This window comes from Clostridium sp. AF20-7, assembly GCF_003479275.1.
GTDB classification, from domain to species: Bacteria; Bacillota; Clostridia; order Lachnospirales; family Lachnospiraceae; genus Otoolea; species Otoolea fessa.
Window position 1 is genome coordinate 231,084 of sequence record NZ_QUGF01000004.1, and the last position, 57,671, is coordinate 288,754.

General features: G+C 37.7%; 57 protein-coding genes and 4 pseudogenes (2 of these 61 cut by a window edge). 10 read left to right on the plus strand and 51 right to left on the minus strand.

The window, feature by feature from the left end; all coding sequences use genetic code 11:
* The 4 genes from DWX68_RS05485 to DWX68_RS05500 form a co-directional block, all read right to left on the minus strand.
* Positions 1-830: the 5' end (the start) of an S-layer homology domain-containing protein gene (locus tag DWX68_RS05485; protein WP_182432138.1), read on the minus strand. The gene continues 2,050 nt to the left of window position 1, outside the view; only the first 830 of its 2,880 coding nucleotides appear in the window; it begins with the start codon at positions 828-830; its stop codon lies beyond the left edge, outside the window.
* 1,194 nt (positions 831-2,024) lie between these two features.
* Positions 2,025-6,461 (minus strand): right-handed parallel beta-helix repeat-containing protein, encoded by a 4,437-nt coding sequence (locus tag DWX68_RS05490; protein WP_118628796.1) that lies wholly within the window; start codon positions 6,459-6,461, stop codon positions 2,025-2,027.
* On the minus strand, positions 6,462-6,836 hold the full coding sequence (locus DWX68_RS05495; protein ID WP_107001029.1) for a hypothetical protein: 375 nt from the start codon (positions 6,834-6,836) through the stop codon (positions 6,462-6,464). It lies immediately after the preceding gene.
* The gene (locus DWX68_RS05500; RefSeq protein ID WP_118467304.1) at positions 6,811-7,200 is read right to left on the minus strand and encodes a response regulator transcription factor; all 390 of its coding nucleotides are present in this window, start codon (positions 7,198-7,200) and stop codon (positions 6,811-6,813) included. The genes DWX68_RS05495 and DWX68_RS05500 overlap by 26 nt, the downstream gene beginning before the upstream one ends.
* Before the next feature lie 341 nt (positions 7,201-7,541).
* Here DWX68_RS05500 and DWX68_RS05505 point away from each other — a divergent pair, with 341 nt between their 5' ends.
* Genes DWX68_RS05505 through DWX68_RS05515 form a run of 3 tightly spaced genes read left to right on the plus strand, consistent with a single transcriptional unit; the run spans position 7,542 to position 12,164 of the window.
* Positions 7,542-8,270, plus strand: coding sequence for a LytTR family DNA-binding domain-containing protein (locus DWX68_RS05505; RefSeq protein WP_118628797.1), 729 nt, complete (start codon positions 7,542-7,544; stop codon positions 8,268-8,270).
* Positions 8,267-10,261, plus strand: coding sequence for a hypothetical protein (locus tag DWX68_RS05510; protein ID WP_118628798.1), 1,995 nt, complete (start codon positions 8,267-8,269; stop codon positions 10,259-10,261). Before DWX68_RS05505 ends, DWX68_RS05510 begins: the two co-directional genes overlap by 4 nt.
* A gap of 1 nt (position 10,262) precedes the next feature.
* Positions 10,263-12,164 (plus strand): GHKL domain-containing protein, encoded by a 1,902-nt coding sequence (locus DWX68_RS05515; RefSeq protein ID WP_118628799.1) that lies wholly within the window; start codon positions 10,263-10,265, stop codon positions 12,162-12,164.
* 58 nt (positions 12,165-12,222) lie between these two features.
* Here DWX68_RS05515 and DWX68_RS05520 read toward each other — a convergent pair whose 3' ends face one another.
* The 30 genes and pseudogenes from DWX68_RS05520 to DWX68_RS15075 all read right to left on the minus strand — a co-directional run bounded on the left by DWX68_RS05520 (position 12,223) and on the right by DWX68_RS15075 (position 36,100).
* Positions 12,223-12,702 (minus strand): hypothetical protein, encoded by a 480-nt coding sequence (locus DWX68_RS05520; RefSeq protein WP_118482267.1) that lies wholly within the window; start codon positions 12,700-12,702, stop codon positions 12,223-12,225.
* Between the two features lie 116 nt (positions 12,703-12,818).
* Positions 12,819-12,974: a hypothetical protein gene (locus tag DWX68_RS14630; RefSeq protein WP_182426611.1), complete on the minus strand. Its 156-nt coding sequence runs from the start codon at positions 12,972-12,974 to the stop codon at positions 12,819-12,821.
* 245 nt (positions 12,975-13,219) lie between these two features.
* Positions 13,220-13,919 (minus strand): annotated as a pseudogene (locus tag DWX68_RS05525) (site-specific integrase).
* A 40-nt stretch (positions 13,920-13,959) separates the two neighbouring features.
* Positions 13,960-14,328, minus strand: coding sequence for a hypothetical protein (locus DWX68_RS05530; protein WP_118628800.1), 369 nt, complete (start codon positions 14,326-14,328; stop codon positions 13,960-13,962).
* Between the two features lie 12 nt (positions 14,329-14,340).
* Positions 14,341-14,580 carry a hypothetical protein gene (locus DWX68_RS05535; protein ID WP_005609451.1) on the minus strand — a complete coding sequence of 80 codons (240 nt, stop codon included), beginning with the start codon at positions 14,578-14,580 and terminating at the stop codon, positions 14,341-14,343.
* 193 nt (positions 14,581-14,773) lie between these two features.
* A complete protein-coding gene (locus tag DWX68_RS05540) occupies positions 14,774-16,648 on the minus strand; it encodes an AAA family ATPase (RefSeq protein ID WP_182432140.1) in 1,875 nt (624 codons plus the stop codon).
* 45 nt (positions 16,649-16,693) lie between these two features.
* Positions 16,694-18,217, minus strand: a pseudogene (gene mobQ / locus DWX68_RS05545) (MobQ family relaxase).
* Positions 18,217-18,582 (minus strand): DUF3847 domain-containing protein, encoded by a 366-nt coding sequence (locus DWX68_RS05550; RefSeq protein WP_118628802.1) that lies wholly within the window; start codon positions 18,580-18,582, stop codon positions 18,217-18,219. Before DWX68_RS05550 ends, mobQ begins: the two are co-directional and overlap by 1 nt.
* Positions 18,583-18,790: 208 nt before the next feature.
* A complete protein-coding gene (locus tag DWX68_RS05555; protein WP_118628803.1) occupies positions 18,791-20,338 on the minus strand; it encodes an AAA family ATPase in 1,548 nt (515 codons plus the stop codon).
* A 2-nt stretch (positions 20,339-20,340) separates the two neighbouring features.
* Positions 20,341-21,288: a hypothetical protein gene (locus DWX68_RS05560; RefSeq protein ID WP_118628804.1), complete on the minus strand. Its 948-nt coding sequence runs from the start codon at positions 21,286-21,288 to the stop codon at positions 20,341-20,343.
* A gap of 219 nt (positions 21,289-21,507) precedes the next feature.
* Complete coding sequence (locus tag DWX68_RS05565) at positions 21,508-25,137, minus strand: DNA methyltransferase (RefSeq protein ID WP_118628805.1); 3,630 nt, start codon at positions 25,135-25,137, stop codon at positions 21,508-21,510.
* 13 nt (positions 25,138-25,150) lie between these two features.
* Entirely contained in the window at positions 25,151-25,354 is a 204-nt protein-coding gene (locus DWX68_RS05570; protein ID WP_118628806.1) for a helix-turn-helix transcriptional regulator, read from the minus strand.
* A 62-nt stretch (positions 25,355-25,416) separates the two neighbouring features.
* Complete coding sequence (locus DWX68_RS05575; protein WP_118628807.1) at positions 25,417-25,830, minus strand: single-stranded DNA-binding protein; 414 nt, start codon at positions 25,828-25,830, stop codon at positions 25,417-25,419.
* 692 nt (positions 25,831-26,522) lie between these two features.
* Positions 26,523-26,822, minus strand: coding sequence for a hypothetical protein (locus DWX68_RS05580; protein ID WP_243027565.1), 300 nt, complete (start codon positions 26,820-26,822; stop codon positions 26,523-26,525).
* Positions 26,823-26,867: 45 nt separating this feature from the next.
* A complete protein-coding gene (locus DWX68_RS05585; RefSeq protein WP_118628808.1) occupies positions 26,868-27,251 on the minus strand; it encodes a TnpV protein in 384 nt (127 codons plus the stop codon).
* A 13-nt stretch (positions 27,252-27,264) separates the two neighbouring features.
* A complete protein-coding gene (locus DWX68_RS05590; protein ID WP_055195496.1) occupies positions 27,265-27,492 on the minus strand; it encodes an excisionase in 228 nt (75 codons plus the stop codon).
* Positions 27,482-27,865, minus strand: a complete 384-nt coding sequence (locus DWX68_RS05595) for a DUF6462 family protein (protein ID WP_347475164.1) — start codon at positions 27,863-27,865, stop codon at positions 27,482-27,484. Before DWX68_RS05595 ends, DWX68_RS05590 begins: the two co-directional genes overlap by 11 nt.
* 160 nt (positions 27,866-28,025) lie before the next feature.
* Positions 28,026-28,496 carry a methionine--tRNA ligase subunit beta gene (locus tag DWX68_RS05600; protein ID WP_118628810.1) on the minus strand — a complete coding sequence of 157 codons (471 nt, stop codon included), beginning with the start codon at positions 28,494-28,496 and terminating at the stop codon, positions 28,026-28,028.
* Between the two features lie 176 nt (positions 28,497-28,672).
* Positions 28,673-29,911 carry a site-specific integrase gene (locus tag DWX68_RS05605; protein ID WP_118401237.1) on the minus strand — a complete coding sequence of 413 codons (1,239 nt, stop codon included), beginning with the start codon at positions 29,909-29,911 and terminating at the stop codon, positions 28,673-28,675.
* 36 nt (positions 29,912-29,947) lie between these two features.
* Positions 29,948-30,121 (minus strand): CopG family transcriptional regulator, encoded by a 174-nt coding sequence (locus DWX68_RS05610; RefSeq protein ID WP_226855577.1) that lies wholly within the window; start codon positions 30,119-30,121, stop codon positions 29,948-29,950.
* Positions 30,122-30,220: 99 nt separating this feature from the next.
* A complete protein-coding gene (locus DWX68_RS05615; protein WP_015543500.1) occupies positions 30,221-30,412 on the minus strand; it encodes a DUF6462 family protein in 192 nt (63 codons plus the stop codon).
* A 387-nt stretch (positions 30,413-30,799) separates the two neighbouring features.
* Entirely contained in the window at positions 30,800-31,051 is a 252-nt protein-coding gene (locus DWX68_RS05620) for a helix-turn-helix domain-containing protein (protein WP_044924637.1), read from the minus strand.
* Positions 31,023-31,475: a sigma factor-like helix-turn-helix DNA-binding protein gene (locus DWX68_RS05625; protein ID WP_118401238.1), complete on the minus strand. Its 453-nt coding sequence runs from the start codon at positions 31,473-31,475 to the stop codon at positions 31,023-31,025. The genes DWX68_RS05620 and DWX68_RS05625 overlap by 29 nt, the downstream gene beginning before the upstream one ends.
* A 246-nt stretch (positions 31,476-31,721) precedes the next feature.
* Positions 31,722-32,312, minus strand: a complete 591-nt coding sequence (locus DWX68_RS05630) for an accessory gene regulator B family protein (RefSeq protein ID WP_118401239.1) — start codon at positions 32,310-32,312, stop codon at positions 31,722-31,724.
* A 1-nt stretch (position 32,313) separates the two neighbouring features.
* Positions 32,314-32,457, minus strand: coding sequence for a cyclic lactone autoinducer peptide (locus DWX68_RS05635; RefSeq protein WP_243027566.1), 144 nt, complete (start codon positions 32,455-32,457; stop codon positions 32,314-32,316).
* A 155-nt stretch (positions 32,458-32,612) separates the two neighbouring features.
* Complete coding sequence (locus DWX68_RS05640) at positions 32,613-33,020, minus strand: response regulator (RefSeq protein ID WP_117801568.1); 408 nt, start codon at positions 33,018-33,020, stop codon at positions 32,613-32,615.
* A gap of 100 nt (positions 33,021-33,120) precedes the next feature.
* A complete protein-coding gene (locus DWX68_RS05645; protein ID WP_243027568.1) occupies positions 33,121-34,557 on the minus strand; it encodes a GHKL domain-containing protein in 1,437 nt (478 codons plus the stop codon).
* Positions 34,558-34,666: 109 nt separating this feature from the next.
* Positions 34,667-35,395, minus strand: coding sequence for a LytTR family DNA-binding domain-containing protein (locus tag DWX68_RS05650; RefSeq protein WP_117801569.1), 729 nt, complete (start codon positions 35,393-35,395; stop codon positions 34,667-34,669).
* Positions 35,373-35,753 (minus strand): helix-turn-helix transcriptional regulator, encoded by a 381-nt coding sequence (locus tag DWX68_RS05655; RefSeq protein ID WP_117801570.1) that lies wholly within the window; start codon positions 35,751-35,753, stop codon positions 35,373-35,375. Before DWX68_RS05655 ends, DWX68_RS05650 begins: the two co-directional genes overlap by 23 nt.
* 197 nt (positions 35,754-35,950) lie before the next feature.
* On the minus strand, positions 35,951-36,100 hold the full coding sequence (locus DWX68_RS15075) for a DUF6783 domain-containing protein (RefSeq protein WP_322099874.1): 150 nt from the start codon (positions 36,098-36,100) through the stop codon (positions 35,951-35,953).
* Here DWX68_RS15075 and DWX68_RS15080 point away from each other — a divergent pair.
* The 4 genes and pseudogenes from DWX68_RS15080 to DWX68_RS05670 form a co-directional block, all read left to right on the plus strand.
* A pseudogene (locus tag DWX68_RS15080) lies at positions 36,038-36,217 on the plus strand (DUF6783 domain-containing protein); the annotation flags it as partial. The gene DWX68_RS15075 and the pseudogene DWX68_RS15080 sit on opposite strands and share 63 nt — an antisense overlap.
* Before the next feature lie 895 nt (positions 36,218-37,112).
* Entirely contained in the window at positions 37,113-37,826 is a 714-nt protein-coding gene (locus DWX68_RS05660; RefSeq protein ID WP_182432141.1) for a LytTR family DNA-binding domain-containing protein, read from the plus strand.
* A gap of 80 nt (positions 37,827-37,906) precedes the next feature.
* The gene (locus DWX68_RS05665) at positions 37,907-39,037 is read left to right on the plus strand and encodes a phosphotransferase (protein WP_182432142.1); all 1,131 of its coding nucleotides are present in this window, start codon (positions 37,907-37,909) and stop codon (positions 39,035-39,037) included.
* 147 nt (positions 39,038-39,184) lie between these two features.
* A pseudogene (locus DWX68_RS05670) lies at positions 39,185-40,090 on the plus strand (IS256 family transposase); the annotation flags it as partial.
* Positions 40,091-40,190: 100 nt separating this feature from the next.
* Here DWX68_RS05670 and DWX68_RS05675 read toward each other — a convergent pair.
* The 9 genes from DWX68_RS05675 to DWX68_RS05715 form a co-directional block, all read right to left on the minus strand.
* On the minus strand, positions 40,191-40,517 hold the full coding sequence (locus DWX68_RS05675) for a DUF3784 domain-containing protein (protein WP_117801573.1): 327 nt from the start codon (positions 40,515-40,517) through the stop codon (positions 40,191-40,193).
* A 202-nt stretch (positions 40,518-40,719) separates the two neighbouring features.
* Positions 40,720-42,357, minus strand: coding sequence for an ABC transporter ATP-binding protein (locus tag DWX68_RS05680; protein WP_118401243.1), 1,638 nt, complete (start codon positions 42,355-42,357; stop codon positions 40,720-40,722).
* 138 nt (positions 42,358-42,495) lie between these two features.
* On the minus strand, positions 42,496-42,678 hold the full coding sequence (locus DWX68_RS05685) for a hypothetical protein (protein WP_117801575.1): 183 nt from the start codon (positions 42,676-42,678) through the stop codon (positions 42,496-42,498).
* Positions 42,679-42,754: 76 nt separating this feature from the next.
* On the minus strand, positions 42,755-43,624 hold the full coding sequence (locus DWX68_RS05690; protein WP_118401244.1) for a PqqD family protein: 870 nt from the start codon (positions 43,622-43,624) through the stop codon (positions 42,755-42,757).
* Positions 43,624-44,088 (minus strand): hypothetical protein, encoded by a 465-nt coding sequence (locus DWX68_RS05695; protein WP_117481528.1) that lies wholly within the window; start codon positions 44,086-44,088, stop codon positions 43,624-43,626. Before DWX68_RS05695 ends, DWX68_RS05690 begins: the two co-directional genes overlap by 1 nt.
* Entirely contained in the window at positions 44,078-45,121 is a 1,044-nt protein-coding gene (locus tag DWX68_RS05700) for a radical SAM protein (protein WP_118401245.1), read from the minus strand. Before DWX68_RS05700 ends, DWX68_RS05695 begins: the two co-directional genes overlap by 11 nt.
* The gene (locus tag DWX68_RS05705; protein WP_182432143.1) at positions 45,111-46,172 is read right to left on the minus strand and encodes a radical SAM protein; all 1,062 of its coding nucleotides are present in this window, start codon (positions 46,170-46,172) and stop codon (positions 45,111-45,113) included. Before DWX68_RS05705 ends, DWX68_RS05700 begins: the two co-directional genes overlap by 11 nt.
* Before the next feature lie 113 nt (positions 46,173-46,285).
* Positions 46,286-47,587, minus strand: a complete 1,302-nt coding sequence (locus DWX68_RS05710; protein WP_118401247.1) for a glycosyltransferase — start codon at positions 47,585-47,587, stop codon at positions 46,286-46,288.
* A complete protein-coding gene (locus DWX68_RS05715) occupies positions 47,577-48,317 on the minus strand; it encodes a sugar phosphate nucleotidyltransferase (protein ID WP_118401248.1) in 741 nt (246 codons plus the stop codon). Before DWX68_RS05715 ends, DWX68_RS05710 begins: the two co-directional genes overlap by 11 nt.
* A gap of 372 nt (positions 48,318-48,689) precedes the next feature.
* Here DWX68_RS05715 and mobC point away from each other — a divergent pair, with 372 nt between their 5' ends.
* The 3 genes from mobC (at position 48,690) to DWX68_RS05730 (ending at position 51,685) form a co-directional block, all read left to right on the plus strand.
* The gene (gene mobC, locus DWX68_RS05720; protein WP_118401249.1) at positions 48,690-49,097 is read left to right on the plus strand and encodes a plasmid mobilization relaxosome protein MobC; all 408 of its coding nucleotides are present in this window, start codon (positions 48,690-48,692) and stop codon (positions 49,095-49,097) included.
* 1 nt (position 49,098) lies between these two features.
* Positions 49,099-50,760, plus strand: a complete 1,662-nt coding sequence (locus DWX68_RS05725; protein WP_118401250.1) for a relaxase/mobilization nuclease domain-containing protein — start codon at positions 49,099-49,101, stop codon at positions 50,758-50,760.
* A gap of 307 nt (positions 50,761-51,067) precedes the next feature.
* Positions 51,068-51,685, plus strand: a complete 618-nt coding sequence (locus DWX68_RS05730; RefSeq protein ID WP_015543473.1) for a PBECR4 domain-containing protein — start codon at positions 51,068-51,070, stop codon at positions 51,683-51,685.
* A 142-nt stretch (positions 51,686-51,827) separates the two neighbouring features.
* On the opposite strand, the gene DWX68_RS14520 is transcribed toward DWX68_RS05730, so the two are convergent.
* The 8 genes from DWX68_RS14520 to DWX68_RS05765 all read right to left on the minus strand — a co-directional run.
* A complete protein-coding gene (locus tag DWX68_RS14520; protein WP_015543472.1) occupies positions 51,828-52,190 on the minus strand; it encodes a hypothetical protein in 363 nt (120 codons plus the stop codon).
* 51 nt (positions 52,191-52,241) lie between these two features.
* Positions 52,242-52,853 carry a hypothetical protein gene (locus DWX68_RS05735; RefSeq protein ID WP_182432144.1) on the minus strand — a complete coding sequence of 204 codons (612 nt, stop codon included), beginning with the start codon at positions 52,851-52,853 and terminating at the stop codon, positions 52,242-52,244.
* On the minus strand, positions 52,840-53,319 hold the full coding sequence (locus DWX68_RS05740; RefSeq protein WP_118401252.1) for an RNA polymerase sigma factor: 480 nt from the start codon (positions 53,317-53,319) through the stop codon (positions 52,840-52,842). The genes DWX68_RS05735 and DWX68_RS05740 overlap by 14 nt, the downstream gene beginning before the upstream one ends.
* Before the next feature lie 113 nt (positions 53,320-53,432).
* Complete coding sequence (locus DWX68_RS05745) at positions 53,433-54,224, minus strand: TraX family protein (protein ID WP_118401253.1); 792 nt, start codon at positions 54,222-54,224, stop codon at positions 53,433-53,435.
* Between the two features lie 69 nt (positions 54,225-54,293).
* Positions 54,294-54,839, minus strand: coding sequence for a hypothetical protein (locus DWX68_RS05750; RefSeq protein WP_015543469.1), 546 nt, complete (start codon positions 54,837-54,839; stop codon positions 54,294-54,296).
* 280 nt (positions 54,840-55,119) lie between these two features.
* Complete coding sequence (locus tag DWX68_RS05755) at positions 55,120-55,971, minus strand: YodL domain-containing protein (protein ID WP_118401254.1); 852 nt, start codon at positions 55,969-55,971, stop codon at positions 55,120-55,122.
* Positions 55,968-56,201, minus strand: coding sequence for a transposon-transfer assisting family protein (locus DWX68_RS05760; RefSeq protein ID WP_005421654.1), 234 nt, complete (start codon positions 56,199-56,201; stop codon positions 55,968-55,970). Before DWX68_RS05760 ends, DWX68_RS05755 begins: the two co-directional genes overlap by 4 nt.
* Positions 56,198-57,671, minus strand: partial view of a DUF3849 domain-containing protein gene (locus tag DWX68_RS05765; protein ID WP_118401255.1) — the 3' portion only. The gene runs 3,248 nt beyond the window's last position; only the last 1,474 of its 4,722 coding nucleotides appear in the window; the start codon falls outside the window, past its right edge — the gene reads right to left on this strand; its stop codon occupies positions 56,198-56,200. Before DWX68_RS05765 ends, DWX68_RS05760 begins: the two co-directional genes overlap by 4 nt.

Below are 57,671 nucleotides of genomic sequence, written 5' to 3' on the forward strand. Positions count from 1 at the left end.
GTCGCATTGACATTGACGGTCAGCGTGATGTCCTCATAGTTTGTGCTCTTGATTACTACGGTCACTGTGCCCACAGGGCCGGTGGTTTTCACGTCATTTTTCTGAATCGGCAGGATCAGCTTGCCGTTTTCCACCTTCGCGCCGCCGGTGTAGTAGCTGCCATCCAGTGTGATTCCGCCGAGCTCATAGGTGGGTGCACCGTACTCTTTGGGCGTTTCCAGCGTGGGCAGGGCGGGAAGCGTCACAGTGTAGGTCTTTTCGTAGCCGTTTACAATGGTCAGCGCGGTTTCCTTGGTGAAGTCAGGCGCGGCGGCCTTGGTGATGCTGCCAGTCGTAGGGAAGCTGCTCTGCTCCAGGGCGTAATTCTTCGCGGCCTGCCCCATCAGGGTCACTGTGGCAGTGACGTTCTTGCCGCTGTCCACACTGGCATAGTCAAAGCTGGCGGTCACGTTGTAGTCTGTGTCTCGCTTCAAGGTCACGTTGTCGAAGGTTACGCTGGTAATGTCCGCGTTTGTCGTGCCATCATAAAGCTTGGACGCAACCGTTACCCCGGTGATCGTCAGCGGCTTCTGCCCAATGCGGACCGCCACGCTGGCGGGTGCGGTATCTTTGTGGTTTGCATCGCCAATCACCCGATACCACACGTTATATGCTCCGGCATCGGTGCCGGTAGGGATGTCCGGGCTGTATGTGCCGTTCTCGGTCAGGCTGTACTGCATGGTGCCACCGCTGGTCACACTGCCCGCAGTAATCAGCGCCTGCTCCTGTCCGGTATAGGTCAGATTTTCCTGCGCCGTGGGAGCGTAGAAGGTGGGGGTAGCCTTGTTCACCTTGATGGTCACAGTTCCGGTCGCGGTCGCGTATTCCTCATAGCCCTCCGCCGGGGTGAATATCCACTCAGCCTGATAGTCGCCGGCTTTGTCGGGCTTGGTACTAGGATTCGTCCACTCGAAGGTGCCTTCGACCGTCTTGCCGTCGTCTTTCATCGTGCCAGTAATGGTGCTGACGCGCAGGATCTGGCCAAAGGTGATTGGCGTTGCGGTGATCTCGCCGTCCAGCACGGGAACGATCTTGTTCTTCGCGATGACTTTAACGGTCAGGAGCATGTCCTGATAGTTGTCCGTGGTGATCTTGACGCCTACGGTTCCGACGGAACCTTCGGTCTGAGATTCGACAGCCGGGACAGTCAACTGGAACTCATCGTTTGATGTGATCATTGCCGTCGAATTTGCGTAGCCGCCCTCTCCAAACAGATTGAAGTTGCAGGCCTCATATTTGATGGAGCCGTACTTACAATTATAGCCCAGCGTCGGCAGCGCGGGAAGATTGACCAAGTAAGTCTTTGCCAGCCCGTTGATAACGGTCAGCTCTATGGGCTGCATCGTGGGCGCGGCCGCCTTGGTGATGCTAAACTTCCAGCTATCCGCCGTCAGGCCGTTGGCCGCAGCATAGTTCGTGCTCTCGGTTACATCGATCTTGACGGTGTATTCGCCCGCATTCTTAGGCGTGGCTTCCTGACCGTCTTTATCGTAGTATTTTACGATGACCTCTCCCGTACCGGCCTTTGCGGGAGAAACTGTCGCGCTCTTGACATTGCCGTCATAGGTCAGGCTTGTCGGGGCGGTGAAGGTGAAGTCCTCCGCCTTGGGGGTAGCTTTGCCAATGGTATAGGTCACGCTGGCGGTGGCGCTGCCCATGGTGATGCTGGCGGTGTAGGTGCCGGCATTCGTGGGGAGCGCGTCGTTTTCCAATTTCTCTGGAACATACTTGCCCGTCTTCGTGTAGCTGATGGTAATCTTATCCACCGCCGGACCCTGCCAATCTCTGCTTGCAGTCACCGTGGCGGGTTTGCCGCTGCCGTTGTAGGTCAGCTCGGCGGGGGCCGCAATCGTCACGCTGCCGCCGCTGGCGTCGTCCTGGCTGCACTTGGCAGTGATGGTCGCGTCGCTTGCCGTGTACGTCCAGCTATGCTGATGCCGGGTCACGGTGAACGGCTCGCTGTAGCAATTGTAGCCATTGCTGCACTAGACGTAAATGTGGTACTGATAGCTCTTGTCTACGGGCAGCCCGGAAATCGTGAGCGTCTTGCTCTGCCCGCCGGTATGCGTCGCAGTATTAACATCGTTTAATTTCGTGGTCCAGTCTTTGCTTGATTCGTCAAACCGCTCCCACCAGTAGTAGTAGGTGACGCCCTCCGTTTCGGGCGCGATTACCGCAGTCAGCGTGATATTACCGTCCGTCGTAAACGCCGAGTTTTCGGTGTAGTTCGTATCGTTATTCGGATAAATCTTTTCGACCGCGAAGGGCGCTTTTTCAACGGTGACTTCTGACGGGATTGAATTGGCGTTGGGGAGCCATTGGTTATCCTTTGTTTTTTTGTAAGCGTACCCCTTCGCCAGCAGCGCGTAGGGCTTGACATAGCCGGCATCGCTCGTGATCGCGTCGTAGCTGCCGCCGCTGAGGCTGGCGCTGCTGCCGTCGTCCTTTACAGCCACACGGCTGAAGGTGCCGTTGCTCAGCGAAAGCTTTCCGCCGTTCTTCGCCGCGACAATGGCGAGCTCCGTATCCTTGTCGTTGACGGTCAATTCCGCGTCTTTGCCGTCCACCGTCACATAGAAGCTTCCGTTGCTGCCCGTGACCGTCAGAGAAATGCCCTTGGCGATGAGGTCCACACCCTTGACCGTTTTCCCGCCGGTCGCCAGCGTCACCGGTCCGCGGGTCAGCTCATAGGCGGTCCGCTTCCCGTAGACAGTGTCATCCACATTCTGATACAGCGTGATGGTCTTTTCGCCGTCCGCCGCGTTCGCCGCCTCGATGGCAGAGGCAAAGGCCGTGTACCAGCTCGTCTTGCCGCCGACGGTCAGCGATGCCGCCATCTGCTTGCCGCAGATGCTACAAGTGCCCTTGCCGTCCGTGCCGCCGTTGTGCGTATGCGACACGACCTTGACATTTTCCAGCGTATTCACTCTATCATTGGTCACAGCCTGATTATCACTTGCTCCGTAATACGCTGCGCTCTCCGCCAGTAGGTCGGCGAGTTTGCGGTCGCCGTAGCTTTTGATTTCCTTAAATGTGCCGCCGGAGAGCTTGACTTTGGTGGTGCTAAAATCTGCGAAGGCAAACGTGCCGCCGGAGATCGTGCCCGTGACATTGTAGTTAAACGTAACGCCGCCATATTTCTTTTCACTATTAAAGCTGCCGCCGCTGATGTTCGCGGTGCTGCTGCCATTGAATTTGACAGGACCATTGAAGGTACCGCCCTTGGCATTCAGCGTACCGTTCACCGTGACGGAGGCGGCGGTGAATGTGACGCCCGTCTCCACCGTCGCCGTGCCGTTGATGGTCGCACCTTTATAGCTGCCGCTGGCAAAGGTCACATTCGCGTTTTCAGCGACCGTCACATTGCTGGCGGTGTGCGTTCCGCTCTCCAGCGTCAGCGTGCCGGTCAGCGTTATGGAGGTGCCGTAAGGCATATCCCGCAGCAGGGTCAGCGTCGGCTCGGTGCAGCCCTCATTGCTCCAGCCGTTCAAGGTCTGGATGGCCTCTACATAGCCGTTTTCCAGCGCACTGTCTTTCGTGAAGTAGGCAGTCTTGGTCGTGCCGTCAGCGGCCTTGGCGGTGATCTTCGTATACAGGTCCTTGTGGCACACAGAGCACACAGGGTTGCTGTCATCGGCGCACTGATGGACGCACTCCGTGAACTGCACCTTGTACGCTGTATAGCCGGTCAGTTCGGAGATTTTCTCCGTCTTGGGAACGATGCTCCATACACTGTCCTTTTCGCCGTACAGCTCGCACTTCGCATAGTCGGTTCCCAGCAGGTCGTTAACGGTGAGGCTCTTGCTCTTCGTGTTGTCCGTGATCTTGCCGATGGTGCAGGCGTTTGGATTGCCCTTCCACAGCTTCAGGCCGTAGCCCGTACTTGTGGAGCCATACGCAGCATTGCTTAAAACCAACTCGCCGATTTTGCCGCCAAAGCGCTCCAATGCGCCGCCGGCCTGCAGCTCCACGCGCGAAATCTCGCCGGTGTAGGAGTCGTCAACCGCCAGCGTTCCGTTGGACCCAACCGAAAACTTGACATTGAGCGCCTGCGTCCCGCCGCCCTTGCTAGAATCCTTGACCGTCAGAGTATTGGACTTGTTCCCGCCTCCGACATGAATGTATTTATTCTCGGTGCTGACAGTTTTGCCATTCAGATCCAGCGTCGCTGAGTAGTTCTCAGAAGAGCAATTTCCTGTGAGCGTCACATTCCGCAGCAGCGTCACGGTGCTGCCTCTGGCTGCATTAAACGCATCCGTCAGCGTCTTATAATAGGCGCTATCGCCCACGCGCGCGTCGAATTGCGTTTTGCACTTCTTGCAGGTGTAGCCGGTATCGTCCATCTCGTGCGTGCAGGGCACAAGATAGACCTTGCCGTCATTGCCCAGGCTGGTCACGCTGTCGGCGGCGTCCGCCTTGAAGTTCTCAGCGCTGAGCGTCACGCCGCTTGCCGGTTCGGCGATGGCCCCAGGATTTATGCCTTCACGCACGCCCACACGGATGACCGAATCCTCACTCAATGCGCCTGATACAAGAATGGGCAGCTTCCAATCATAATTGGCGTAATAGCCGGCCTTCACCGAGCCGGAAACGGTAAGTTTAGGGTTTGTGCTTTCTGTTCCGTCGTAGTAAACGTCATATTGATTGTTGTCGGTAACGGTAGCATCGGTGAGGGTAATAGCGCCCTTTCCATAGATGCCGCCGCCCGCAAAGGTGCTGTTGTTTCCGGTGATCGTCACATTCTTGACGGTTACCCCTCTCTCCGAATAAATGCCGCCCCCGTGGCCATACCTTGTATCCCCCGTGGCGGACGCCTTGTTGCCGGTGATCGTGGCGTTGGAGATCGAAACATTGCCGGCGTTAAAGTGGATATAGATGCCGCCGCCGTTGCCGGCGGTTGCCGTGTTGCCGGTGATGGTGCCGCCGTCCATGGTGAAGCTGCACTTCTCACCCACATATACGCCGCCGCCACCGCCGTCAGACGCACCCGCAGTGTTATCGGAAATGGTGCCGCCGTGCATGGTGAAGCTCGGCGGGTCGATATGATTCGTCGTGCCGACAAGGAACACACCGCCGTAGTCTTCATTACCGGTAATCGCTCCACCATACATGGTAAAGGACGAGCCGGTCTGATAGTCGGCGCCCTTTTTACCGACCTGCACGCCGCCGGTGATCGTGCCGCTGTACAGTTCCAATTTGCCGCCATTGACGAGCACTTCGCCTTGAACCCTGCCGCTGTCGGAGCAGTCAGTCAGCGTCAGCGTCGCGCCGCTGCCGACGGTGATTTTACCGTTGATCGTCTGCCCGTTCAGGCAGAGGTTGACCTCGCCGTCCGTTGGCACAGTCCAGTTCTCCGACACGGACTTCGTCAGATAATAGTTGCCAACAGAATCAGGCAGGGAATCGGTAGTTGTCCACTCTGTGCCAGCAGTGTCATGTTCGTGCCCGTTGACATCTCCATTCCCGCCGCAGACGCAGTGGGTATGATCGGCCTGCGGCAGCGCAAACGCAGCCAGCGCCGCACAAACGGCGTTATAGCGCGTCATGTCCAGCTTGGCGGCCTGCTCATCGGTGAGGGCCTTTATTTCTGCATCAATAGTCTTCAGCTGCTCCTCAATTTCGGTCGCATTGTCCTCCGTGACTGTTTCAGGCAGGGCGTCAATGAGTGCCTGCACAGCCAGCACCGCCTCCTCTTTTCCAAGGCAGGCGGAGAGGTCTGCACCCTTAGCAGAGCAGACGGTGCATTCAGGGTTCACAGCATCAGCGCCGCATAATTTCTCACAGATGCAGGCGGCTTCCGCTGTTCCCTTGCAGGCAGAGAGGTCTGCATCTTCCGCAGAGCAGACCGGACAGTCGGGATTGACCGCCTCCTGCTCACAGTGGGTTTCGCAGATGCACTCCACCGGAGCATTCCCGGACTCGCCGGGAACAAGCCCACTGTCCTGAGAATTACACTGCTCACAGATATACCCGCAAGGCGTCCCCTCTGTGGCCGGGATGTAGCCGCAGCTATCGTCATGCTCGCCGCGTTCATGAAGACAGCTTAATTTTTTTGTTTTACAGCCGCTTTCCTCACTGCATTCATGGGTACACTCGGTCGGCTGGGCCTCCTCTACTTCAGATGAGGTCGCCGTATTTTCTGATACGCTGCCTTCCAAAACAGGGTAACAGCTTTCGTCATGTTTATGGATACACTTCTTCACAAGGGTGTAGCAATCCTCAGTATGCTCATGTTTACAGGCTGCCCCTTCGGTTCCTTCCGTATATCCGCAGTCCTCTGTATGTTCCGGGTGATGCTTGCACAACCCCGTATGGACGGCGGATACACCCGCTTCCACCGCAGATGCCGGAACTCCCGGCATCGTAAAAATCATTGCCGCCGCCAGTAAAAATGCGGCCGGCCGTTTCCATTTCCATATCATTTATTCATCCTCCTCACGCGGTTCGTTCCTTCTCGTTGTTTTCTGAAGCAGCTGGGATACCGCCTCCCGCAGCTGATATTCTGTCACAGGCTTTACCAAAAAGGTGTCCGCCTGCATCCTGCGGCTTTGGGGTTCAAACTCTGCCTGGTCGCTGATCCACAGGAGAGGGACATCCCTGCTGTACCCTCGTATGCTCATGCAGAAATTCATTCCCCTGGCTCCGTCCTCCATGACCACCACAGCATCATAAGGCCCATCCCGCTGCATGGCATAGACGCAGAATACGCCATTGTCAAAGCGGTCTACTTTGCCAAGCTTCATCAGTAACGCCGTTTCTTTCTCCTTCTGACTATAACTGCACAGCGCAATTCGCATGTTCGCACCTCCATTTTGTGATGGGTTTTATCGCCTCATATAGCTCCTGATCGGAGCAGTCTGCCGAAAGGAACGCAGGGATACGCAGGTGATATGCGATCAGGGCAAAGTTTTCATCATCGCTCCACCAGACAAGCGGTGTTTCCGGTGCCAGCTGCTTTGCCTGAATGGCAGCCTCCAATCCCCTTGCCCCGGTCATGGCGATGACAACCGCATGATACCGGCTCCGCCGCAGTGCCTGAGATAGCTGCTTCTCATTCCATAGCTCGTCGATGACAAGCTGTCCGTCCCCAGCAAAAAGGGAGCGCAGCCTGCTCTCAAACCATTCTGCATTCCTTAATTCCGTACAAAGTGCGATTTTCATGCTGAGCCTCCTTTCCTGAAAAGAAAAACAAGAAAGAATGTGCCTTGGCACATTCTTGCGCCTTGCGCGGTCGCTTGCGACAATCTACATCTTCGCGCAAGTGCGCATCTTTGGCACGTTAGTGCCTTTTTTATGTGACAGGGAATTCTTCGGAATTTCCTGTCACATAAAAAAACCAGACCTTCTCATCGGAAAGTCTGGTAGTATAATTAGAGTAGCATCTTGTCAAGGGAAATGCAACCGACTTTGTTTAAGACGCAGGTTTCCTGTTTAAGACGCAAGTTTTTCCTGCGGTTTTATGTTATACTATTATTGGATTTTTGTGCAAAGGAGATGGCACGATGCAGATTGCGATTGTGGATGACAGAGCAGAGGACAGAGCCGAACTGTCTGTCTGCCTGGAAAATTATATGAAAAAGCATCAGCTGGACTATACGCTGACAGAATTTGAGGACGGAGAGAATTTTCTGAAAGCTGCCGCCCAGGTCAATTTTCAGCTTGTCTTTATGGACATCTATATGGAGAACATGGATGGAATAGAGGCCGCCAGAAGGCTGCGCCAGAAAAACAGGCTTTGTAAGATTGTTTTTCTGACCATTACAGAAGATTATGCCCGGATGGGGTACAGCCTGTCCGCCAGCTATTATCTGCTGAAGCCGCTTTCGCTCCATCAGGCAGATTTTGAAGAAGCGATGGAGCTGTGCCAGCTAAAACCGCCCTATGAAGTGATGACACTTTCGGTTATGGCTGACCGTCAAAAGCTGGAACTTCCCACAGAGAAGATTCTATACATAGATTATCAAAACCGTATGACACGAATTCATACGTCAGAACGCGTGATACCGGTAAGCGGAGGCTTTCAGGAGGTTACTGCCGCATTGCAGAAGGACAAGCGTTTTTTGCCCTGCTACCGGGGCATTTTAATCAACATGGATTACATCAGCCAGGTTGACAGTCAGACCTTCCGTTTGATAAACGGGGAGGAACTTCCGATTGCCCTCCGCAATGGAAAACAGCTGCGGGAAACCTACCGTCAATATGTTTTCTCTGGAATGGGGGGGATCGTATGAGAATGAAGCAAATGCACAGGCGTATTCTGGAGGGCTGTCTGGCCTGTCTCCTCTGCTTCACCGGCAGTATCCCCGCATTTGCCGCCGAAACTGCAACCCCATCCAATGCCGATGAAAGAAGGGAGAATCCGCCGGATTTAGAAAGCGAGGCTCCGGGGACACTGGAGAGCAAAACCCCGGAAGCATCGGAAGAAGTATCCCTCGTCCTTGTCACAGAAATACAAAATGAAGACGAACTGCTCTCCCTGCCAGATTTCACCCTGCCCCTTAGAACCACACCGTCTGATGATGACCTGGAGGAAATTTATCAGCTGGCCCTTCGGTATCAAACCGTCTGCGCCACTGTAACAGCAGGTGAAGAAATCCGGCAGGAAACATTTTCTGTCGCATGGGATTTTTCGGCCATTGACCAGACCACTCCAGGCGAATATACCGCAGCAGGCCGGATTGAACTGCCGGAGGGGTATGCCTTTGGTGAAGCTGTCTTGCAGGAGCTTCAGATTTCCGTCCGGGTGGAAGAAATGCCGCCTGCTGTCATTACCTCCATAGAGCAATGGTATCCTTATACGGACGCGTTTGCGGTTGAACAGGGCAGCGAAACCGAAACGCTGGAAAATTTGTTTGCCTTTTCCCCTTACTATCTGGAATGCTATGCGGAAAATGGAACCAGCTACACCGCTGTGGTGGAATGGGATTTTTCTGGTATTGATCTGAATACTGTGGGACTGTACCATGCAGCAGGAAGGCTGACTGCACCGGAAAATACTATATTTGCGGATCGTGTCGATTTCCCTGAAATTTCAATTCCTGTTTCTGTTCAGGCTCCGGGCAGCCCAGACATCAACTGCTTCCTGGTTCACAGAGGAAGCCTTTATTTTCCCTGGATCACACCGCCAGGGGAACTGGATGAGATCAGCGTATGGCTGTCCGAAAACAACGGTTCATGGAACCGTCTGGAAAGTGGCGTTTATGTGGGTCAGGAAATGCTCTCGATTGCTACCCGTCTGCTGATGCCGGGCAGCAGTTACCGCCTTCAGGTGGATTATGACGGCGGACAGACCGGCATCCTGTCCTTTACCTACGCAGATGAAATTGTCCTTGAAGGGTATCATGAAGGCGACCGGGATGGAGGGGATGCAGGCGGGAATCCACCCGATACCATCATTCAGCCGCCTCCTGAAGATACCGACGATCAGGATGACGGTTTCGCAGACAGGCCCTCCACAAAGCCTCCAAAACCGCCTGCAACAAATGGCGGCAGAGTGGATTCCAACGATTCTGAAAAAACACCACCTGTCAGTGAAGAAAATGATCCTGCGGATCATGAACCATCCCACAAGTCTTCCGAGCCATCCTGGGAGGGAAAGGATGATTCCATAGATATAGATAAAGACGATTTCCCATCGGAACAGGCAAACGGTGATACAGAGGAAGATGCGGATTCCAAAAGCCCTGATTTTTCAGAGTTCTTCGATGAAACCACCGACCGGATTTCCGGCACGCGCTTTTTGATGATGCTGCAAACAGGGGAGCAAAGAGCCGTCTTTTCCAAACAGGGAATCACTATCAGCATACCAAAAGACGCCTTGCCGGAGGGCATCCAAAACGAAGATCAGATTGAAGTCATCATCCAAACGGATACGGACGGCGGTTTTTCTTTTTCGTTTTCCATCAATGGAACTGCGCTCAGCTCCCTGCCGGATGTTTCTGTCATGCTGCCCTGTCCAAATGCCCCGGCAGCCGGCACATTGTTCCTCTGTGATGAAAGCGGCGTGGAAATTCCCATGACCGGTTACGACGATGCGGCAAAAGCCGCCTCCTTTCAGATCAGCCATACAGGAACATACACCATTGCAGTAAAGGAGGATGCCGTTTTCCTGGCACAGGCCGCCGACACAGAGCATAGCCGGTCGCCCATACTCCTTTTGATTCCGGCCTGTCTGCTTCTTCTGTCTGCCGGTGTGTTTTTCCTAAGGAGGAGGCGAAAATAAGATGGTATCTTCTGCGGTAAAAAAATATGCTGCCTTATGTATGGTCTGCCTGTGCTCATCCCTGTTTTTTCTTGGCCTGTATCAGTTCAATAATAAATATAGCCAGAACACAATCCAGGCGGCAAATGGGATTCTGGCGCTTTCTGAGGAAGAACTTCAAAAGTCACCGGTGCGCTTTCTGGTATCCGGCTGGGCATTTTATCCTGACGCGCTTTTGACCCCGGAAGAAATACAAGATGAAAGCCATTATATGCGCTACCTTTCCATCGGAGAGCAGACCAATTTCTCCAGCCCTGCAAACCCTTCTCCCTATGGCTGCGGGACTTATCAGATGACATTCTTTCTGCCGGAACGGAAGGAAACATATGCGCTGGAAATCCCGGAAGTGTTTTCTGCTTACAACCTTTATCTGGATCATGACCTGATCCTGCAAATGGGGGAACCGGCACAGGGGACACCATTGGTTCAAAACCGCATGGTCACTTTTCATGGCGGAAAACCGGTCACACTCACCATAGCGGTCAGCAACTATGACCACTTTTACGGAGGGATTGTTTATCCGCCTGCTTTCGGAACGATGCTGGCGGTCAATACAACCAGAGGAATCCGGTTTGCATTCTGCCTGTTCAGCTGTACGGTTACCTTTGTCTGTGCGCTGCTGTCCTTTTATTTCAGCCGCCGGATGAAACAGAAAAATACATTCCTGTTCGGACTGATCTGCCTTGCCATGTGCGGCCTGTCATCCTATCCTGTGCTTCATATGCTGGCTGCGGTTCCCGTATTCCCCTGGTACACGATTGAACTGTTCTGTATCTATCTGGTTACCTGGCTGATCGTAGTTCTGCAAAACCGGATATGCAGGCCGGGCTTCCTGCCTGCGGCCATCAGTAATGGGGTGGGCGCTGCCTTCCTGGTATATGCGTTTGTGTATGGCATGATGGCTTCCCATCTCTCCCTTGGAGCGATTCGTTTCTTCTCTGCATCGGTCTTTTGTTATAAGGCGGCATCTGCGCTCTATCTGCTTATCATCGCTGTGCTTGCCATTCACAGAGGAGAAAAACGGAGCAGGCCGATCTTCTATGCTGCGGCAGCCGCAACCTGCGCCTTTATATGGGATCGCCTTCTGCCGGTTTATGAGCCGGTTATCGGCGGTTGGTTTTTGGAATGGGGCAGCTTTTTCATAGCAGCAGCCATCGGTTATTCCCTCTGGCGCGATGTGATAGAAGGATATGGAAACAGCCTGATTTTCCAGGAAGAACGCAAGCAGGTCATCCGTCAGCTTTCTATGCAGACCGAATACAGCCGTCAGGTTTCTGAAGCAGCGGCAGAAAACAGAAGGTTGATCCACGACATCAAACACCATCTGCGCACCATAGACCGCATGGCCTCTGAACGTGGGCAGACGGAGATCTGCTCCTTCCTGTTACAGGTAGAGGAACAGGTTGCGGCATCATCGGGTCACTCCCCTGCCCAGTTCTGCAAAAATCCCGTCGTAAATGCACTGATTGAATACTACTACGGCATGGCGCAGACACAAGGGACAGAATTTCAGGTGCGGCTCGATCTTCCCGATCAGATGCCGCTTACCGATGTGGAACTGTGTACGGTGCTGGGCAATCTTTTGGACAATGCCGTTGAGGCGTGCAGCCGCCAAAAGCAAGGGGTGCGCCGCGTTTTCATTGCAGGCGAAACCAGAGGCAATATGTACTTTTTGAAGATTGAAAACACTTACGACGGTCTGGCCTTGCAAGAGGGAAAAACATTCCTCTCCCGAAAGGGTACATCTGCTGATCATGGAATCGGGCTTTCCTCTGTCCGAAAAATCATTGAAAGCCATGGCGGTGATCTCGATCTCGTTCCCGGTGAGGAATCCTTTCTTGTTGGAATTACAGTGGGTTTATAAACATTGCTCATACAAAAGGACACCATTACTTACATTTGCATAAGCAATGGTGTCCTCTCTATTTTCCAAGTTCTTCTTCCATAATATTCCTAATCGCTTTAATATCCGTAAAAGTCAATTTTATTCCACGATTATACATAGCCAGTACTTCATTCAGATTTTCAACAAGTACCTTATCCAACTTTTTATGTATCGTTACAGGCTGTTCCTGAATCGTATGAACATGGTCAAAATATTTTTCAATAACAGGAAATGTATTCTGTATCAAAAAAGCATTTTCTTTCCCTGCAAATAATCCAATCACTATCGTATTGCATTTACCATATCGTTTCTTTTTCTTTTCAACGATTTCCTTGTATTTCTCAGCTTGTGAGCTAATTGGTATCATCCAATACAATTTTGGATTTTTTCTATCCTGAATTGCATAGTAATGAGGACGATAGTTCCCCTGTTCCTTATTACTCATCAAATATTTATCCTGAACCAAGTCAAAAAATTCATCCTTGATATGATACGAATATCCCTGTTGTATCTCCATAAATAACCTTTCCTATGTGATAAAATTCCCCATCAGCATTCACTGATGGGGAACATTTACAAACTATACTATTTTTATCCCACCTGTATAGCAAGTGGCTTCATTTACGAACTGAATTATTTATACCCCGCACCATCAGCAAGCGGCAAACATTTACTTCTATCCTTAGTATATACAGTTTCTCTGAATTTAGCAACCTGTTTTTTAAGTTTAGAAATATTTTTTACTATATCATGGCTCATCATTTGTCGTAACTCTGTCGTAAAATACAAATTTAAGCCTCTTAAATTGCTTGAAAACGCCCTGTTTTCGGCATTTTATTTCTCCAAACTCTTCATCGTCGGGAATTTTTTTAATTTTTCTTCATTACCCTTCGTGATGCTTCGCTGTGCTATTTCTATTAAATTGTCTTCTCTTCATCACCATTCATGATGAATCATTGTCAAATCATATCTGTTGTCAATTTGATGTCATTTGGTTATTTCTGTTGTCAGATGAAAGGGTTCATAAGCCCTTCTTAAAATACATCCATTGTTGCAGCCAAATGTTCAAATGTTTCCTGTTTTTTTTTCTCTGTCGCTTCTGCATAGATATCCACAGTGGTCTGAATATCCTTATGCCCCATGATCGACTGGATTATTTTCAGGTTCGTTTTTCTTTCACAAAGCCTTGTGCAAAATGTCTGTCTCAAGCTGTGCGCTGAAAAATCCGGCAACAGCACCGGCTCCCGATGCTCTTTTTTTGCCTCTATTTCTTATGTTGCGTTATAAGCAGATGAGATTCTCTTGATTGCCCGATTAACTGACTGGGCATTCATTATATTTCCATAACGGTTACAGAAAACAAAGCCTGTCATCCCATCAATCTCTGCATCTGTCCAGCCATTTTCTTTCTGCTCTTCCCAGATCATTTCAAAAGCATCTTTCACTGTATCCAACATGGGAATCGTACGCATTCCGGCTTCTGTTTTCGGCGTTGAAATGTGATTTTCCAATGCCCGGTCTTCTCCTACCGGATAATACGTTAGATTATATATCCAGACCGTCCATCTGATCTTTCATGAGCTGTGCTTCTTTTTCCCGAAGCGTTACAAGGTCTTGTGCATAAACATATTTACGTCTTCCGAGAGGATCCGTATAAGTATATACATATCTTCCGTCTGAACGTCCCTGTGATTCACCTTTTTGCATGAAAAAAGCAGCTAACCTATTTTTCATAGACTAACTGCTCGTGTTAAGTTCCATATTCAGTTTTATTCTATAAATCCGACAGTGAAATTCGGTCGTATGCACCATTTTTCTTATCTTCCGGGTGTGGTTCCAATCCGATAATCGTAATGTCTTTCTGAGCTGGTCCATAAACCCAGTACATTCTCATTGCGCCACTGGTTTTATTTTCCAGATAAGACTGCCACACTTTCATTCCATAACGTCTGGACAATGGCTCTATTTCATGGGTTTGAAGACTTGGATACCCTGGATCTGCCGATAGCAGCTTTAAAGCCTTTCCCCATTTTTTATACAACTGTTCTTCCTTCTTTTTTATATTCCCAGAACGATATTTCTCCTGCAGATCTAACCAAAGTTCCTGCATTTCAGGAATTCCCATTCGTATATTAAAGTTCATTCTTTGTTCCTTTTAAAAATCTGACAGGTCAATAGCCGGAGAAACATCTCCTCTTTTAAAGTTACTTACTGCACGATCCATATCTGCCAGGGTTCTGGCTGAAATGCTCTCTGGCACTGCCAGTTCCCGAGGTTCCAGAATAATGCAGCCATTTCCATATTCTTTTACATTATAATACTGATAAGCAGCTCCTCTGAGGGTAATCCTTTTTTTATTGTCCAGATGAGCAACATAATCTTTCATTGCTTCCATTATCAACACCTCCTACGCAAGTATTTGTGTGGGAAATCCCACCTCTTGCTATTATAATACGCTTTTCTATATTTTCTGTCAATCCAAATTTACTTATTCCTATACGCTTAAAAATATCCATACACCGGCAGGTGGCAGACGGCATATAAGGTATCTATAAAATTCTATATTTTTGTAATCACTCTGCCACCCATCAACCTTTTAATCGAATACAGTTTTCCTGCTTCTCATTTATCCAATACTCCAGTTCATTCTTCATCCGGCTTCTTACATCACGCATTGTCCTCCCAGATATTCCCTGTTCCTTTGCTTTTTCATCTAATTCTCGAATTGAAATTTGTTTTTTATCGGCAAGCAGTTCCCGGATCAGCTTTGCTCCCCGTTCCAGCTTTGTTTCGGTTGCTTTTCCTTCTTTTCCATCTAACAATTCATCTGCCGAAATTTCATAGGCTCCCGCCCATCGGAATCCTTCTTCATCTCCCAGTTTGAAAGCCATTGTCTCCCCTGGCGGTGCAAGCGAACTTTTTTCATGAATCACTACTCTCGTTGTCGGATCTTTTCTCACCTTTCCAATAAAAATCAAGCTTCTTACTGCGGCCATGATGTCAATAGAACCAAGTCCCCGGTAAGTACTCTGTGTCCCAGAAGATTTGTTTAAGTGACCAATCAACACGATAGAACAACTGGTTTTCTCTGCAATCATTCCCAGTTTACGGAATACCGGACGAACTTCATTTGCCCGGTTCATGTCCACATCTGCTCCGATAAACGCCTGTACCGGATCAATGATTACAAGTCGCACATGATTCTGTCTGACCGCCTTTTCAATCCGATCATCGGATGAAGTTAATGCTTCTTCCGAATCATCAATTACCATAACCCGGCTCAGATCTGCTCCTGCTTCCACCAGTCTTGGCTTGATGGTATCACCCATGCCATCCTCTGCTGTCTGGTAAATCACATTGAATGGTTCAATATCTTCCATGTTTGGAAACAGCTTACGGTTCGTGCATGCTGCTGTCAACATCATAGCAAAATAGGTTTTTCCCTCTCCCGGATTACCCTGAATGATTGTTAGCTTTCCAAATGGAATATACGGGAACCACAGCCATTCCACACTGGTCTGCTCAATATCTTTATAACATAACATCGGCACCAATGCTTCTTTCTCCTGCGTTTTCATTGTAACAGTTTCCAGTATCACTTTCTTTCTGTCAGCATTTTCGTCACAGAGAATTTCATTCCAGTCTTTTCTGGCAGGTTTCAGCCGGATCACACGATATCCCTCCAGAATTTCTCTTGCTAATTTTTCACAGGCTTCATTTCCTGCATGATCATTATCCAGGCACAGGAAAATCGAAGTGATCTGAGGGCGTTCAGAAAGAAAAGTCATCAGTGCCACACTGGAGACTCCGCCCAGGCTCAGGTAGCTACGTTTCTTCCAGTCTTTTGGAAATAATTGGATAAATGAAAGCAGATCAATGGTTGCTTCAAATACAAACAGTTGATTATCCTCTCCTCTGTGACAGAATCCGTAAGATTTATCAGAACCAGCTACATCTCCCCGATATTTTATCTCGCCAGTTCCCCTGCAGTGTGCATATCTCGGAATACCGTCTGCATCTCTGCCGACAAATACAACATTATGGTATTTCCTTTCTTCGTAAATATTCCCACCGGCAATCCATTCCTCCACCAAATTTTTCTCAAGCCTCCTGATTTCTGTCAGATATTTTATGACTGTCTCATTCGTTTCGCTTTTCTCCGGCAATCGAAAATCAGGAGACGGGGCGGGGCAGGACTTCTGCCTGCCTTCGCCTTCTTCCCCAATCAGCATCTTCACTGCTTCCGGAAATGTGGCATGATAAAATTCCATTACAAAGTCCACCGGATATCCGCCCTTACTCTGGCTATGACGATACCAGCGATTCCCAGATACCGTTACACTGTCATGCTTTTTCCAACGATATTCTCTCCCACTTTTTACCAACTGTTCTCCCTGTGCGTTCAGAAAAGAAACAAGGTCTGTCTGGTTTGCTCTTGCAATCTGTTCTTCTGTATACTGCATTTTCATCATCCTTTCCTGTCTGTCCTGTAACAGATTTTTATAAACTTATCTCATTACTTCTCTTTTTTCTTCTGAAAGCCCGGAAGTATCTGTTTCTGGCATTTCTCGATCTCGTCTGGCAATATCAGCACATCTCTGTACCTTTTTCACAAAGGCAAGCTCATCCTGATAGGGCTGATTATCAGCTTTTAATTCATCAATCATTATCCGGAGATCTTCTTTTTCTTTCTTCCATTTAGATTCTGGCAGCCGTCCCTTTTTATCCCGGTATGGTTTTAGTTCACGCTCACATTTGCGATAATAATTGATCGCTTTTTTATGCTCCGCATAAAACTTTTCCCGTCTTTTCTTAAAGAAGAAATGATTGTATTCATCGATCAACGGTTGATTCTGCTTCAATACCTGCATCTTCTTTTCCAAATCTTCCAGTTTTTTCAGTTGCTCTCTCTTTTCACTGATTTCAGCTTTGCTGGCAGAGATAATTCCATTTAACTCCTGAATTCGCGTCTGCAAATCGTCCATCGTCTCAATGCTGTGTGCCTGAAGATAATTGATAGATTTTGCAAACTCCTGTAGGTTTGAAATTTTCTTTCCCCTTCGTTCCATCTCCGCATAAAAATTTGAAAGTTTCGGGCTATTCTGCGTCTTTTTATCATAATAATCTTGCAGACTTTCCAAAAGCGTCGGATTCTGCTGCCTTCGATCCTGTTCCATTTTCATTTCTTCATAGGCTGTTTTCATCCACTGGATAGATTCCTTTAAGGAAATGAACATCTGATTGAATTGTCGGATCGCCCGATTTAGCTCTCCTATGATTGTTTTGATTCCCTTCTTCTCCATTGCTCTGACTTCGTACCCTTCATGAATTGTCGGAATCAGATCAATTCCCTGTTCTTTATAGGAACGATGGTCAATTCTTGCTGCCATATGACACTCCCGGAATTTATCATTCACTTTCTCGGTCCATGCCTTTCTCCATTCCTTCAAAAGTTCAGGATCGTTCCAACCAGTAGTAGAAACAGCATTGAAGACATACTTCCCTTGGGCATCTTTTATTCTGTTTCCTTCTTCGTCTAAAACATATTCCCGTTTCTGTTTATTCCCCCAGATTCCTTCTTCTGTAAAAGGACGAATTGGGGCAAGCACATGAAAATGTGGATTATTCGGCTCATCTCCATCCTTTGACCTTCCCTCATGAACTGCCAGATCCACAATCATGCCACGTTCCACAAATTGCTCCTAGCAAAATTCTCTCGCCAGTTGAATATTCTCCTCTAACGTCAGCTCATTCTGCAACGCAATGTCAAAAGAATAGGCAAGCTGTGCCCGCTTGCCCTTTTCTGCTCTCTCTACCTCGTTCCATAATGTTTCCCTGTCTGATAATCGTTCCGGCACATAATCCGGTTTAAGGATTTCGGTAAACATCACACCGGATTTCTTCGTGTAATCATGGACTTGTCCATAATAATCGTTATACAATTTTTGCCCGGAAATATACGCAGCGGAATTTACCACTGTCTGACCTTTTCCTCTGGATACCTGCTTTACAGAAAAATGATAAAGTGCCATCAGCTATCATCTCCCTTTTCAATTTTCTTTACTTCTTCAGCAATCTGCTGTCGTTCCTTTCTTCCTGCCTCCAGATATCTCTCCCGGACGGTATCTCTGTTGTATTTAAGAACTTTCATTTCATTCATTACTTTCTGGAAATCCTCCTGCTCAAGATCTTTGGACATCGGAAACGCTTTTTCAAACTCAGCACCTTTAACCACCAAGCGGTGTGATCGTTCTTTCCTCTCGATCAGCTTTTTTCTCTGTTCCAAAATGTTCTTATTGTGCATTGCCTGTTCAAGTTCCTTTTTGCTTTTTTCCATGTTGGCTTTCACTTCTTCCAGTGACATGGATTCATACTTTGGATTCTTGGCTCTGGTCATGGTCTATCTCTCTTTCTTTTTCTGTAAACAAAAAGAACCGGCACAATTATTGATACCGATTCTTAATATAAAAACTGATACTCACTTCTAATACATGTAGAAATATTTGTTTCAGTTTTTCGCAATATTCAATTTAATACTTTTGATGATTCACCACTCTTTATTCTTAAAACGCATTCGTTGAACTGCATTTTATCAATAATTATTTTTACAAAACGCCTTTTTCAGCGAAATAATCCATCAATCGATTATTGAAAACTCTTTTAATATCTCTCAATGCAGAAATCGCTGCATAATCAAAAGCAAACAATTCCTGCTTTTCATCTTCTGTCATTGTAATCTCAGTAAATTGTTCAGAATATTTGCTTTTTGCTCTTTCTAATAACAAATTTAAAAATTCTTTTTTTTCAAATGCTGTCGGTTCTTCAAACTCACAAACTAAATCAAATCGTGTCTGAAGTTCCGGAGGAATGATCTTTTTATACTCTGTTCCATTTGGAATATTTGAAGTAAAAATGATAACATATCCGTCTAAATCATATTCTCTTGTCATGGAATCAGTAAATCTACCATCTTCCAGTAACTCCAAAAAGAACGAAAAAACTGGTCGAGTTGTTTTTTCAAATTCATCACACAATAACACTCCAACTTTGCTTTTCTTAATCTTATCACTTAATTCTCCATGCTCACATCCTACATATCCTGCCGGACTTCCTATTAAACTATTCAATGCGTCTTGGCTACTGTAATTCTGAAAATTTATTTTTGCTAAATAGCATTTATCCTGAAGACCATTTGCAAATAACCTTGCCACCTCAGTTTTTCCTATGCCAGATTTACCATATAAAAAGATTGAAAGCACTTTTTGTTCTTCTGCCCGATTAAGCATAAGAAAATTCTTTAAAACATATTGCAAACGCTCTTTAAAATATTGATGACCGATTAAATTATGATTAAAACATTGTATGAAATTGTCAAACAACTCGCCTTGCAAATCTGTAACTTTTATAAGTTTATTTTCTTCAAGCTTTTCTTGATCTAAATCAGACAACTCTGGGATCAATTTACACATTGCTTCTTGTCCATCAAAAAAAAGTGGAAAGTACTTTAACAGTATATCAATCTGTTTTGTTTGTGCTATAACCTTAATATTAGGCATATTATTAAGAAATTGTTCAAGTAGGTAAATCAGTGCTTTATTAGCTTCTATTGCATATGACATAGATGTCAAATCTAATATTGCCAATTTATAAGAACTATTAAATTGTTCAAACTCTTTTTCCAAATCACCGTTTGCTCTTGAGAACGTAGCTATCGGAATATTATTCACTTCTGCATATCGGACAATTTTATTCAAATCCTGTGCATTATTATATTGATATATTTTTTGTCTTGAATATGGTTTATATTTAACCGCTTCCTCACATTTGGTAGTTTTCCCATCATCTTCTTCAAAATAATAATTATAGTCATCAAACAAAAGTGGCAGAAGTTCCAAAACTTTATCTGCAAGATTTTCTTCTACAATTACAAGCGTGTCTTCCGTCATGTTTGCAAGATTCATATAAGCAGATTCTATATTACTTTTGTTAGTCAACAATAAGTGGATCAAAGCAGATATATCAATACAGATTTCCGGACAGCACTCAATATTATCCTTAGTATTTCCAAATATAAATGGATTTACCTCTCTCTCGTCTTGTATTTTTCTCAATTCTTCAAGATTCCGGTAAACAGTGATACTATATAAATCCATTATTATTTCCTCCGCAACGTACTCAGCCAAATACCAAATTTGTTCCACCAATGTAGCTTTGGTGCTGGAGCCTCTTCTAACTTGAAGGCAACATCTTGAATTACTGCCAATATATCAACAAAATGATAATCCTTATTACTTTTATTTGAGGATACATTCTTTGAATCTGGCGGTGTATTACTTTTTATTATTTTACTAACAGCCTCCCCTTGCCTTCCCTTGCGAGTATCCGCTTCCTGAAAATAATTAAATGTATTTGACGTAACAAATTCTTCTTTTACAACGCCTTTATAAATGCCAACAATAGAAACATGACCAATAAGTAAATCATTGATATTATACTTGTTTTCAAACTCTGATTGAATTTCCATAGGAATTTTTATAATAATTTCAGAAATAGCTGTTTCCATACTTTCATCATATACAATTCCTTTCAAAATATAAGCGTAATCTTGCAACATAGAACCAATTAAATTGTTCACTTCCATTCCTTCTACACGCATACCTTTTAAAGCATCACGGCGTAGAATAAGAAACTGGCGCAAGCTTTCCTCATCTAATAATTCTAGTTTAACATGATCTATTTTAACCAGATCCCCCTCTACTGAATTATCAAATTTATTAACAGAAGCACACTGTTCAATAACCCTACGCAAAAGAATGGATTTTGTTGTCTTTACATCTAAGCTTTCTATCACTTTCGATGAAGATGTGGCAGTTTCTTTTGTTTCTGCCGAAATAGATGCCTTAATCCCATCCAAAAACTGTTTTGTTCCTTTTGCTGAAATGGAAGATGTAAATCCATACTGTTCTTCAAAACTGTTTGATTTATCTCTCTCGATTTTAGTAAGAATAACGTTGTTAATCATCATTGCAATTTCATATACCTTACTGAAATTCAGATAATAAATATTAAAATCATGCGATTTATTTTTCTCAATTATATTCAAACAAATCACCTCCTGTTAATACATTTTAAATAAATTCTCTCACTGCATCTAGTGAATAGGCACATATGCCGCAAGGAGAATATCCCCTTGTCCGAAATCTATAATTTCGCTATATTTGAGATTAAGATTTTCAAATCTGAAAGCAGCACCGCAGGTCGCACAATACAGGCAAACGTAATTGCCTGTATAGAAGTGCGCTCTTAGCTTCGCTAAGAGAATTTACATTTCTAAATATTGTCTTACAACCTTCTGATCCTGCTCCGAAAAACCATACATATCGTAAAAAATCTGGTCAATTTCTTTTTCAAGATTATAGCTATCCTCTTGCTTACTTTTGAGTAGTAAAATATTGATTACAAGTTGCTCTATATGACTAGCTTTTTTTTCATCATAAATAAACGGAAGGGCATCAATGGCTGTCGAAGAATATGAATAATATCCCCCTTGCTTTAATGCTGCTGTATTATGTAAGTAAAATTCGCATAATTTCGAATTTAAAAAAGCCAAAATATACTCAATACTCACTTTCTCATCTTCTGATGTAACAGAAAACACTCTACCGCAGCTAAACGCAGCCCCTGAAATATCTAGTGAAAATTTATTTCCCTTAACTTCTCCTGGGCTTACTATTTTTTTCTTTTTAAATCTGGATAATTTTCCAAATCTAACTAATCCATACCAGCCTTCCTTATCCTCAAATACCTTTCTTGAATCCTTTCTTGCTTTAAGTTCTTCTTCATGCTCCATGATATATTCATAGGTCTGTGGATACAATTTTTCAATTTTCCACAGCGGTATTAAAACCGTATTGTTATCATTTTCAGTATAAGGATAATATATTTTTCTTGTTGGTTTTGCATATGCATATCGTAAACAACTATCTGCTCTTATGACTGGAATTGTCATTTCATCTTCAAAAGGAACCTTTTCATCTTTCATAAACATTAAGATATCATCTTTACCGGTAAATGCTCCAGCCCAACATTTTGCATATTTTTTTAACATATCCGATGTAGCCGTTTTCATTTTATTAAGACAATCTTTGACTTCTTTGCTTTTCAGTATCCATCCTTCTTCTTCTAACGAATTATACGGAATCTCGATAAATTGTTCGGACGACGGAACAATAAAAGGAAGTTTCGGGACTTTATAAAAACAAAAACTTTTTCTTCGTACCGATTTTTTCTCCAAAAAGAAAATACTCACATATGTAATCGCTCCATCAAAAACAGGCAAATCCGCAAAATCTACAATTTTATTTGCAAATGTGTTGTCACTAATAAATTTTCTAATAAGTGTTCCATAATCTGTTGTAAGAAATTGATTAGATGTAATAAAAGCTACTTTTCCTTCCATCTTAACTAAACTGTAGCCTAACTCTATAAACAATGTTGAAATATCAATTCTTTTCCATGCTGTTTTATAATTATCTTTATAATAATCAACATCCTCGTGGCTTAATTCCTGTACTCTGATGTACGGTGGATTACCGATAATACAATCAAAACCAAGAAAAGTTCCTTTCTCAGAAATAATTTCTGGAAACTCTATTGCCCATTCGAAAGAATCTTTGTATATATCTAATGCATAATTCGTTTCGTAGGCCAAATATAATTGGCTTCCTTTTGCTTTCATTACCATCTGCTGGCAAGCCATATTAAGATTATCTTTGATCTTTAAAACAATATTTTTAAGTTCATGTTTTTCACGTTTATCTGATGCTGAATGATACTTTTTTACTGTGTCCTTATAATTTTTAATCAACGCTTGATCTGTTTTTGAAAATCCAGCATCTTTCGTTCCAATATTCTGTCCTACCTGAAAATGAATCTTATGAATCAAAGAATTACCACATTTGATATTAATATCAATATTTGGCAATGTCTCCATAACACCATTTTCATAATAAGCATTTTTAAGCAGTTCTATCCACAAACGCAACTGACAAATAGCAGCAGCGTTCGGATTTATATCTACTCCAAACAGACAATTTTCAATAATTTTTCTTTTTTCTATAAAAAGAGTTTTCTGTATTGACTGTGAAAGGAAGTCATTCGGATTATATTTGAATTCTTTTCCTTGTCCATCAAACACACATAATACATCATCAATTACAGCTATTTCATATTCCCGGAACGGTGTCTTTCCATCATATTTCAACAGCACTCCTAGTTCCTTTTTTAAGGCAATAATTCTATTAAGTGCAGAAACCAAAAAATGTCCTGAGCCTACTGCTGGATCACAGATTTTCAAACTATCTATAATCTCATTTATTCTTTTTATCTGGGCAAAAGAATTTGTATCCATTGCAAATTTGACATCATCAATAGTCTTACAATGCCACATAAATTCCTTATTCAGTTTGTCAATAATCGTACTTTCAATAGTTTCCTGACAAATATATTCCGTTACAAAACTCTTAGTATAAAAAGAACCTTCTTTATATCCATTTATTTTTTCAAAAATCAGACCCAAAACAGATGCATCAATTATTTCACTGGAAGTAATTTTTTCATCTTCATTTATATTTTGTGCAGTAAAACTAAATGCATTTAAAAAGTCAATAATATATTCCAAAAGCGGTATGTTATCTGGACTTTTCTTTTCTAGAATTGATGCCTTCTTTTTCTGTATTGATTGATTTTTAATTTCGCGAATATTTACATACTTTGTTTCAACTTCATACCGCTCAAATAATGAACTATTCAAATATGGGATCTGTTCGAATTGCTTTAAAAATGATGAATCATCTCTTTCTCTTTTTCCAAGAACATCAAAGAAAATCGATTGAACGTCCTGAAAATCTCTTATTTTGTCATTATCCAAAATGCGGTATTCCGAACAATCTCCATTAAATGCGATAAGTTGTCCTTCAAAAAGCTTAATAAATAAAAGCCTATTAATCCATACCAACACAATTTCAAATGTTTCTTCTTTCGCTAGATTTTCCGGTTGCTCTTTTTCCTCAGTTAAAATTGAATACACCTGATTTGCCAAGGACCCTTTTACAGATGGATCAATAATAATTACATTTTTCTTATCTACTTTTGCCTCTTTCAACCCCATAAGATAAAGTAATTCTTGATAAAATTTTCCATTCAATACATGAGTTTTTGCAATCTGTTTATATCCATCTTTCAGCAAATAGTCACGTTTAAATATCTTGAACAAATACTGCCATTTTGATTTTTTTGAATACATCTTATCAATTTCAAAATAAACATACCTCAATTTTTCAGTAATATCTATCTGTGAAAAATATTCAGATAATGCACCATAAAATTTATTTACATCTCTATATGGCAACTGATTGTTTTCAAACTTATAAAAAAGTTTTTCGATATAACCTTCACACAATTTGTCTAAATTTTGAGCATTAATCAATACCCACGTCCGAGAATCCGTAATAATCAATCTACGTATTTCTGAATTATAATTATTTTTAACCTTTTCCCCAGAAACATCTCTGGTTTCGCAAAGATAATAATACACTATTTCCCATAAAGCCTTTCGGTTAATATCATCTTCCATGACCATTTCCGTTTTATTTGCCGGTTTTTTCATTTCTAAAATTGCATACAAAATATTATTATACATAATAGCACTATCTACTCTTTTGTATGCATTAATCTCAAATTTGGGGTCAGAATAAAAAGTTGCTTTTAAAAATCTATTTACAATATTTTTAATGTGTTCTTCTGTTTCATTATTCTTTACTGCAGAATTAATCTGTTTCATATACGACAACAGATTATTTCCAAAACTTTCGAGGATTACTTTATCTAATCTCAATTTATAATAACGTTCATCAAATCGCTTTAATGCAGCTTCTATAGATTCTTTCGCCATTTACAATCCCTCACTAACTTTCTGTAAACTCCATAATATCATCAACAGTACAATCTAATTCCTTGCATATTTTTTCAATAGTTTCCATTGATACATATTGATTTTTCCCCAGTCTGGCAAGTATATTTCCACTAATACCTGCAATGTGTTGTAGCTCTATCCGCTTCATATTTTTATCTATGAGCAACTTCCATAATTTGTTGTAACATACACCCATAAGTTACCTCCGCATTTCTTACCTTTTTATTGTATCACAATTTCGTTAGGTTGAATATCTTTTTAACTGAATGGAATTTCTTCCTCATCCGGTACATTCATGAATCCATCTTTATCCGTTCCACTGCTAGCTGCTGATTCTGTAGATATATCACTATTTTTATTTTGAGCAAATTCATGTTCTTCCACAATTATCTCTGTAGTATAAATTGTCTTTCCATCCTTATCCTTGTAATTACCTGTACTAATTCGACCTGCAATCACAATTCTCATTCCTTTGTAAAGATATTTCTGTGCAAACTCCGCATTTTTACCAAAGGTAACACAGGAAACAAAATCGGCTTCCTGATCTCCATCTTTTTTATATCTACGATTTACAGCAAGTGTATATCTTGCTACCGCCATATCATTCGCCTTTCCTGCATATTTCAGCTCTGGATTCTTTGTCAATCTTCCCATTAAAATCACTTTATTCATAATTTTTTGTCCTTTCCGGGTCTACACCCTCTGTAAAATTGTTTATTCACATGGTTAAGTATATTTTGTGTTCTATCCTGTCCATTCGCAGTCGTTTCAGGCTGCCTCTGCCTGTATATTACAGGCAACTGACCATCTGGCTTTGGTCAGCCCGCCCATCATCGGGAGTGTCATTATATCCTCGCTCGCTTCCAGAAAAGAAAGGTTATGGCATAGGTCTGTTAAATTTTCAGGCACACTTTTTAATTTTCAAGGTACATTGAAGAAACAATCATGCTGTCCGCTAATTTTTACGGTATAAAAATCACGAAATGTAATTTTTTTCTTGCAAATTGTCCTCTAATTACTAAAGTCAAGTGAGTAGAGCAAATGCAAAAATTATTTTTACTTTTATTTTCGTTAGTCCCTTCATTTACTCTGTACTGAGAGCAGACAAAGTAGACATATTTTGAAAATTATTTAAAAAATAATTGTTTCCCCACTTATAAAGCCTAAGAAATGGTATTTACCAACCCCTTTTACAAGTTTTTTATACATAAATGAACTATTCTTTCACTGTTTTCATATTTCGAAAAATATTAAGCCGATTTTTTCCACTAATCACACGTGGCAGATGACATAATGTCATATTATTTTGAAAAAAGAAGCATCAACCACCATTGCAGTCAATGCTTCTCCGTATTACTTTTCACTTACGAAAGAGATTTCAATATGTTTTTTGTTATTTTTCGTAACTTCATACCATCCTTTAACCCGAGACGATAAAAGAATTCCTCCGTATCTGCCCCACTGTTGAATATAGCATCACAATATTTTGTGATTGCTTCTTTCTGCTCCGGCAAAAGTGAAGCTATTACTCTTTCGTACTCTTCCTCGACTTTATCTGGTTCTGTATCTGTCTGCTGTTTTAATTTCCAGTCCGTATATGCTTTCCCCATGTGTTCTGTTATTGCCAGATTTAAAAATTCTTCAATTTCTTTTGTCATTTTCATAGATTCTCACCTACTCTTTCTCAATCCTGCATCTCATACGCCCTCCTATACATATACCAATTCGCTCAATACAATTTCCTGTACACGGTTCCGGATATTATTTGCTCTGCGAACCCATTTCATAGGATTCTGTGCTTTCAAGTCTTCTGTTACGCCTTCAGCACTTCGTATCTGTGCTTCAATCAGCTCAAACCGTTCCTGTGCCTGTTCATTCACATCTGCCAGATGACTGTCCAGCCTGGCGGTCAGAAGAAGACAGCTATACATTCCTGATTTATGTTCTTTCAGATATTCCTTCCGAAGCATCCCCCAGTAGCCAATCGGTCTAGTTTCTTCTGGTAAGGATAACACTGGCAGATAATAATCTCCTACCAGTACATAATCCAATCCATTATTATCATCATGTATCTTTTTTCTTAATTCGCTCATGTGCTTGCCTCCCTCAGATTTTCCTTTGTTCACGTAAATACGCTTCAAATATGCTTCTTCGAATCAGCACTTTTTTCCCGATTTTATATACCGCTCCTGCTTCATGCGCCATACGAACAACGGGTTTGATTCCAAGTCTGTAGTATTCGCACGCCATGTTATAGGTCACGTAGTCATGACTCATAAATTCCAGATCTTCATCATCAATTTCATCTGAAAACATCCATACATTACCGCTCATCTTTTATCTCCTTCCCCTTTCCTGTCGCTGGTTTATGGAATCGTTCCAGATAGGCATCAAAAATATCCCGGTTGATCAATACGGTTCCATCTATTCTGTAAATCGCACCTGCATCACTGGCGAGTTCAAAAAGTTTCTTATGAGAAATACTGTAAATAATCTCTGCCTGTTGATAACGTAGATACTGTCGGCGCAATTTCCTAAGCTGCTCCGGTACTTCTTTCATACTTGTGATTGGTTTATAATTTTTATCCATGATGCTTTCCTCCAATATTTGATTTACTGTTTTACAGAAGTTGACTGCCGGGATATATTTTTTAGTACGAAAAAAAGCACCTCTTAGATTAACTCTAAGAAGTGCTCTTGTTGTCATGCATATCAATCATTGATTCAGTGAATCAATTTTGATTTCATTCTCAAACCTGTGTCCTTTCACCTGAAATTCGTCATGCTTCATAACGATTCATTATTATCCCAAATTTTGTTGTCAACTATGGTCTGACATCATGGTTTTAGAGATTTTATATTTAATTTTAGTACAGCTTAGCACCTGCCGGAATACGGTCATCTACCATAAGAAGATTTAAGCCTTCACGACCATCTTCTTCGTGTACTGCCGAAATCAGCATACCGCAGGAGTCAATTCCCATCATCTTTCTCGGCGGAAGATTTACGATAGCGATGCAAGTCTTTCCAACCAGTTCTTCCGGCTCATAATACTCGTGAATACCGCTTAAAATCGTGCGGTCTTCGCCTGTTCCGTCATCAAGGGTAAACTGCAACAGCTTCTTTGACTTCGGTACTGCTACACATTCTTTTACCTTAACGGCTCTGAAATCTGACTTTGAGAATGTGTCAAAATCAACTGCTTCCTCAAATAAAGGCTCAATCTTTACTTTTGAGAAATCAATCTTTTCCGGTGCTGCTTCTACATTTTTTTCTGCTGTTTCAGAAGCCTGATTATTTACATCATTTTTCTTATTTACACCATCTAAGGACTTCATTGTCGGGAAAACTGATTCGCTTACCATACTATCCCGTACTGTCGGGTATTATACATTATTTTCAAAAAGACTTCAACCTATTATAAGGTATTATTCAGTATGTATTTGTTGTAGTTCTGTTGCACACCACATAATTCTGTTGCACCTCATAGAATCAAGCCCACAAGGACTCTTTCCTAGAATATGTCTAAATTATGTGATAATTTTTCTATTGCTTCTGTTTTTTTCATATCGGTGACTTCGGCATATATATCCATCGTTGTCTCAATATTTGCATGTCCCATAACTGCCTGTATCACCTTAATATTCGTTTCATTTTCGCAGAATCTCGTACAAAAAGTATGTCTCAAATGATGGCAGGAAAAATGTGGAATAATGATCGGCTCCCTTTTCTCCTTTTTTGCTTTCAAAATTTCTTCTGCATTATAGTTTTCCCGGATGCGTTTGATCGTCCGGTTGACTGCCTGCGGATTATGAAGATTGCCAAACCGATTTGTAAATATAAATCCCTCCATACCGTCCAGTGTAACGGTACTGAATCCATTTTCTTTCTGATATTCATACTCTTCCATAAAAGCATTATATACTGGCTCCATCATCGGAACTGTACGAATACCCGCCTCTGTTTTAGGTAATGAAACAGCAAATTCGCATTTGGTTGTTTCTGCTCTGCGTGGATAATATGTAACACTATGATTAATATTAATCAGTCGTTTCTCTAAATCAATATCTTCCCATCGAATCCCAATAATCTCACCTATACGACACCCTGTACCTAAAAGAACGGTAAACAATGGTGCCCAATGATTAAATACTGGACTGTTCGATGTATAATTCATAAATGCTCTCTGCTGTTCTACTGTCAACGCATGTCTCACTCCATGATTCCTCCCTGGTTTCTTTTTTATTTCTGACATTACACCATGAGATGGATTGTTTCGGATAATATCATCTCTCACTGCTAACTGAAATGTTGGATGAAGCACCGTATGAATCGTTTCTAATGTATTAACCTGTAATTTCCTTTCATTTATCAAATGATAATAAAAGTACAGTACATCTGAATATTTGATTTCTCCGATTTTCTTCTTTCCAAAACTGTCTCTGACGTAATGATCATACATGTACATATAATTGGTATAAGTTGTTCGCCTCAACTCTGTTTTCGTAGAAATATATCTATCAAATACAAAATTAAGATTGGCATTTCCCGCAGCATACACATCAAGACCATCTAATTGGTCTTTTAACAATTTCTGCTCTTTTTCCCTTAACTTAACTAAATCCTTAGAATATGTATATTTTCTTTTTCCAAATGGATCTGTATAAGTGTATATGTACATCAGGTCGGACTGGCGTTGACTCTCGCCTTTGCGTAAGGCCCTGCCTCTATTATCTTTTCTTGCTTTTGCCACTGTAACTCCTTCCTAATGTAGCAAGGAGTCCTTGTGTTACTTTTCTGGCATCTGATATAAAAGATCAATACCTTTTTGTATCGCTTGTGTTGTAGTCAGCTCATGCTTCGCTGCATACTCTGACAATTTCTGATATTCTTCCTCTGTTAAGCGGAAACTTACATTTTTCTTTTTAGGGGATTCTGCTTTCGGTCTCCCCATTTTAGCCACCGTATGCACCTCCTTCATAGCTTGATTACATTATACTTTTTGTCATGCAAAAAGTCAATACTTTTCGTAGCACAAAAACTCTTGCAATACTATTTATCATTAAATACCGGTTCGGAATGTTTCCAGATATGCCTCAAAAATATCACAATTCACCAGTACCAATTTATCCAGCTTATAGACAGCATTTGCTTCCTTTGCCATTTTTTCAAACTTACTTTGACACATGCTGTACATTTCTGCACCTTCTTTATAACGAACAAATCTTTTCCTATTTATAATATGTCTTTGCATTCTTTCGCTCCTTTCCCAATTTATAACAATCCCACAGGCAGCCATCGGGTAATAGCTTCATTGGTATTTCACCATCTTTCCAGACCGGGCAGCTTTCCCGGAAGTATCATTATCAGAAACAGTATCTTCGCCACAAAAATCCCACTTCCTGATTACAGCCAAATATTTATCGCTCGTGCCTTTACTTCAATATCATTTTGATATTTCTTCGTTTACAACATTTCTACTTTGCGTCACGATGTCGCAAAGTTATAATGCAGACAGTCTTGGCGTATTTGCTATATAGCTCCTCTGTTTCATATGTCCTGCAGAATAAATATTAAATTTTCAAGGTACAAACAACGCTAAATAGCTTTTTCAGCAGAAAGGGATGCTTTCAAATGTTTTTTAGCGAACTATTTTAAATCCAATAATTGTTTTTATCAATTTTGTTTCCAGACGTCTGCGAAGTGTTTCATCTACACAATAATGAACACAGCCATACTCATCATACATTTTTCTGACCGATAATTTTGCAATATATCCTTCATAATGTTTCAGAATTTTATTTATCGCCTGAATGTCACCCTCCAATGCTCTTTCGATTACCCAAAACGGTATCAATTTTTTATTATTTACGCTTTTTTCTTCCGTTTTCACCTACATTTTCCTCCAGCATAATCTTTAGTATTTCAAGCGATCGTGTACGATGCTCATGTACCGTACTTCTGACAAGGTTCAGTTTTCTTGCTATATCCGCATCATTCATTTCCATAAAGTATGACAAAAGAATAATGTCCCTTTTTCTCTCTGTCAGCGCAGTTAATGCTTCTGCCAATAGAGCATTTTTTACCTCCACATCATAACCACCTGCTCGAAAATAGCTTTTTTCCAATTCATATTCATCAAATATAGAAAGGCTCTCCATCTCTTGTTCAGATAATTCTGAAAACAAAGTTTCGTGTTTTCTAAGATAAGCTAAATGTCTTTCATAATCCACTATTTCGCCCTTTAATGCCAATTTGCATTTTCGATCAAACTGGTGCATTACCGTTTTCTCATCGTAGGAAGAAGATTGCTCCATAGAGTTCACCTCCTTCCCGACCATGAGATATGAGCAAAGGTCTTTTTCCCTTTCACCCTTATCCCGATTGGGAAACCCCCATTGTTCGGGTTTAAAAGAAAAACTCTATAAAAAGTTCTTATGATATACAAAAAAACGTCCCTATGGATTGAAATCCATTGGACGTTTTCATATAAATAATCTAATATTCAAAAATAATTTTCTCCCTCCATTCCATATAATAAAAAAAGCGGAAACAATTTTTTATCATCTCCGCTTATTCTTGCTCTTTTCAATTTTATATTTCAAAATACCAACATACTGAGAGATTAAAATTATAAAGGAAGTCAGTGCAACTAAGGAAAGTATGTCTAGTATTCCTGCAAGTGTACAACAACCAGCAAATACAATAACAGCAATTAAGACTTTCATGGTTACTTTTTTGCAGTGTTCTTTTTCAGTATCATCAAGTTCTCGATTAATGCACTCTACTGGTGCAGCTTTCAAGATCAGTATCGCACTTACTAATATAAGAAGCCACGCTGTACCTACCGTAAACTTATATTTACTGTTAAAATACATTGCTATTATCTGTACAGTGACTGAACATATAAAACATGATCCAAAACTGTTAAGATGCACGCCACCGGCATAAGTCCGTAGCAACATAAAAATCCCAGTAAATATTGCAAATTCCGGAATCATATGCATATATATTGCTATACTCAAACAAGTTACGAAACAGCATAGCATCTCAAGTCCAATCTGAAAGCCATATTGATATATATCATATGATTCCGAGGAAACTGTACCAGTCTTAATAACATATTCTGTTAATTTTTCTGACAGCCGTCTCATTTCAAATCTTTTTAAGTTTTTTCAAGTTCTTCGGAACTTTCGGCTGGTGAAAGATATAGCAACATGCGCTATCTGCTGATACTTTTCCAAGTTTTAAAGATACATTTGCCAGTGCTTTCGCTGACTGATTTTTTACATTTTTCATAGTCATAGTAAAACTCTCCTTTCGTCTTCTTTTTAAAACAATACTACAAAAATACATTCCATTTCTTTTCCTGTAAAAAAAACGAGTATTCATGTAACTTTTTCCTGGGGCACTACAAACATCAATATTTCCTAACAAAAAAGGTTGCAATGAATTCATTGATCATTACAACCTTTTTGAGAACCATATTTTTTCAAGTACCATACCCACAATAATATCTCTTCTATTTTTTTTTGATATTCCTGTAAATCCTCCACATTCTCCAAATAATCATACACTCCAGCCTTCAGTATTGAAAAAATATCCTGCTTTGTCCCATTTTCAATCAGAGCAAGAATTGGAATTGTATTTCCCAACATTCCTTTTACTCTGATAATAAATTCAAATGTTCCTTTTTCAACCATTTTTTTATTAAAATACATAATAATAACATCTGGATTAAAATGCTTATCATCGTTCAACCAATCATAGGTACACCACCTCAATTTATATTTTCCTTTTGTTATTTTACTTGTAGTTTTAAATATTTCTCTATGGTCACTAAATAATAATATTTTTTTCATTTTACCCTACCATGACATTCAAATCGTAAAATTATTTTTATATTTTATCATGTTATTTCAAATATTATTTACGTGGTAATAATTCCGGCTATTCATGTAATTATTCCTTTTCTCCATACAACACAACTCTCACTAGAAATCTTTCTGGTATAGAATCGTCAACTGTAACCGTTCCATTGTACTTTGCTACAGCTCGGTAAACCGACGGCAAACCAACACCATGATTTCCAGCATCGGATTTCGTAGATTTCAGTCTCTTATCCTTCATTTTGATTAATCGCCCCTGGTAACTATTCATTAAAAATATCAACAGATTACCTCTATCATATTTCATTTGGATTTTTATGTACTTCTTCTTTTTTGCCTTTTCAGCCGCTTCTACAGCATTTTCTAATAAATTCCCAAGTATTAGACATATATCTGCACCCTTAAACTCCATCTTCATAGGAACCTTTATGTTCAAGGAGAAATCTATCCCTTTCTTTTGAGCTGTTACATACCAATATCCAAGTAGAGAATCAATTACAATGTTACCACTATTTGCAACCTCCGATATTGATAAGCCACTTTCTTCCATTATATCTTGGATAAATTCTATGATTTTCTCATCTTCTCCTTTCTCTGCATAAGCAAGAATAGATACTAGATTATTTTTCATATTATGTTTTATGTCCCTTAATTGCAACATAGAAAGTTCTCTTTCTTGTTGATGACGTTCACATAATTCCAACTGTTGTTCATAAACAGAAGTCATTCGTCTTAGTTGTAAATCATCCATCAATTTTACATAAATATAAAAAATCAGTACATTTAAGCACAGCAAAATAATTGCTGCAATTGCCGAATGAAAATATGCACGATCATTATTTATTTTGTAACTAAACAAAAAAATTTCGTTCATAACATAGATACTTCCAATTGGAATCAGAATTAACATAATACTGTGTTTAACAGAAAACTCTGTAATTCCACCTGTTAAAAATACCTTCCTTAAAGCAAAAATAATTAATAAAAATAATATTTTCGATATAATTGATCCCAAGATTCCATACATCTGAGAATACATAAATTGATTACAATAGATTGAGAGTATATATCCGCTTACCGTTTCTATCATCATCCAAATTGCGTTAAACGCCAGAACAAAAATACATTTGTTCCAACCTCTTCCTTCATAAATACACATCACTGAAATAAATGTTATTACAATAGTAATGATTATATTTATATAAACCGGTAATGTACTAGCATTCAAAAGCAGCAACTGCCAAACTACAAAAATGATGTATCCAATCACAATTGCTATTTTTTTCTTTCTTCTTGTAAAAAACATTGAAAAATAGTAAGAAAAAAGAAATATCGCAAATATTACAAGCAATATCGCTATCACATTCAGCAACATTTTATTCACCAACATAAAACGTATCCCCCATCGAACAGTACTGTTTATTCTTCTATCTTCACTAATTGAAATCTTCTTTTCATTATGGAAATCATATGAATTATTACCAAAGTTTCTATCCGCAAAGTAGTCCATGCTAACTGTTATCGAGACTCCTTTTTTTCCTATTAAAAATATGGAAAAAGCCAAAGCAGATACACTAAGAAAATAATATACGAAGTATATCAACCTTACCATAATCTATTTATACATCAACATAAAAAGTGTCCTCCATTTCACAGTACTGTCCACTGATAATCTTCCGCCTGTCTTCGCTAATAGGTATTCTTTTTCCATTATTCAACACTACAAAATCATATCCTATTTCTTCTACATGTTTATAACTTACCAAAAAAGACTGATGCACCCGCAAAAATGCCACTTTACTCCGTTCCAAACTTTTTTCAATATCATTAAGCTTTCCATAAAGTTCAAAATTTTCTTTTTCTGTAATTATCTTTACCTTTCTTCGATTACTCTCGAAATAAAGGATTTCCCCAATTGGAATTTTATGATTGATCCGTTGGTAACTATATCGAAAATAACTGTCAGTACTACTTATTTCTTCATAGGCTGCTTGCAAACACCGTTCCATCATTTCTCTACTGACAGGCTTCACCAGAAAACGAAAAGGTCTGATTTCAAACGACTCCATCATATAATTTTCATGGCTTGTAACATAAACAATCAAAACACTTTTATCAATCTTCCGAATTCTCCGTGCTACTGTAATGCCGTCTTCCTGTCCCATCTCTATATCCAGAAAGATAATATCAAAAGAATTACCCATTTCTACAGAATCAACCAAATGTTCTCCTTTCCAAAAAACATCCGTATCTACTGGCATAAAATTTCTTTTTGCTATGTTTTGCAACATAGTTTCTATTTTCCCTGTTGTAGAAACAACATCATCACAGATTGCTACATTTATCATTTTCCCTGTCCTTTTTCTTTTTCTCTTCATTTTTTCTAACAATCTGCAAAAGCGACCAGACCAATTCTTGATCATATTGATCTAATGTCTTGTAGACTTCAATCATATCATAATACTCATCCAATGTTTCATTGAGTTTAATCTGTCCTGTTAAATCCCTTTTTACATCTGACATCCCTAACAGATAGTCTGTTGTCACATTAAAATACTCTGCCAGCCTTTTGAGAATATCAACTTTAATCACTGTCACATCTTTCTCATATTTACTAAGCATCTGCTGAGTAATTCCCAATTCTGCAGCTAATATTTCTTGTATGATTCCTCTTTTTTCCCGAAGATTTTTTATACGACTTTCCATAATCCTATACTCCTTATTTTTATTCTAATATCATGCTACCCTTTTCTTGTTTTCATGATACAAATAATAGAAGTATTCATTTACATTGATTAGTGTTGTTGTCTTAGCCTCTAGCTTGTTTTTTCCTGATATAAAGCACGTTTCCGGATCTTGAGTTTAAAAAATCATTAAAATGTTTGCCAACTGTACAATATCATTTATTTACTAACTCCCCTAGAGCGTGTTTGAAAAAGGCTTTCTGCAAGATGTGCGTCACAATTTGTAGGAGATTTTGTTCGGATGAGGGCATCGTAGCGGGCTACGATAACCGAATTCGGGCAAAATATACCACAAAGTGGGGCGTACAGATTGCGGGAATGATTTTTCAAACACGCTCTAGGCTCATTTTTTTCACTGGCTCACTCGTAAACGGGTCTATATATTCTTTCTATCTTCTTTGCATTTTTTCTACTACATTTACATAATATCCACCACACTACACTCAAAATATCTATTTCCATATTTATATTCTAAATTTGCATATCTCTCAAAAATTATATATGTACTTTTGAATTTTAAATATATTATAAATTCTAATACCCTTATCCTATATGTTATTTACAATTCCATGTTGTATATGATAGACTGTCAATGCTAATTTGATCGGCCTCCCTTGTCGCATCACTAACAGATGTTTTATTTCTTTTCTAAGGCTACATTTTGGGAAGCAACCAAAAATATGGGTTTAGAAAGCATAACCTTACCATAACAATATAAATAGTAAGATAAACAAGATCATTTTCTCGATTATCTTACTATTTTTATTAATTAATTATACAACCATACAAACCGAATGGACTCCAAATAAATACTTGTGTAAATTATATCTGCAAGTTCATCTTTGGAAACATTTCTATTTTCTTCTCCTATACATCTCCCCACTTCCTTACTATGTAAAAATGTCATGATTATTCGATATTATTACATCAAGGAAAAAACAACATATTATAAAAGTATTATTATAGTGTAAGCATTAAAATTTTCGAAATTATATTAAAGAGTTAGATTTTGTATAAGTGTATATTTTATCAATAAATTGCAAGATATTTCACCAATGCAATATCTATAATCGTTATATTATTGAATATTCCGGCTTGGATGTCCATGCTGTCCGGTGATTAGGAAACCGATTGGCAAGTATATAGAATACAAGTTACCAATGTAAAGTCGGCTAACGCCCCGCAAAGCGGCTCTGGGCTTGACATAGGCTCTATTTCTTATTATAGGTAATCAAGCCAATCAAAGTTGGTTTCCACTACGCCGGAATCAAGGTTTCTTGACGCAAGAATATTCATATTATGGATGGAGATGATAAACTTTATGTTACATTTAGCTATTTGTGATAAATCATTAAATGATATCGAACAAATGGAAAAATACTTGGAGAATATAAAATTCTTTAATTTTGATTATGAAGTTTTTGAAAACGCAAAAGAATTATATAAGTATCAAACACAACACCATGAAAACTTTGACATATATATATTAAGCATAGAATTGGAAGACATGTTGGGGTTGGAAGTGGCCAGAAAATTACGTGAAGATTCTCAAGAAGCTTTGATTATTTTTGTATCAAATGATGCAAAATGCGTTTTTGATGTTTTCGAAGTTTTTACATTTGCTTTTTTGCTAAAACCTTTAACTTACAATAAATTTAGCACAACATTATATAACGCATTTAATTATTTATACAGAACTAAAAGGCTATTTTTATTCAGTTATCGCAAATGTAACTATAGTATATTATGTCAATCTATTCTATATATTGAAAAGTTAGGAAGAAAAGCCTTTATCCATACAACTGATGCAAGAGTTTATCAATGTAATATCACATTGGAAAAAATTTGGGAACAGTTAAATCCATCGAAATTTGCAGCTATTCATATATCTTGCATTGTAAACCTGACAGAAATTGCCAGCATTAAATGTGATCAATTAAAATTGAAAAATAATGAAGTATTGTATGTTGCAAAAAAATATCGCCAAGAAATCAAATCACGTCATTTACAAAATTTAAAGATGAAAAAATTGTAAAAATTTATATGCAACTACAAAATGTTAATACTTCTAGGTATTTGGAAATAGAAAACGATATATTAAAAAGGGGGATAAAAATGCCAAATAATCATATTCAGGATATTATTGATAGTGTATTACCACAAATTTCATTTAAAAGTAACAAAGTTCTCATAAGCGAAATTGGCGATGGCAATTTAAATTATATCTATAGGATAAAAGAAATAGGAACCCAAAAATCCATTATAATAAAAGTTGCACAATATGAAAGTAGAATATCTAAAGATATACTATTGGATATTTCCAGGAGTTATTTTGAATATTCCTATTATAGTTTAGAAACAGTAAAAAAATCAAATTTTTCGCCGCAGATTTTATATGCAAATCCTCAAGCTGGAATAATCGTTATGGAAGATTTAGTAGATTATTGTAGTTTGAGAGAAGCTCTTATTTCTATGAAAAAATACCAATGTATTTCTGATAATATATCAATGTATTTACGTTGCGTATTAATTGAAAATGCAACATTTAACCCAAACGATAAACTAGAAAAACTCAGATATAAGTTTCGAGGAAATAGGTTGTCAGAATTAACAAAGCAACTTATTTTTATCGAACCGTACAATAATATAAAAAAGAGAAATAAAGTTCCTGCTGAATTAGAAAGTTGGGTAAAAGAACACATATATCATAATGATAGATTGAACGCTAAAGTAGAAAGTTTACGGGAAGTTTTTGAAAATGAGGAACAATCTATTATTCATGGAGATTTACACACGGGTTCATTTATGGTAAATAATGATCAAGTAAAAGTAATCGACCCAGAATTCGCCTGTTGGGGACCAATAGGGTTTGATCTTGGATGTCTTTTGGCAAATTTAATAATTGATTATTTATTTCATTTGACAAATAATGAAGAATACTGTTTGTTTATTATTAAAATAATTTACAATATATTATCAACCTTCGAAAAAGATTTATCAGAAAAAATACCAAAAAATTATAAAACTATAATGATTGATAGTGCTGCATATGCCGGAACTGAAATTATACGAAGAACTATTGGCATTGCATTAGCAAAAGAGGTGTCAATTATGGATGAAAAAGGTAATAACATTGCATTTAGAAAGAATTTACTCATTATAGGTATTGACCTTATAACAAACAGTGAAAAATATGGAAGTTGCGAGAATTTTATTAAGCGAATTAAAAAATTACATGTAAATTGATTTGTTAAGAATATATTGTTCAAAAAGCGAGCCGGTGAAAAAATCTCTGTAAAATAAACATCATCAAGGTCTTCTATGATAAAATATTAAAATCATAGGAGGCCTTTTATTATGGCAAGACAAAAGAAACCTGTACATCGAGTATAAATGACAGAGGGAAAACGAAATATTATCCATCAGCTCCTTGAAGAGTATGATATCCAATCTGCTGAAGATATTCAGGACGCACTCAAAGATCTCTTGGGCGGTACCATTAAGGAAAGATGGAAGCAGAAATGGATGATCATCTCGGCTATGAAAAATCAGAGCACTCAGATAATGATGATTATCGCAATGGTTATAAACGTAAACAGGTCAACAGCCGGTACGGCTCTATGGAAATCGAAATGCCGCAGGATCGCAAATCAACATTCGAGCCACAGGTAGTAAAGAAACGTCAGAAAGACATTTCCGATATCGACCAGAAGATCATTTCCATGTATGCCAAGGGAATGACTATCCGGCAGATTTCAGAAACTATCGAGGATATATATGGATTTGAGACTTTGGAAAGCTTTATTTCTGATGCGACCGATAAGATCCTGCTACAGATTGAAGACTGGCAGAACCGACCGCTGGACGTAGTATATCCCATTCTCTACATCGATGCGATCCTCTACTCTGTAAGGGACAACGGCGTGATCCGAAAGCTTGCAGCTTACGTAATTCTGGGAATTAACACAGAAGGAAAGAAGGAAGTTCTGACTATTAGTGTGGGTGATAATGAAAGTGCAAAATACCGGCTTTCTGTTATGAACGAGCTGAAAAACCGGGGCGAAAAAGATGTACTGGTCATCCGCGCAGATGGCTTAACCGGCATCAAAAAAACTATTGCTGCAGTTTTCCCTAAAATCGAATATCAGTGCTGTATCGTGCACCAGGTAAGAAACACCTTAAAATATGTCCCTGATAAGGACAGGAAAACATTTGACACGGACCTGAAGACCATTTATCAGGCGTCTGACGAAAAAAGCCCTGGCAGCCTTAGACCGTGTAACAGAAAAAGGCTCTCCTAATGACATTTATTTATCATAGAAGAACCTTCTAAACATTATTTCACAAAAAATTTTCATACTCTAAGGTGTCTTTCTTTTATGAAAAATCACGAACTTGCTCATTTATAGTTTCTTATATTTTTACTCAAACACATCCATATGTTGAGTAGTACAACACTTATAACTATAACTATAGCTGAAATATATGGCAACCATACAACCTCAAATAATTTACTGATAATCATTAATCCTACAGACATTGAACATACCAAATAGCATATGCCCACTCCTTTGAAAAGCACTTTCTTGTTATAGCTATTCTGTTCTTTTTCTGAGAGTGCATTGTATATCGGTATAAAACATCCGCCTCTTCCATTAAATAATAAACAACCTATAAGTAGAAAAAAAGCCATTATAAGTAGCTCAACTATAACATCTTTCATCATAATCACCTCACACTTTGTAAGAAATAAAAGTTTACAATTCAAAACAATACTTTTCTAATAGCACTTTTCTTAACTTCTTCCTCCAAGAACAAATAAAGCTTTCAATTTTATCCAGTATAAAACTCATTTTTATTTCAATATACCATCTTTTTATCGATAATTCAAACATTTTTGTAAATATTAAATTTGTCAAATTGGAAACTCATACTTCATATATAACATCAAAATATTGCCTCTCTTGACTATTATGTGAAACTACAACAATAATTTTATCTTTTTGTTTTTTTAAATACTGATAATATTCATCTCGAGACTCTTGATCCAAATGTGCTGTTGGTTCATCAAAAAAATATACATCCGCATCTTTTAATATGGTCTTTACCAATTCCACTTTTTGTTTTTCACCACCAGACAGCATATTGATATTTTGAGTCTCCTTTTCTAACACCTCGTGTATATCCATAGCTATATTGTACATATCTTTCATAATTAATCTATCAATTATTTCACGAGTAGAATACTCTGTATTATTTGATAGGTTTATATACTCAACTACAGATACAGAAGGAAACTTCTGTTCTTGATTCATTACAGAAAAACAGTTTAAACGTAATTGTTCATAATTAATTTTTTTTATATTGATATTATCAATGAATATATCTCCAGAAAGACTTTTATACTGTCTTATTAAAATATTAATAAATGTTGTTTTTCCTGCACCATTTGATCCACAAATAAGATATCTTTTACCTTTTTGAAAATCAGCTGAAATTTTATTTAATCCATTTCCATTTTCAAAAATATAAGAAATATCCTTTGCTTCAATAAAGTTAACTGTTTCTTTTTTTAATAAACCATCTTCTCTCAGTTCTAATTGATATAATTCTTTTATTCTATTGTATGAAGTTTTTGTGTTTTGATATGTTTGCCCAAAGGTCAATATCAGATTTGTATTACTGAGAGCTATCCCCATATATGTAAATATTATAGTAAATTGCCCAACTGTTATCCTACCATTTGCTAAATCAGTTCCTGCAAAATAAATCACCAAACTAAATCCTACTAAATATATAACGCTTTGAACAAGAACATACAAATTGCTATTTTTCTGTAATAAAATTCCCTTTTTATAAAATACATCATAATATTTCTCTAATCTTTTTAAGAATGCTCTATATATAACATGAATTTGTACATAATCTATAAATGCTATTTGCTCATTAATAGACTGTAAATATCTAGATTTTGCATTTCTGTAATTTAGCATCTTTATATATAAACCATTTTTAAATAATAAATACAGTAAAATATACAATCCACAAATACAAGCTAAGATTATCCCATACTTTAACTCTATCAGCACGACTAAATTGAACACCAATAATAAAATAATTATATTCATACAAATACTGGGAAGCGATGAAATCACAAAATTAGTTACCAACATTGTATCCGAATCAAGTCGTTCTGCTAAATAGACGCTATCATATTTTTTCACACTTAAAATTTTCACCCCGTGTAAGCGGTTTACAATCATTTTTACTAATGAATTAGAAATCTTCATATTATATTTCATGACTATATATTGAAATATATATGTAACTAATGCCTTAACTGATTGTACAATAATAAAAATAATAATAAAATTAACTACCATATGTTTTGTCGCACCCTGAGATAAAACATCTAAAATTTGAGACATCAAATATGTATTAGCAAGTCCTATACTTGATATAATGGTACTAAATAATAATATCAAGGTAAATCCCTTTAAATTACATTTTATTATACTTGCACAAAAAGAAGATAAATTATTTTTTATATCAGATATATTTTCCATATTTTTCACCACTATTAATTAATAATTGTTGTTTTTCTATACGCTCAGCAATCCTTTATTAATAAAAATCAAAGACGCCTTCCCTATATATAAAATAATGAAAAGGCGCCTTTGCTTAATGTCTGAAATCAATTTTCTTTAGCCAGAAGCCCAATCATTGTTCCATGTGGCAGTTAAATACACAAAAGCTCCACCAAACACGGCAACCACTAAATATACAGCTCCTGCAACCATTACAGGTCCTATTGCAGCCGAATGTGTAGACGGTCCATCGCCTGATAAGTTTTCTACTTTGATCTCAGGTCTTTCGTAATCTTCCATATGTAGCCTCCTTTCTAATATTTTTATTTAAAAATTATAATATTTCAATAATTTTTAAATCCAAAATGTTTTATTTTTATTGTTCAGAGGAATAAACATAAACATCTTTTTGTTGATACTCCTTTTTCAGTATTCCGATTGCTTTAAATGAAGAATCTAATACCACTTTATTAAATGCTTTATATATCAAAACAACTTTTTCTCCATCTTCTACTAATGTTTTAGCTTCAAGAGTTTCTCGATATAATTTTTTCATGAAACTTATTAAAATATCTGTCCATCTCTCCGGTAACTTATCTTCATCCTCTATGTATATAATCTCAAATATTTTATATTTAATATTAGGTTGAATTATTATCTTCGCAACATTTCCATTATTATCTTCCATAGAAAATCCACTGATAATTCCACTACTCCAAACTAATTTAAGAATATTCTCATTATTTAATAAGCCTAATCCTTCCTCTGCAATAACCAATGAATCTTTTAAACTATCTATATTAGAAACAAGATCTAATAGCTCTTCATACTGCAAATATTTAATTTTAAGTTTGTCAGATATGTAGACAAACCTGTCAAGCAAATAATTTTCTCCTGTCATTTTAATAACCTTTAATCTCCAAAATAGCTGTAATGTTTTATCAACGTCTTTATAAATTATGTCTTCATCTATATCGTACTTTGTGTTTAACAGATGACAAATATCTTGCACACTATTGTCTCCGTCACAGTATTCCAGAATATTAAAAGCAGCTTTATTAATCATTATCCTGCCTAAAACACTAAAAAATGTTGAAACAAAAGAAAAACTATTATCTCCTTCTACTTTAATATTACGCATATTCTCATCCATTTTGATTGGTCTTGAATTTCTCATTACTTCTGATGTGCTTCTATTCATATTTCTCTCCATTCCGTAACTTTCATCATCCCATATTTTTAACATTACTGTATCATATATGCATATGATACAATATCTCTACAACTATTATTGAATCTTCTAATACACAATTCCAGTTCAAAGCCTAACTCTTCAATATTACATTTATTTAAGTCCCGCTTCACTATAACTAATTTTAACTTCGTTAGTTGATGATTTTCTTTATAGATTTCAGCTATAGCATAATTTAATAATGTTTTTTTATTCCACGGAAAAATTAGAAGATTGCAATAGCTCAAGTCTTCGCACTGTTTCTTTTCAATTAAAATCATATCTTTAATCTCATCGTTTTGAATGTCTGCAAATGCAACCAATTCATGATCAAAAAAACGTTTTCTTAACCAACGTGAACTATATTCATTAGAATTAAAATCCACACTATATATATAATTACAATTTTCACTAACACATTTTTCTTTTATAAACATTGAAATATCAATAACTTTATCACTTAAAATTTCACAATACATTTTGACCTCCATAGCTCTTAATTAGCTCTGCATAACATTTATTCATTTGTTCCATATTTTCTTCACTAAATACATCAAATTTCATGTAATTCATTCCTACTTCTGCTGGAAAATCTTTTCCTAGTATTATTTCATTAGCAGAACCTATATTTTTTCTAAAAGTTCTTATTAATTGATGATTCCATAATTCTCCATAGTTTTTCTTTAAATATTCTGAAATACTATGTTTTTTTAAATCCCCAATTATAATTGGAATATATGGACTTAACAAAAGTTCACCTTTTTCATTAACCTGGATAAAATCTAGTTGTTCCATAAATAAATGTTCTAATGAATCACACCATTCAATAGAAATTCCGTCTTTTTGAATATTTTTATATCGGTTAACCAATAAATAATTAGCGGCTTGTATATACTCATTTTTACTTAAACTATACGCATCTAACCCTTCTTTAGCTCTTCCCATCTTCATTAAAGGTTGTACACGTAAGATATCAATGCCCAAACGCGTACATAACTCAATTATCTTTGGCAATTCTTCGTAATTTCTTTTATTAAGACAACATACTGCTGAAATTTTAATATCTGATTTAGCTTTTCTTCTAAGAATATTAAGTTGCATAATTGTATGTAATAAATTTTCAAATAAACCTTTTTTATTACGCAACCAATCATGTGAATTCTCTGTAGCTCCATCTATACTAAATTGAATATTATTTAATCCGTAATAAATTAATTTTTCACTAATAGATTCCGTTAACAGTTCTCCATTTGTTACCATTCCAATATTCATTTCGCTATTTATTTTTTTTTGGTGATCAATAAATCGAAAAATTATTTCTTTTTTTAATAAAGGTTCCCCTCCACAAATACAAAAATTATCAGGTCTAGTAGAAGCTAAATCATTCATTATGCGAAATAATTCATCTGATGCTAACTCATCATTGTTCATTTCTCCACTGTGATTATAGCAATGTCTGCATTTTAGTGTACATTTTCTTGTTATATCTATATTTATATCACTACCTCTCATTTTTCCTCTCTTCACTTATCAATTTCAAATAAAACTTGTCCATTTCTTGACTCCATTCAGGTTCCAAAATATCAAATAAAATTTTTCCATATCCCAATTCCGGCATTCCTTCTATGCCACCTAAATTCATTTTTTCAGGTGAAACCATCTTATTTCTTAAATACGCAAATAATCTATGATTCCAAACTTCCTCCCAATTTTTGTTTACATATTCACTAAATTTGTGTTTTTTAATATTTCCAATAGCAATTGGTATATAAGCAGAAATTAATATATCTCCATTTGCACTAATTTGTGTAAATTTTCCGTGATCTATATCATCATTTAACAAATGATCAATTGGATCTCCCCATATCAAATCCATTTTTTTACCCATAGACTGGTTTTCACTATTTTTTTTACTTATTTTTTGAGCCACTATTTGGTATTCCTTGTAGTTCAATTTGTATGTATTTAAATTATCCATTGCACGCCCTAATAGCATTAAGGGTTGTGCTCTAAACGAGTCAACATTGAGAGTTTCACACAAATATATAACTTCTTCTAACTGCTCAAAATTTTTTTTATGCGGAATAAATGATACGGATATTTTTCTATTTATACCCAATTCCTGTCTTGTATCATCCAGATATTTTATTGCATTTATTGCATTTTTATATGCTCCTTTTTTGTTTCGTAACCAGTCCACCACTTCTTCTGTGCTACCGTCTAAACTAACTTGTATACTAGATATTCCTGACTGCCAAAGCTTTTTTGCAATTTCTTTAGTCATTAACTCTCCATTTGTTACCATATTCACATCAACACAAGTGTTCTTTGAATAATTTGCAATCTTATAAATACTTTCCTTTCTTAAAAGTGGTTCTCCTCCACACATGCATATAGAAACTGGCCTACAATCAATTACATCATATGCCATTCTTTCTAATTCCTCATCACTCATTTCATCCATTCTCTGGTTTTTTAAACCTCCACTAGAATTAAAACAATGTAGACATTTTAATGTGCACTTATTTGTTACATCAATTCCGGCTGCAAAAAAATTTGTCATGTTATTCCTCCTCATATAATATAGTAGTATTTATAGATCATCTCCAAGGTCTGTATGCTATACTCTTAGAGATGAAGTGCATTTCTGCAATTCACTCATTTTTTTCTTTTTTATTAATTGATTCTTATTTCATTCAAATAACTAATTATTTTATCTTTCTTGTATAAATCAGTAAATTCCTCTTTAACTTCTTTTATTTTTTTTGTATACCGATCTGTTGATAATATCTTATATATTGCATTTTTCACTTCACATGTATTACCATGTGACAATTTTCTATCCTTAATCATAATCCCTATATTATTTCTTTCGATAGCTAATCCCACTTGATAATCATGATAATTTGACGGATATACAATCATCGGTGTTTCACATAAGATAGCTTCTCGTACTCCAGACAATCCCCCATGTGATATAAATATTTCATGATTTGCTAACATTTTCCATTGATCCACAAAATTATAAAAATGTATGTTTCTTACATGTTCATACTCTGCGCTTAATCTTTCCATTACCTTCTTATCATTACCAACAGTTATATCTATATTTATGTCCATACTTTTTATTTCACTTAAAATATTTCTTAATATATTTTGGGAATAATAGTCTATAGATGTTCCCCTAGTCACATAAGCACCCGACTTCTCTTTTAAATCTAGCTGAGACAAAATATTACTATCGTATCCACAAAATTCAACATTTTTCATATGATTTGAATATGATTCATACAAATTTCTAGTACTGTATACAAATAGTTTGTCTGGTAATATTTTTCTTTCATTAAAATTCATTAATGTCTTAAATTTTCTATAGACATACATTTGCACTTTGTCATAGTATTCTAAAAATTCATTCCAATTATTTATTTCTAAAAGTTCATTTTTCTTTATTTTCCCCTGTTCCTCATCCAATCTAATTTCTTCAAGAACCACCTCATTATAAAATTTTTCATAAAAACAATTTGCTTCTTCAATATCTGTCGCTACTTCTATTGCAATACTGTGTATATTAAATTTTTTTGCTAACAGACCGCCCCATTTTGCCAATGAATCATATATTATTACTTGAGGATTATATTTTTTCACATACTTCATCATATAATCATACATATATTCATATAAGTATTTTGAAGAAATAGCACTCCATTCTATATTATTACTTGTATAATTTAAGTGATAATAAGAAATATGTTCATCTTCAAGTAAATTACTACTTTTTGTATTAAAATTAGCAATTACTTTTTCTGGATAGCAAATAACACTCACATTATCATTCTTAATGTACTCTGCAAAAAAATCATTTACAAAGCAATATGTATTATATCCCTCTTTTCCAATTTTATTTATTACATCAAGCACAGGAAATACATGCCCGTATAACGGAATCGTTAAAAAGAAAATAGTGTTATTTTTCATTTCTTTCACCTTCTAAAAACTCAATTATTCGCAAGTAATCATTCATATTATTCACATTACAATAATAATTTCCCACAACAAAAGATTGTATTTTCCCCGTAGCACAAATTAAATTTAATAAGTCAACTAATTCTTTTTCATGTCGCTCTTTATTTTCTTTAACTTTCTTAATAGCACCTAACACTGTATTTTTAAATATAATATTACCGGTTCCACTGCAATTATTATAAACAATCTGAGGTTTTTCTATAAAATTATACAGAAAACCATCTGGAGACTTTATAAATGTATAATTTTTTTTTACATATTCCAAGTACTTCTCATAGTATAATCCAACCATACATTCGTTAGTACTTGTTTTAAATTTTTCAATCGCCTCTGCATAATTATTTTCATATACAAATTCATCTGCTAACACCAAGATAAAATCATCATTGCCAATCTCTTCCACTGCACTTTCTATTGCACCGACAACTCCTTTTACAGATTGTTTTTGTTTACAAAACAAAATCGGCGTATCATTAACTTTTGTTCCAATAGTATCTATAATCTTTTCATGATTCTCTCCAATAATAACTATACATTCCGTTATTTCTTTTATATTTGTAAGGTTTTCCAAAGTGTATAGCAATAAAGCTTTACCATTAATTGGTACAAGACATTTATGCATATAAGTAGAATCCTTATTAAATCTTTTTCCTTCTCCAGCTGCTGGTATTACTGCTTTCATTTTTCTTCCTCTATAAAATCCTACCCTATTTCTTATCTACATATTTATTTTAACAGACAAAATTTATATAAATAAATAACTGTAATAATCTGTACTTTTACTGTAACAAATTAAGAGCAAGTTTCGCCTGAGTAACTCAAAACTCACTTCGTGACTTTCGACTATCTGGCAATCTTGATGGGGATTCTGCTCCCCATACCCTCAGATAATACAGTTTTCACTAATATGCATACTTGGCTCCTGTAAAAAAACAGTCGCATCGTGATCATATCTATCACGAAAAATCCATAAATATTTTTATTGTGTTACCGCCTGATATTTTCAAATCGGCTTTATATATAGAAATATCTTTATTTTGAAAGGAACTATAAAATGGCACGACCTAAAAAAGATAAAAACTTACGGCATACTCGTCATATCATGCTCCGTCTCACCAATACTGAATATGAAATAATTGCAGAAAATGCAAAAGCAGCAAGCCTCCCGTTAGCAGAGTATGTCCGTAAACAGATAACAAATAAAAAAGTAATTGTGAAATATGAAATTGTGGCAGATCTATCGGAGTTAAAGAAATTAATTGCTGAATTTGGAAAGATTGGTAGCAATCTGAACCAAATAGCTCGTTACTTTAATACTGGTGGACTCCATTCCCAGGAAATGCGTAACGAAATCAAAAAGAGCATTGCTGAAATTTATAAATTAAAATACGAAGTAATAAAACTGGCTGGAGATTTTACCACTGTCAATGCAAATAATAGAAATAACACAGGAGAAAACTAATATGGCAATCCTGAAACATATTGCAAGCAAGAATGCCGACTATGGAGAAGCTGAACGCTATCTGATTTTCCAACATGATGAATATACGCAAAAACCAATTCTTGATGATAATGGGAATATGTTTCTTCGTGAAGAATATTATCTGGATGGTATAAACTGTGATCCGTTTACATTTGATGCGGAATGTCGGGAAACTAACGCTTTCTTTCACAAAAATCAGTCTTTTAATGAGATTAAGTCGCATCACTACATCATCAGCTTTGATCCTAAAGATCAGGAAGAACATGGTCTGACCGGAGAGCAGGCACAGAAACTTGGCGTAGAATATGCCAGAGAGAATTTTCCTGGGCACCAGGCTCTTGTCTGCACCCACACTGATGGTCATAATGGCAGTGGAAATATTCATGTACATATTGTAATCAACAGTGTGCGAAAGTATGATACCGAGCCACAGCCCTATATGGAATTTGACCGGGATTCAAAAGCTGGATACAAACATCATCTTTCTGACAGATACCGAATTTACTTAAAACAAAAAGTTATGGATATGTGTCATTCCAATGGACTAAACCAGGTAGATCTTCTGACACCTGCTGAAAGAAAAATATCTGAAAAAGAATACTGGGCAAAACGCAGAGGTCAAAAAAAGCTCGATGAACACAATGCAGAACTGAAAAAGAAAGGACTTACTCCAAGACAGACGACCTTTCAAACAGAGAAGCAATACCTTCGTGATGCGATTGATACGGTTGCTTCACAGGCAACATCACAAGAAGAATTTTCCAGATTGCTGTCTGAAAAATATAATATTACATTTAAAGTCAGTCGTGGCAGATACAGCTACCTGCATCCTAATCGTCAAAAATACATCACCGGAAGAAATCTTGGAACGCTTTATGAAGAAAATCATCTTCTGCAGGTATTCCAGGATAACTCCAGCAAGCAACACGCAGAAAAGTCACATTCTACTGACAGACCAGTTACAGATTTTTCAGAAAAGTCAAAATCGTCAGCTTCTGTCCAAACTGACGAAACTACACACTCTTTCCTTTTTATAAAATCTGATTTACGACTTGTAACAGATTTACAGCACTGTATCAAGGCACAGCAAAGTCAGGCATACGCACAAAAAGTAAAGCTGTCTAATCTTAAGATGATGGCTCAGACAGTTGCCTATGTACAGGAACATGGTTTCCAGAGCAAGGAAGATTTAGATACTGCCCTTTCCAATGCCTCTGCCCAAAGCACTGATGCCAGAAATACTCTGAAATCCACAGATGACTCTTTAAAAAGTATAAATGAACAGATTCATTACACCGGACAGTACCTTGCCAATAAATCCATCTATTTCGATTACCGAAAAAGTCGAAATAAAGAAAAATTTTATGAAGATCACCGGGCAGAACTCACCCTTTATGAGTCTTCTCTCCGAATACTCAAAGAAAAAGCACAGGGCAAAAAACTCCCTACTCTGAAAATGTTGCGTGAGGAAAAGAGTCGTTTAACAGAATTGCAGACAGTACAGCGAGATGAATTTAACTCCCGGCGTGAATATGAACGTGAACTTCGTACAGTATGCTCCAATGTGGATATCATTCTTAATCATCCACATATACAGGAATCTCTGCACGAAACATCACAAGAACATTCTTGTTTCCGTTAAAAATCTCGATAAAAAATTTTCCAAATTATTTTTCACTTTCTCCGTTGACTAAATTCATTTTTTCGCATATACTATGAATAGGAAAACAGGCGACATCCTGTTGGTGTGGCTGACACCTAAAATCCGAAACGAAAGCCGAACATGAATCGGAGAGTTGGCAGGCAACAGAAAAACCTGAAAGCAAAGCCAGACATATGGGCTGGAGTGTTGGCGGACAACAGAAAAATCAGTCTATAAGGGAGATGCACAATGCTACGGTATTGTAATCTCCCTTTAAATATTTTATACATATTGCAGAGGTCATAATATGACAAAATACAACAAACAGCAGGCCATTTCTATCATTATAGATTGTGCTGCCAAATACGAAGAAAATCTCAATGGCTATCAGCTCTTATTTATTTTAAAAGACAAGCATAAACATATTTCTTCTCTGGAAGTAAGTTTTTATCCATATAATTTTCTTCACCTTACAGGCATTAAATTAATTGATGGCACTACTGCTACTGATTTTTACAAGCGCTGTTTAAACCATAAATTAAGTCCTGAAGATTTTTCCTTCGCATCTGATGGAACTACTCAGTTAAAACTTGAAATTCTTCCACAACTTATGCTTAAAAATATATCAGCTAAAATGGTTGGAGATTTTAACGGATGCAATCCAAAATTATATACAGAAAAATTAGCTGGTGGCGTAAAAGCCTGCCTTGGTTTTGTAAAAACTCATCGTGCTGAATATGTGCCAAATACAGTACTGAATACAGATATTCGCACAGTTACTAAAATTTCACAGCAGGTAATCGCTACATATCGTCGAAAAAATTCAGCTTCCCCTTATCAGGAATTAGTTTATAAGGCCAAAAAAATCGACTGGGATACCATTACCTTTCCGAAAGAATATGACTATCTCACCAAACCAGAGTAGCATATATCTGTAAGGTACTTAAGTTTTTTATATTCTTCTGTAATACATGAAAAGATGGTGCTATGCACCATCTTTCTAAAGTTCTTTTTTCTATATAAATAATATTATTCTATTTTCTCCACCAGGAAATATCCGTAAATATTTATTTGTTACATCCGTAATGTGTATATGAATACACCCAAGCACTATTATATTTTAAAATAGTATTACATTTTTTACACCATGTTGCATTTGCTTTATATACATCACATCTTGATCCAGTATGTCTATGCTGCCATACAGTATCAGTTACACGATTACCAGAAGCATGCGTGCAACTACTTTTAAATTCAATATAAGATAAATTCAGTACATCTCCTTTTTCATTATATATTTTCCCATCAACTTTTTCTTCCATTTTTGAAAAGTTATTATCAGGATTTGCTGCCATTACATATGACGAATTTATAAGCAACATGCAACACATACTCAATGCCATAAATAACACTTTTGTTTTTCTTCTCATAACCAATCAGCTCTCTTTCTAAAGTATTAATAGGATATTTCCAACAGCAGTTTACTGCTTTAACATAACAATACATTCTTCATTTATTAATTCAAATTTTATAATTTCACTATATGAAATTTCTTTACTTTCATCATAAACTACTATTTCAAATTCACATTCGTCTACATAATCTGGAGTATTATTTGCTAACTTCTCATTTTCATTACTATAGATTTGACCAAGCATATTTTTCTCAGGAATCCAGTATATATTTTTTTCATTCTGGTAAATCGTAAAAATATTGCTTTCTTTTCCTAATGATTTGCATTCATACATATAATTTTCTGGTATATCTATTTGAAAAATATAACCATTTCCTACCGGTGTTTCCATCAATTGTAATGTTTCTTTATGCTCCGGAATTAAAACGGAACTTTTCACATTTCCATCCTGTGTCATTGCATAAACAGTAATTGTCATTTTATTTTTTAACATAATATTCATGAACACGCATAAAAATAACATAGCTGTTACAATTACTCCAACTGTAATTCTTTTCATATAAAAAATTTTTTTCAGAGTTTTTTTTCTTTCAAATCCCTCAAATATTCTCTGCTTCGATTCTTCCGTAAATTCGATTCCTGTCACAGCCTTTTTAATTATATTTTTATCCACACTCATTCACTCCCAAATTCTTTTTTAATAAATTTCGTCCCCGTTCCAAACGCTTTTTCACAGTCGATTCTGTAATTTTCAAAATCTTACTTATTTCAAAACATTTATATCCTTCTACATAATATAAAAAAAGCACCGCCTTATATTTAGATGGTAATTCTAAAAGGACATCAAATATCTGACTATCTATACTATCCTCAGGATATGTAGTCTTAATTGTTTCAATATTTATATGTGGATGTTGTTTATAAAAACGCAATTTATCTTTGCAAAGATTTATTGTAACTCTAATTAACCATGCCTTTTCGTGTTCATAGGTTTCAAAGAGAGGCTTTTTTAGCATATATTTTATCAATGCATCTTGCACCGTGTCTTCCGCATCATACGTTTTTTTAAGCATTACAATACATAGTTTATACATCATTTCTCCATATTTCTGAAATATCTCCTCAACTGAAGATGTTTCAATCATGCCTCTCACCTCCCAACTTTAGTCCCTTTACAGTAAAACGTTTCAGAATTCCAAAAGGTGACAACTTTATATAGTATTTTTTCATCTTTTAATTTGCACTCATCAAATATTGTTTAATGTACAAATCTCCCAAGCAATAAAAAAATACAAATATGTGTTGGATAATATATATAAAAAAATTTTTTCAAATTTTTCCCTTTGCGATTATTATATAATGCAATAAATGGTGCTGCAAGAACCATCCATGCCTGGGTATAATTAAACAACCCTGGGTAAACCCAATACTGAGATACACTTACAATATAAGAACCTATTAATACAAATACTGAAAAGAAAATCAATGCTACAATCTGATTTTTCTTTTTTTTCATATAATACCATCCAATTCCTAAGATCAGAAAAAATGGAGAATACTGAATCGTAAAAATATTAGGTAAAAATACATTTATTACTGAACCACTAGTCCCTATTATAAGACTTCCTATCCCTACTAAAATAGGTATAAGCATTAAAACTATATGCCTTATAATATGTTCTTTCTTTATAATCATATCAATCAAGTAAATATAAATTGCTGTAAAAAGCCATTCTGGAATTACATTAAATGAGATCTCCGAATGTAATAAATACGATAAAACAATTTCAAGAATGCAAATACATATATGATATTTATACAATCTGAAAATATAACTTTTTTTATCTGATGAATACCGCATAGCCTGTATCACAGCAAAAAGAAATAACGGTGCTGCAATTCGACCCACAATTCTAAAAATACTAACATTTATCGTAGTGTTTGCAAATACATATAAATACAAATGATCAATGGTCATACATACTAATCCTATTATTTTAAGCATTGTATTACTTAAATTAAAAAATATATTGTTCTTAATCCTTTCCATAAATCCCCCTATAAATTCAAAAGTGTAAAAGCCCTTCTATCAATTGCATAGAAGGGCTTTTACAAAACATTAGCCAAAATAACCTGAAATAGAATAACGGTTACCTATAGGGCTGCTATTAAAACGAAAATAAAATTTATCACTATTGCTGTATCCGCCAAGATCATCAGCTGTAATCGTATGTGATTTACTACCACCCGCACTAATTGTCCAACTACTTACAACCGTTTGAACAATAGTTCCTTTATGTACCAAATCAACCTTTACTTTATTACTTGAGCCTGCAGAAAAACTAAATTTTTTACCTTTAACGCTCGTAAAATAATAATTTGTATATAATGTTGAATAATTACTACTACCATCTACATAATATTTTCCATCACTCCAAGACCATTTTGATGTTGGTTCTTGAGTTGTTCTGGCAACAGGTACAAATTTAAATTCTTCATGTCCGTTAACATCGCCTGTAAAACGCACTTCCGGAACACCTTTATCCGCTTCTTGAGTCATCTCTTTATCTGTTTGTGCAAAAACAATCGACGACGGAACACAAAGGCATACCATAACCATAAATGTGAATAATAAACGTTTAAAACTCATTCTTTTGTTTCTCATGTAATTCCTCCCTTATTAGAAATATTATCTTTTTTGCTCCGACTTCCGAATATCTTTCCCATTGGATTCACCCCCTTTATTTTCTCTTTTAATCATAATACGAATACCCGCCCATAATAGTGACATTAATTTACAAATTTTGATAAAAAAATAATATTTTCTGAAAACACAAAGTATTAGCTAAATTAAAAAGTGCAGGAAAGACTACCTACATAACAATCTTTCATCAACCTAAATATAAAACTTCGAATCTATAATTCAAATCCATTAATAAAAGAGCCTATCTTTTCTTGCGTTCTATATCTTCTTCCATTACCTGCTGCATATCTTTCTGTCCACTACGTCTTGCAATTTCTTCCTTTTTCTCATTCAGTTTTGCAAGGACAGATTCTTTTGGACGGTTCTTTTTATCTTTTGGTGCTGCATTATTTTTAAGTCCATCAATCATATTGTAATTTGCTTCCTCTGTGATTTCCGCACTTCGCAGGTATTCCCCATTCTCCATGTACTTTTGCCAGTTATCCAGTTTCGGTTTATAGTCTTCTGCCTGCTCCTGTACTGGCGGGTGCAGAGAATCAAGAATCTTCTGTTTTACTACATCATCAAATCCATTGTAGGTGCTGTCTACAATCACATTGCCTTTCTGATCTAAGACTACATACGCAACATCTTTCCCATACTGCTCATGTTCCATAAGGAAATAATTCTTACCTTCCACCAGCAGATAATCTATTACTTCCCATGTTCCATCTTTTCCAGCTATTTCATAGCCCACTGTATCTTTTGCAAGGCCACCACCTTCTGAAGATGTGCCTTTCATAAAATCAGAAATTTCTATAAAAGTATCTTTATTTACATAGTAAATGGTCATAACACCCTTATCATTAAGGATCAGCACATCACTGGTACTGACTGCATGGCCTTTATAATTGTGCGGCTGTTTCTTCTCCAGCTCCTTTTTTATCTGCTCCGGTGTTTCTCCCGGCTTCATTGTTCCGAGATACACCTGTTCATAATTTTCCATCTGCACAGGAATCTGATCCTTTGCAAGTTCCTCATAGGTTCGGAAAAGAAGATTTCTCAATTCCGGTTTCTTTTTTAGCTGATAAACTGCAAACTGACTTGTACTCATTCTCCATCCACCTCCAGATCTGCTTTATAGATTTCTACCGTTTTCTGCAGTTCTTCATATCCCTCATCGCTAAGATAGTAGAGCTTCTGAATCGTTGTAAAAATCAGTAGTTTCATATCTTCGTCCAGATAGGAAAAAATCTCATCCATCGCTTCCATTGTCTGAATCCGGTTTCCTGCATCAAAAATTGCGACTGCTATATATTCATCTTCCTCAAACCTTACCATCATAATGTTACATCTCCCTTCTTATGTGCCTTGGATTTTTCTTTCGACGTATTCTGCTCCTGCTCTTTTATTTTCGCCTGACGCTCTCTGAGTGCCTGAAGAACGGATTCTTTTCTGCTCTTTGGTTGCGGAACGTTTTCTTTTTGTATAGGCTTCTCCTCTATTTTCGTAAGCTCCTGCTTTTGGGCAAAATATTTTTCCACATCATCCATTGCTTTTTGTACTAATGGACTTTCCTTATAATGCTGAATCATATCCACATCTTCCCGGTCAACTTTTCCCAGTCGCATAAGATCATACGGTCCATCATAATCACTTCCATCATGCAGTTCAAATCCAACACCTTTTATTCCATTCATGCGATCTGCAGGAATCGTTTCATAAATGCGTAATGCTTCTTCAAGGGTAAGGTTCTCATGATACTCACCCATAACAGGAAATTCCATACACTCCGCAACATAAAAAGTGATCGTGGCTTCTGGCTGTTCCTGCTCTGGTTTCCTGGTAAAAGCAGAGAATGTTTCTGCATTTTCCAAACGTGAGAGTAATGACCGGGCAGTGACTACATCACTGTCTATATCCGTTTCTTCCGACACCTCAGTCAGCCAGTCTTTTAAACCTGCTGTATCCTTGTTCAAAATATCCTCTGTAATTTTCTCGACCTGTTCTTCCCTATTTTCAACACTATCTTTATATTCATAGGTATCATACTCATAACTAAAATTATCCAAGTCCACTGCGAGTTTCTTGATTTCCTGCTGATCAAGATAGGCTTCGGATTCCTTTATATATTCTGCTAGGGTAATCCTTTCTTCTGAGATTGGGTTAATGTCTATTTTAATGCCTGCTATTGCCATACCATAGGAATTCAATTCGTTAAAAAAACTATCCTCCCGAATATTTCCCCGATAAGAAAGCACCACATCAAGATCAGAATCTGCACGATACAGGTCATCTCTGCTTCTGGAACCATGTACTCTCGCCCCAATCAATGTAACTTCATTTTCCAGTCCCATTTCTTCCAGAACAGCTCTTGCATGAAATAAAACTTCATATTCAATTTCTGCCCTGCCCATTCCATTCAATGCTGTTTCACATCTGCCAAGTTCCGAAGTGAATCGAACATCTCCACTAGCCAGCACTTCTTTAGAATGACTGATTACCTTATCCCGAAACTCCCTGTCATCAACTTTTACACATTCAACATCTTCCAAGCCTTCATTTTTCAGGCTGGCATACATTGCTTTCTGAATAGAATCTTCTGGATTTCCACAGGCACCTCCTGAAATTTCATGAAGTTTCTGATCATAAACCAGGTATTTATAGCCTTCCTCAGTCGGTTGCACTGTTAAATACATACCAGACATTTTAAATTGTACGGTTATTCCCTCATAATTTTTTAATGCCGCTTCCCTGTCATAACCATCAAAAAAAGCCTTTGGACAATTACGTTCAAACTGTATCTTCTCCATT

Coding starts and splice junctions, on each gene's coding strand:
- DWX68_RS05700 (WP_118401245.1), bottom strand. CDS start 45,121: ATGAGAGGTAGTGATATAAATATAGATATAACAAGAAAATGTACACTA.
- DWX68_RS05650 (WP_117801569.1), bottom strand. CDS start 35,395: ATGATAAATGTAGCAATCTGTGATGATGTTGTTTCTACAACAGGGAAA.
- DWX68_RS05615 (WP_015543500.1), bottom strand. CDS start 30,412: ATGCAAAGACATATTATAAATAGGAAAAGATTTGTTCGTTATAAAGAA.
- DWX68_RS05530 (WP_118628800.1), bottom strand. CDS start 14,328: ATGAACTTTAATATACGAATGGGAATTCCTGAAATGCAGGAACTTTGG.
- DWX68_RS05625 (WP_118401238.1), bottom strand. CDS start 31,475: ATGGAGCAATCTTCTTCCTACGATGAGAAAACGGTAATGCACCAGTTT.
- DWX68_RS05705 (WP_182432143.1), bottom strand. CDS start 46,172: ATGACAAATTTTTTTGCAGCCGGAATTGATGTAACAAATAAGTGCACA.
- DWX68_RS05740 (WP_118401252.1), bottom strand. CDS start 53,319: ATGATTGAAACATCTTCAGTTGAGGAGATATTTCAGAAATATGGAGAA.
- DWX68_RS05735 (WP_182432144.1), bottom strand. CDS start 52,853: ATGAGTGTGGATAAAAATATAATTAAAAAGGCTGTGACAGGAATCGAA.
- DWX68_RS05750 (WP_015543469.1), bottom strand. CDS start 54,839: ATGAGAAACAAAAGAATGAGTTTTAAACGTTTATTATTCACATTTATG.
- DWX68_RS05495 (WP_107001029.1), bottom strand. CDS start 6,836: ATGCGAATTGCGCTGTGCAGTTATAGTCAGAAGGAGAAAGAAACGGCG.
- DWX68_RS05565 (WP_118628805.1), bottom strand. CDS start 25,137: ATGGCGAAAGAATCTATAGAAGCTGCATTAAAGCGATTTGATGAACGT.
- DWX68_RS05595 (WP_347475164.1), bottom strand. CDS start 27,865: ATGACAACAAGAGCACTTCTTAGAGTTAATCTAAGAGGTGCTTTTTTT.
- DWX68_RS05600 (WP_118628810.1), bottom strand. CDS start 28,496: ATGAAGTCCTTAGATGGTGTAAATAAGAAAAATGATGTAAATAATCAG.
- DWX68_RS05760 (WP_005421654.1), bottom strand. CDS start 56,201: ATGATGGTAAGGTTTGAGGAAGATGAATATATAGCAGTCGCAATTTTT.
- DWX68_RS05685 (WP_117801575.1), bottom strand. CDS start 42,678: ATGGAAGATTACGAAAGACCTGAGATCAAAGTAGAAAACTTATCAGGC.
- DWX68_RS05665 (WP_182432142.1), top strand. CDS start 37,907: ATGCCAAATAATCATATTCAGGATATTATTGATAGTGTATTACCACAA.
- DWX68_RS05515 (WP_118628799.1), top strand. CDS start 10,263: ATGGTATCTTCTGCGGTAAAAAAATATGCTGCCTTATGTATGGTCTGC.
- DWX68_RS05710 (WP_118401247.1), bottom strand. CDS start 47,587: ATGAAAAATAACACTATTTTCTTTTTAACGATTCCGTTATACGGGCAT.
- DWX68_RS05585 (WP_118628808.1), bottom strand. CDS start 27,251: ATGAGCGAATTAAGAAAAAAGATACATGATGATAATAATGGATTGGAT.
- DWX68_RS05715 (WP_118401248.1), bottom strand. CDS start 48,317: ATGAAAGCAGTAATACCAGCAGCTGGAGAAGGAAAAAGATTTAATAAG.
- DWX68_RS05745 (WP_118401253.1), bottom strand. CDS start 54,224: ATGGAAAGGATTAAGAACAATATATTTTTTAATTTAAGTAATACAATG.
- DWX68_RS05680 (WP_118401243.1), bottom strand. CDS start 42,357: ATGGAAAATATATCTGATATAAAAAATAATTTATCTTCTTTTTGTGCA.
- DWX68_RS05535 (WP_005609451.1), bottom strand. CDS start 14,580: ATGGAAGCAATGAAAGATTATGTTGCTCATCTGGACAATAAAAAAAGG.
- DWX68_RS05730 (WP_015543473.1), top strand. CDS start 51,068: ATGACAAAATACAACAAACAGCAGGCCATTTCTATCATTATAGATTGT.
- mobC (WP_118401249.1), top strand. CDS start 48,690: ATGGCACGACCTAAAAAAGATAAAAACTTACGGCATACTCGTCATATC.
- DWX68_RS05655 (WP_117801570.1), bottom strand. CDS start 35,753: ATGGAAAGTCGTATAAAAAATCTTCGGGAAAAAAGAGGAATCATACAA.
- DWX68_RS05645 (WP_243027568.1), bottom strand. CDS start 34,557: ATGGACTACTTTGCGGATAGAAACTTTGGTAATAATTCATATGATTTC.
- DWX68_RS05660 (WP_182432141.1), top strand. CDS start 37,113: ATGTTACATTTAGCTATTTGTGATAAATCATTAAATGATATCGAACAA.
- DWX68_RS05570 (WP_118628806.1), bottom strand. CDS start 25,354: ATGGGTGTATGTTACAACAAATTATGGAAGTTGCTCATAGATAAAAAT.
- DWX68_RS05550 (WP_118628802.1), bottom strand. CDS start 18,582: ATGACCAGAGCCAAGAATCCAAAGTATGAATCCATGTCACTGGAAGAA.
- DWX68_RS05505 (WP_118628797.1), top strand. CDS start 7,542: ATGCAGATTGCGATTGTGGATGACAGAGCAGAGGACAGAGCCGAACTG.
- DWX68_RS05500 (WP_118467304.1), bottom strand. CDS start 7,200: ATGAAAATCGCACTTTGTACGGAATTAAGGAATGCAGAATGGTTTGAG.
- DWX68_RS05640 (WP_117801568.1), bottom strand. CDS start 33,020: ATGAAAAAAATATTATTATTTAGTGACCATAGAGAAATATTTAAAACT.
- DWX68_RS05630 (WP_118401239.1), bottom strand. CDS start 32,312: ATGAGACGGCTGTCAGAAAAATTAACAGAATATGTTATTAAGACTGGT.
- DWX68_RS05520 (WP_118482267.1), bottom strand. CDS start 12,702: ATGGAGATACAACAGGGATATTCGTATCATATCAAGGATGAATTTTTT.
- DWX68_RS05575 (WP_118628807.1), bottom strand. CDS start 25,830: ATGAATAAAGTGATTTTAATGGGAAGATTGACAAAGAATCCAGAGCTG.
- DWX68_RS05490 (WP_118628796.1), bottom strand. CDS start 6,461: ATGATATGGAAATGGAAACGGCCGGCCGCATTTTTACTGGCGGCGGCA.
- DWX68_RS05690 (WP_118401244.1), bottom strand. CDS start 43,624: ATGTTAAAAATATGGGATGATGAAAGTTACGGAATGGAGAGAAATATG.
- DWX68_RS05695 (WP_117481528.1), bottom strand. CDS start 44,088: ATGTATTGTGAAATTTTAAGTGATAAAGTTATTGATATTTCAATGTTT.
- DWX68_RS05635 (WP_243027566.1), bottom strand. CDS start 32,457: ATGAAAAATGTAAAAAATCAGTCAGCGAAAGCACTGGCAAATGTATCT.
- DWX68_RS05510 (WP_118628798.1), top strand. CDS start 8,267: ATGAGAATGAAGCAAATGCACAGGCGTATTCTGGAGGGCTGTCTGGCC.
- DWX68_RS05555 (WP_118628803.1), bottom strand. CDS start 20,338: ATGGATTTATATAGTATCACTGTTTACCGGAATCTTGAAGAATTGAGA.
- DWX68_RS05540 (WP_182432140.1), bottom strand. CDS start 16,648: ATGCAGTATACAGAAGAACAGATTGCAAGAGCAAACCAGACAGACCTT.
- DWX68_RS05755 (WP_118401254.1), bottom strand. CDS start 55,971: ATGAGTACAAGTCAGTTTGCAGTTTATCAGCTAAAAAAGAAACCGGAA.
- DWX68_RS05725 (WP_118401250.1), top strand. CDS start 49,099: ATGGCAATCCTGAAACATATTGCAAGCAAGAATGCCGACTATGGAGAA.
- DWX68_RS05580 (WP_243027565.1), bottom strand. CDS start 26,822: ATGAAAATGACAAAAGAAATTGAAGAATTTTTAAATCTGGCAATAACA.
- DWX68_RS14520 (WP_015543472.1), bottom strand. CDS start 52,190: ATGAGAAGAAAAACAAAAGTGTTATTTATGGCATTGAGTATGTGTTGC.
- DWX68_RS05675 (WP_117801573.1), bottom strand. CDS start 40,517: ATGATGAAAGATGTTATAGTTGAGCTACTTATAATGGCTTTTTTTCTA.
- DWX68_RS05590 (WP_055195496.1), bottom strand. CDS start 27,492: ATGAGCGGTAATGTATGGATGTTTTCAGATGAAATTGATGATGAAGAT.